Origin of the sequence: Cellulophaga baltica (assembly GCF_018861125.1) — a bacterium.
GTDB classification, from domain to species: Bacteria; Bacteroidota; Bacteroidia; order Flavobacteriales; family Flavobacteriaceae; genus Cellulophaga; species Cellulophaga baltica_A.
This window is the reverse complement of record NZ_JAHKQN010000033.1, coordinates 1-57,671: the sequence shown is the minus strand read 5'-3', so window position 1 is coordinate 57,671 and position 57,671 is coordinate 1. Positions and strand designations below refer to the sequence as shown.

General features: G+C 31.2%; 44 protein-coding genes (1 of these 44 running past the window's edge). 18 read left to right on the top strand and 26 right to left on the bottom strand.

Annotated features, from left to right (window positions below; all coding sequences use genetic code 11):
- Window positions 1-876 carry the 3' portion of a LysR substrate-binding domain-containing protein gene (locus tag KO500_RS15770; protein WP_215957524.1) on the top strand. 66 nt of this gene lie to the left of the window's left edge, so 876 of the gene's 942 nt are visible here — the last part of the coding sequence; the start codon falls outside the window, past its left edge; it ends in the stop codon at window positions 874-876.
- Between the two features lie 32 nt (window positions 877-908).
- Here KO500_RS15770 and KO500_RS15765 read toward each other — a convergent pair whose 3' ends face one another.
- Window positions 909-1,130 carry a hypothetical protein gene (locus KO500_RS15765; protein ID WP_215957523.1) on the bottom strand — a complete coding sequence of 74 codons (222 nt, stop codon included), beginning with the start codon at window positions 1,128-1,130 and terminating at the stop codon, window positions 909-911.
- Between the two features lie 139 nt (window positions 1,131-1,269).
- Between KO500_RS15765 and KO500_RS15760 the strand changes: the two genes are divergently transcribed.
- Window positions 1,270-2,532, top strand: coding sequence for a D-alanyl-D-alanine carboxypeptidase/D-alanyl-D-alanine-endopeptidase (locus KO500_RS15760; protein WP_215957522.1), 1,263 nt, complete (start codon window positions 1,270-1,272; stop codon window positions 2,530-2,532).
- A gap of 4 nt (window positions 2,533-2,536) precedes the next feature.
- Here the strand turns inward: KO500_RS15760 and KO500_RS15755 are convergent, their stop codons facing one another.
- The 4 genes from KO500_RS15755 to KO500_RS15740 all read right to left on the bottom strand — a co-directional run bounded on the left by KO500_RS15755 (window position 2,537) and on the right by KO500_RS15740 (window position 5,253).
- Window positions 2,537-3,130: an NUDIX domain-containing protein gene (locus tag KO500_RS15755; protein WP_215957521.1), complete on the bottom strand. Its 594-nt coding sequence runs from the start codon at window positions 3,128-3,130 to the stop codon at window positions 2,537-2,539.
- A gap of 9 nt (window positions 3,131-3,139) precedes the next feature.
- Window positions 3,140-3,637: a hypothetical protein gene (locus KO500_RS15750; RefSeq protein ID WP_215957520.1), complete on the bottom strand. Its 498-nt coding sequence runs from the start codon at window positions 3,635-3,637 to the stop codon at window positions 3,140-3,142.
- Window positions 3,638-3,723: 86 nt separating this feature from the next.
- Window positions 3,724-4,617, bottom strand: a complete 894-nt coding sequence (locus KO500_RS15745) for a DUF6268 family outer membrane beta-barrel protein (RefSeq protein ID WP_215957519.1) — start codon at window positions 4,615-4,617, stop codon at window positions 3,724-3,726.
- A gap of 177 nt (window positions 4,618-4,794) precedes the next feature.
- A complete protein-coding gene (locus KO500_RS15740) occupies window positions 4,795-5,253 on the bottom strand; it encodes a DUF4442 domain-containing protein (RefSeq protein WP_215957518.1) in 459 nt (152 codons plus the stop codon).
- Window positions 5,254-5,592: 339 nt separating this feature from the next.
- On the opposite strand from KO500_RS15740, the gene KO500_RS15735 reads away from it, so the two are divergent.
- From KO500_RS15735 to KO500_RS15715, 5 genes are all read left to right on the top strand, one after another.
- The gene (locus KO500_RS15735) at window positions 5,593-5,928 is read left to right on the top strand and encodes a PadR family transcriptional regulator (protein WP_215957517.1); all 336 of its coding nucleotides are present in this window, start codon (window positions 5,593-5,595) and stop codon (window positions 5,926-5,928) included.
- A gap of 2 nt (window positions 5,929-5,930) precedes the next feature.
- Entirely contained in the window at window positions 5,931-7,751 is a 1,821-nt protein-coding gene (locus KO500_RS15730) for a PspC domain-containing protein (RefSeq protein WP_215957516.1), read from the top strand.
- Window positions 7,752-7,864: 113 nt separating this feature from the next.
- Entirely contained in the window at window positions 7,865-8,599 is a 735-nt protein-coding gene (locus KO500_RS15725; protein WP_215957515.1) for a head GIN domain-containing protein, read from the top strand.
- 101 nt (window positions 8,600-8,700) lie between these two features.
- Window positions 8,701-9,711, top strand: coding sequence for a dipeptide epimerase (locus KO500_RS15720; RefSeq protein WP_215957514.1), 1,011 nt, complete (start codon window positions 8,701-8,703; stop codon window positions 9,709-9,711).
- Window positions 9,711-10,772 (top strand): aminotransferase class I/II-fold pyridoxal phosphate-dependent enzyme, encoded by a 1,062-nt coding sequence (locus KO500_RS15715; RefSeq protein ID WP_215957513.1) that lies wholly within the window; start codon window positions 9,711-9,713, stop codon window positions 10,770-10,772. The genes KO500_RS15720 and KO500_RS15715 overlap by 1 nt, the downstream gene beginning before the upstream one ends.
- A gap of 58 nt (window positions 10,773-10,830) precedes the next feature.
- Here KO500_RS15715 and trxB read toward each other — a convergent pair whose 3' ends face one another.
- The 3 genes from trxB to KO500_RS15700 form a co-directional block, all read right to left on the bottom strand.
- Complete coding sequence (trxB, locus tag KO500_RS15710; protein ID WP_215957512.1) at window positions 10,831-11,796, bottom strand: thioredoxin-disulfide reductase; 966 nt, start codon at window positions 11,794-11,796, stop codon at window positions 10,831-10,833.
- Window positions 11,797-11,895: 99 nt separating this feature from the next.
- Complete coding sequence (locus tag KO500_RS15705; RefSeq protein WP_215957511.1) at window positions 11,896-13,041, bottom strand: formylglycine-generating enzyme family protein; 1,146 nt, start codon at window positions 13,039-13,041, stop codon at window positions 11,896-11,898.
- Window positions 13,042-13,117: 76 nt separating this feature from the next.
- The gene (locus KO500_RS15700; protein WP_215957510.1) at window positions 13,118-14,005 is read right to left on the bottom strand and encodes a WYL domain-containing protein; all 888 of its coding nucleotides are present in this window, start codon (window positions 14,003-14,005) and stop codon (window positions 13,118-13,120) included.
- Between the two features lie 122 nt (window positions 14,006-14,127).
- Between KO500_RS15700 and KO500_RS15695 the strand changes: the two genes are divergently transcribed.
- The gene (locus tag KO500_RS15695) at window positions 14,128-14,541 is read left to right on the top strand and encodes a tetratricopeptide repeat protein (RefSeq protein WP_215957509.1); all 414 of its coding nucleotides are present in this window, start codon (window positions 14,128-14,130) and stop codon (window positions 14,539-14,541) included.
- A 3-nt stretch (window positions 14,542-14,544) separates the two neighbouring features.
- On the opposite strand, the gene KO500_RS15690 is transcribed toward KO500_RS15695, so the two are convergent.
- The 9 genes from KO500_RS15690 to KO500_RS15650 all read right to left on the bottom strand — a co-directional run bounded on the left by KO500_RS15690 (window position 14,545) and on the right by KO500_RS15650 (window position 36,600).
- The gene (locus tag KO500_RS15690) at window positions 14,545-15,435 is read right to left on the bottom strand and encodes a transglutaminase family protein (RefSeq protein ID WP_215957508.1); all 891 of its coding nucleotides are present in this window, start codon (window positions 15,433-15,435) and stop codon (window positions 14,545-14,547) included.
- 2 nt (window positions 15,436-15,437) lie between these two features.
- Window positions 15,438-18,002, bottom strand: coding sequence for a circularly permuted type 2 ATP-grasp protein (locus KO500_RS15685; protein ID WP_215957507.1), 2,565 nt, complete (start codon window positions 18,000-18,002; stop codon window positions 15,438-15,440).
- An 11-nt stretch (window positions 18,003-18,013) separates the two neighbouring features.
- Entirely contained in the window at window positions 18,014-21,340 is a 3,327-nt protein-coding gene (locus KO500_RS15680) for a DUF2126 domain-containing protein (RefSeq protein WP_215957506.1), read from the bottom strand.
- A 264-nt stretch (window positions 21,341-21,604) separates the two neighbouring features.
- Entirely contained in the window at window positions 21,605-23,131 is a 1,527-nt protein-coding gene (locus KO500_RS15675; RefSeq protein ID WP_215957505.1) for a RagB/SusD family nutrient uptake outer membrane protein, read from the bottom strand.
- Between the two features lie 16 nt (window positions 23,132-23,147).
- Window positions 23,148-26,177, bottom strand: a complete 3,030-nt coding sequence (locus KO500_RS15670; protein ID WP_252732576.1) for a SusC/RagA family TonB-linked outer membrane protein — start codon at window positions 26,175-26,177, stop codon at window positions 23,148-23,150.
- 543 nt (window positions 26,178-26,720) lie between these two features.
- Window positions 26,721-30,896 carry a hybrid sensor histidine kinase/response regulator transcription factor gene (locus KO500_RS15665; protein ID WP_215957504.1) on the bottom strand — a complete coding sequence of 1,392 codons (4,176 nt, stop codon included), beginning with the start codon at window positions 30,894-30,896 and terminating at the stop codon, window positions 26,721-26,723.
- 213 nt (window positions 30,897-31,109) lie between these two features.
- Complete coding sequence (locus tag KO500_RS15660) at window positions 31,110-32,720, bottom strand: MFS transporter (RefSeq protein ID WP_252732574.1); 1,611 nt, start codon at window positions 32,718-32,720, stop codon at window positions 31,110-31,112.
- Between the two features lie 8 nt (window positions 32,721-32,728).
- Entirely contained in the window at window positions 32,729-34,801 is a 2,073-nt protein-coding gene (locus KO500_RS15655) for a beta-glucosidase (RefSeq protein WP_215957503.1), read from the bottom strand.
- 320 nt (window positions 34,802-35,121) lie between these two features.
- Entirely contained in the window at window positions 35,122-36,600 is a 1,479-nt protein-coding gene (locus tag KO500_RS15650) for a glycoside hydrolase family 30 protein (RefSeq protein WP_215957502.1), read from the bottom strand.
- A 332-nt stretch (window positions 36,601-36,932) separates the two neighbouring features.
- Between KO500_RS15650 and KO500_RS15645 the strand changes: the two genes are divergently transcribed.
- The 3 genes from KO500_RS15645 to KO500_RS15635 are packed head-to-tail and all read left to right on the top strand — an operon-like array spanning window position 36,933 to window position 40,366.
- Window positions 36,933-37,577 carry a GDSL-type esterase/lipase family protein gene (locus tag KO500_RS15645; protein WP_215957501.1) on the top strand — a complete coding sequence of 215 codons (645 nt, stop codon included), beginning with the start codon at window positions 36,933-36,935 and terminating at the stop codon, window positions 37,575-37,577.
- Between the two features lie 25 nt (window positions 37,578-37,602).
- The gene (locus KO500_RS15640) at window positions 37,603-39,195 is read left to right on the top strand and encodes a family 20 glycosylhydrolase (RefSeq protein WP_215957500.1); all 1,593 of its coding nucleotides are present in this window, start codon (window positions 37,603-37,605) and stop codon (window positions 39,193-39,195) included.
- Window positions 39,196-39,235: 40 nt separating this feature from the next.
- A complete protein-coding gene (locus KO500_RS15635; RefSeq protein ID WP_215957499.1) occupies window positions 39,236-40,366 on the top strand; it encodes a lactonase family protein in 1,131 nt (376 codons plus the stop codon).
- 2 nt (window positions 40,367-40,368) lie between these two features.
- On the opposite strand, the gene KO500_RS15630 is transcribed toward KO500_RS15635, so the two are convergent.
- The 6 genes from KO500_RS15630 to ruvX all read right to left on the bottom strand — a co-directional run bounded on the left by KO500_RS15630 (window position 40,369) and on the right by ruvX (window position 44,432).
- Window positions 40,369-41,070 carry a sensor histidine kinase gene (locus tag KO500_RS15630; protein WP_215957498.1) on the bottom strand — a complete coding sequence of 234 codons (702 nt, stop codon included), beginning with the start codon at window positions 41,068-41,070 and terminating at the stop codon, window positions 40,369-40,371.
- A 160-nt stretch (window positions 41,071-41,230) separates the two neighbouring features.
- Entirely contained in the window at window positions 41,231-41,623 is a 393-nt protein-coding gene (locus KO500_RS15625) for a response regulator (protein ID WP_215957497.1), read from the bottom strand.
- Window positions 41,623-42,714 carry a sensor histidine kinase gene (locus KO500_RS15620; protein ID WP_215957496.1) on the bottom strand — a complete coding sequence of 364 codons (1,092 nt, stop codon included), beginning with the start codon at window positions 42,712-42,714 and terminating at the stop codon, window positions 41,623-41,625. The genes KO500_RS15625 and KO500_RS15620 overlap by 1 nt, the downstream gene beginning before the upstream one ends.
- Before the next feature lie 219 nt (window positions 42,715-42,933).
- Window positions 42,934-43,371 carry a DUF5606 family protein gene (locus tag KO500_RS15615; RefSeq protein WP_215957495.1) on the bottom strand — a complete coding sequence of 146 codons (438 nt, stop codon included), beginning with the start codon at window positions 43,369-43,371 and terminating at the stop codon, window positions 42,934-42,936.
- Between the two features lie 53 nt (window positions 43,372-43,424).
- Entirely contained in the window at window positions 43,425-44,015 is a 591-nt protein-coding gene (gene def / locus KO500_RS15610; protein ID WP_215957494.1) for a peptide deformylase, read from the bottom strand.
- Between the two features lie 6 nt (window positions 44,016-44,021).
- Window positions 44,022-44,432: a Holliday junction resolvase RuvX gene (gene ruvX / locus KO500_RS15605; RefSeq protein ID WP_215957493.1), complete on the bottom strand. Its 411-nt coding sequence runs from the start codon at window positions 44,430-44,432 to the stop codon at window positions 44,022-44,024.
- Between the two features lie 104 nt (window positions 44,433-44,536).
- On the opposite strand from ruvX, the gene KO500_RS15600 reads away from it, so the two are divergent.
- Together KO500_RS15600 and KO500_RS15595 are read left to right on the top strand one after the other, a co-directional pair.
- The gene (locus KO500_RS15600) at window positions 44,537-45,352 is read left to right on the top strand and encodes a 2,3,4,5-tetrahydropyridine-2,6-dicarboxylate N-succinyltransferase (protein ID WP_215957492.1); all 816 of its coding nucleotides are present in this window, start codon (window positions 44,537-44,539) and stop codon (window positions 45,350-45,352) included.
- Between the two features lie 328 nt (window positions 45,353-45,680).
- Complete coding sequence (locus tag KO500_RS15595) at window positions 45,681-46,478, top strand: glycosyltransferase family 2 protein (protein ID WP_215957491.1); 798 nt, start codon at window positions 45,681-45,683, stop codon at window positions 46,476-46,478.
- Here KO500_RS15595 and KO500_RS15590 read toward each other — a convergent pair.
- On the bottom strand, window positions 46,457-47,275 hold the full coding sequence (locus KO500_RS15590) for a glycosyltransferase family 2 protein (protein ID WP_215957490.1): 819 nt from the start codon (window positions 47,273-47,275) through the stop codon (window positions 46,457-46,459). The genes KO500_RS15595 and KO500_RS15590 overlap by 22 nt on opposite strands.
- A gap of 68 nt (window positions 47,276-47,343) precedes the next feature.
- Between KO500_RS15590 and KO500_RS15585 the strand changes: the two genes are divergently transcribed.
- Both KO500_RS15585 and KO500_RS15580 read left to right on the top strand, forming a co-directional pair.
- Complete coding sequence (locus KO500_RS15585) at window positions 47,344-48,414, top strand: glycosyltransferase (protein WP_215957489.1); 1,071 nt, start codon at window positions 47,344-47,346, stop codon at window positions 48,412-48,414.
- A gap of 6 nt (window positions 48,415-48,420) precedes the next feature.
- Entirely contained in the window at window positions 48,421-49,239 is an 819-nt protein-coding gene (locus tag KO500_RS15580) for a zinc-binding alcohol dehydrogenase (RefSeq protein WP_215957488.1), read from the top strand.
- Window positions 49,240-49,241: 2 nt separating this feature from the next.
- Here the strand turns inward: KO500_RS15580 and KO500_RS15575 are convergent, their stop codons facing one another.
- Window positions 49,242-50,012 (bottom strand): glycosyltransferase family 2 protein, encoded by a 771-nt coding sequence (locus tag KO500_RS15575; RefSeq protein ID WP_215957487.1) that lies wholly within the window; start codon window positions 50,010-50,012, stop codon window positions 49,242-49,244.
- Between the two features lie 152 nt (window positions 50,013-50,164).
- Between KO500_RS15575 and KO500_RS15570 the strand changes: the two genes are divergently transcribed.
- Window positions 50,165-50,725 (top strand): L-threonylcarbamoyladenylate synthase, encoded by a 561-nt coding sequence (locus KO500_RS15570; protein WP_215957486.1) that lies wholly within the window; start codon window positions 50,165-50,167, stop codon window positions 50,723-50,725.
- Between the two features lies 1 nt (window position 50,726).
- Window positions 50,727-52,148: a CCA tRNA nucleotidyltransferase gene (locus KO500_RS15565; protein ID WP_215957485.1), complete on the top strand. Its 1,422-nt coding sequence runs from the start codon at window positions 50,727-50,729 to the stop codon at window positions 52,146-52,148.
- Window positions 52,149-52,151: 3 nt separating this feature from the next.
- Here KO500_RS15565 and KO500_RS15560 read toward each other — a convergent pair whose 3' ends face one another.
- A complete protein-coding gene (locus tag KO500_RS15560) occupies window positions 52,152-52,724 on the bottom strand; it encodes a TetR family transcriptional regulator (protein ID WP_215957484.1) in 573 nt (190 codons plus the stop codon).
- A 323-nt stretch (window positions 52,725-53,047) separates the two neighbouring features.
- Between KO500_RS15560 and KO500_RS15555 the strand changes: the two genes are divergently transcribed.
- Window positions 53,048-57,671, top strand: a 4,624-nt coding sequence (locus tag KO500_RS15555) for a beta strand repeat-containing protein (RefSeq protein ID WP_252732572.1), incomplete at its 3' end; no start/stop codon positions are given.

The following is a 57,671-nucleotide window of genomic DNA, read 5'->3' as shown; positions in this document are numbered from 1 at the left end:
GAAAAGAGCTTTGTTACACAACCTACTTTAAGTATGCAAGTTCAAAAATTAGAAGATGAGCTTGATGTTTTAATTTTTGACCGTGGAAAAAAACCAATATCGGTTACTGAAGTTGGAAAAAAAATAGTTGAACAAGCAAAAAACATTGTAAACGAGGCTAATAGAATTAAAGATATAGTAGACCAAGAAAAAGGTTTTATTGGTGGTGAATTTACACTAGGTATTATACCTACGGTTATGCCTACTCTTTTACCAATGTTTTTAAATACATTTATTAAAAAATACCCAAAAGTTAATTTAATAATCAAAGAGTTAAATACGGATGATATAATTCGCCATATTCAAGATGGTCATTTAGATGCAGGTATTGCTGTTACTCCATTAGAAATTGAATATATTAAAGAACGCCCATTATATTATGAACCGTTTGTAGGTTACGTACCAAAAAGTCACAGACTTAATGCTAAAGATAAAATTGACACTTCTGATTTAGATATAAACGATGTTTTACTTTTACAAGACGGGCATTGCTTTAGAGACGGTGTAATTAATTTATGTAAAATAACTAAGTCTGCTGAAACAGATGCTTTTCAATTACAAAGTGGAAGTTTTGAAACGTTAGTGAATTTAGCTAACGAAGGTATGGGAATGACTCTTTTACCTTTTTTAAACACCTTGAGTTTAGATGATAAGAAAAAAGACCATTTAAAATATTTCAATACACCATCACCAGCAAGAGAGGTGAGTATTATATACCATAAAAGTGAACTTAAAATACAAATTACTGATGCAATTAGAGAAGTGATATCAAGCATTGTAAGAGGAGCAATTGCTTTTCAAGATGTAAAAATTATTAGTCCTCTTAACAAGAAGTAATTATAACTAATTTTAAAATATAAAAAAGCCACTTATTTAAGTGGCTTTCTTGAATTATTACTTTTAATGTAAATTAAACTTTGTTGCAATTCTGGTTTGTCATTTATAAATTGTTGTAACCATAATTTAAGTTCTCTGACTTCTTCGGGTAATAAGGTTGAAATTGCCTTTTGAACTTCTCTACAAAATAATTTTGTGTCAAAACTTACTTTTTTAAGTACCGTTTTTGTGTACTCAAGCATAGCTCTTGCCATAATTATATCTTTAAATTTATTGTTACTAAGTTAACCAATAAAGGCTTATAATATTGTAGTTCAATAGTTAAAAAATAGATAATTTCTTGTTAATTTGCCAGAGTTGATTGACAATATGTTATTCCTTTAATAAATTAATATGAATAAATTTATATACACGCTATTCATTATAAGCCTTTTACAAAGTTGTGCCGCCGTAAAGCTTAAAAAAGACATTGACAATGTATTAAATAAACCATTTTATGAAAATCAAATTACAGGAATATTAGTGTATAATCCTGATAAAAATGATACTATTATAAATCACAACAGTAAAAAATATTTTACACCAGCAAGCACAACAAAAATTGCGACATTGTATACTGCAATGCAAACCATACCTGAACAAATTCCGGCTTTAAAATATGCAATAGTAAATGACACTTTATTCATTCAAGGTACTGGAGACCCTACGCTACTCCACCCTTATTTTAAAGATAGTACTGCACTAAATTTCATAAAAGGTTTTAAAAATATCGCTGTTAACTTAACAAATTTTCATGATGATAAATACGGACCTGGCTGGGCTTGGGAAGATTATGACTATTATTATCAACCTGAACGCAATAGCTTACCTATGTATGGCAATATTGCAACAATTTACAAAACCAGCAAGCTCAACAGTATTCCAAAATTATTTGAAAAAGATATTTTAAACATCAATTATACTAAACTAAGAGAAGAGTTTGAAAACACATTTTATTACAGTCCCGCTAAAAATGACACTATTCAAACCCCTTTTATAATTGATAATAGTTTAATTCAAAACTTATTAAGTAAAGCCACAAATAGCAAAATTTCTATCGCAAATAATTTTCCCGATTCTAATGTAAAAACGGTATATGGTGTAGTTTCAGATTCTGTTTATAAAAGAATGATGTATAAGAGTGATAATTTTTTAGCAGAACAATTGTTACTCGTTTCAAGTGCAACACTATCAGATACCTTAAGCTTTTCTAAAGCCAAAGAAAATATATTAACTACCCATTTAGCTGATTTAAAGCAAAAACCACGTTGGGTAGATGGTTCCGGTTTGTCTCGTTATAACTTATTTACACCTGCTTCATTTGTTCAAATATTGACAAAAATTTATTATGAACAACCAAAAGAACGTATATATTCTATTTTTCCTGCTGGTGGTGTTTCGGGCACACTAAAGAATTGGTATAAAAGTGAAAAAGAACCTTATATCTATGCAAAATCGGGCAGTTTAGGCAATAATTACTCACTTTGTGGTTATTTGATAACAAATTCAGGTAAAACGCTAATTTTTAGTTTTATGAATAATCATTACCTACAATCAACATCAGAAGTAAAACAACACATGCAAGCAATTTTTGAAAACCTAAGAGATAATTATTAATTATCTAACTCTCAAAAAGATTCACAATTTTGGCATGTTGTAAAAGCATAACAGTTTTTGCATCTTTTATTTCACCCGAAGCTATCATAGCAAAAGCTTTATCAAAACTATATTCTAAAACTTCAATATTTTCAGTTTCATCATCGGCACCACCACCTTTTGTGACTTTTTGAGCTTCAGTATAAGAAGCAATAAAAAAATGAACTTTTTGCATTACAGTGCCAGGTACCATGTAACTGTCAAATATTTTAGTTACTGTATCTAACTTATATCCTGTTTCTTCAAGAGCTTCTTTTTTACTGCAATAATCAGGTGCGTCACCTTCTAAAAGGCCTGCGCATACTTCAATTTGCATTCCATCGCCTTGTTGATTTTCATTTTGGTACGTAGGCATTCTAAACTGGCGTGTAAGTATTACAGTTTGTTTTTCTACATTGTACAATAATGTTGCTGCAGCATCACCACAGTCATACACCTCGCGTTCTTGTTTTTCCCACTCCCCATCTTCTCTTTGGTATTCAAAAATGTATTTATATAGTTTGTACCAATTATCTGATAGTAACTTTTTAGTAATATTTCTTAAGTTTCCGTTTTTCAAAATAGTCTGCTATGTTTTAATTTCAGCAATTATTTGCTCTAATTCCTTTTCTTTTTGAGTGCCAATTAAAAGTCTTTTCCCTTTTTTAAGTGTAAGAGCTAAACCTTTGTTACCTTTAACATTGTACACCATACCATGTTTTAAGCTTATTCGAATGCCGTAACCTACAAAACCGTAAGTTACAACTCTCGCTGTTTCAACAGTACTCCAATCAATTATTTTAGTAAAAAAAGGAAAATATTGAATTTTAATAGCTTTAGTTGTAATTATAGTTTTTAATCTCAACACAAGAAATATAATAATTACAGCTACTAAAATTAGCAAAGCTATTGCTGTATCATTTTTAATAATTAATGAGAGTGATAGGTTTTTTGTACCCGAACTAAACTGCTCATAAATAGCAATAATAATAGTTAGTAAACTAAAAATAAATGGAGCCAAAAGTAAGCACCACAACCACCATTGTGAAAATTTTTGTTCCTCTTTAAATAAAACATTGTTTTCCATAGCTAATAAGATATACTTAAAAATAAAAAACAGAAACTACAATGAAGTAATTTCTGTTTTAAATATTTTAAAAAAATCGCTATTTCTTAATAAGGACTCTTAACTTTGACTAATGATTTTAAATTGTATTTCAATCCAAAATTAATATAAAGACTGTTTTGTATTTCTAAGTCATAAATTTCATTATTGTCATAACTCTGAACTTTTAAATTGTTCACTGCTGTATAACCAACTTTAGACTCTAATAAGAAATTTTTTAAGAATCGTAAGTTATAACCAATACCACCTACAAAATAAGTATTGTTTAAAGTACCTACATAATCAGTGCTATGAATTTCAACATCATCATTAATATTACCAACTAAACCATCAAGAGTTGTAAAAGCTTCAATATTATGATTGTCGTTTAATGTGTATTTAGCTCTACTTTCTGGGAAACCTATTTTATAAGCCCATTCATCACTAAGTCTCTTTGTATAAGCAATCACAGGAATAGGAAAATGTAAGCCGTTTTGAGGGTCATACTCAGCACCAAATGTCCACATTGTTTGTGCTTCTGCATTAAGTTTATCGACAACAATAGATCCGTTTACGAAAATATCATGACTTTGAAATTCTACCTCATCATAATTAGATGATAATTGTGGTTCAATCTTAAAAGTAAAACCCCAACCATTTTTTAAAATACGGTTGTAAAGCACTCCAAAAGAAAAAGTTTGATAGTTATCTACTTGTTCCGTTTCAAAAGGCACATCGTCATCTACAAATTTGATGTGAGTAGATTGGTATTCTCCAATAGCACTTATGCTTTCTTTATTCGTTGCATTTTTAATTGGAATAACAAATCCAACATTATTTTTTTTAATAGTAGCAACCTGTGTGTTTTGTAAAAACTCAGAGTTCACATAAATACTACCGATTTCTTGCGCGAAACCAATACCCACTGCACTAAAAATAAGGATGATTAATAGTTTTCTCATTTTTCAATTTCTATTTAAAAGTTATTTAATGCACCACTGTCAGTCTAAAAATGACAGAGATTACAAGGAACGAAATTGATGAAAAACAAAAAAAGCAACAAAATTTATAGATAGAATAGGCTTTTAACTATACCAACTTATCATATTTATCGATAGAATAAGATACTAAGTCGTTTTTTATTTCTTTTTTAACTTAATAGTCCATTCAAAATTAAAGGTAGAAACTACCACGCCATCTTCATTTATTCCAACTGATTTCATCCAAAGTGTCTGCCCTTCTCCAGTTGCTACCGTTTTAGCAATAGCGTCTTGTATTAAATGGCCATCTTCACAAGTAAATGTTATTTTACCTGTCGCTTTTTTAGTAAAACTTGCATTGTTGTTAGCTACAAGCATTGAAATTTTTTCACCACTTTCTTCTATTTGAGCTATCATCATAGCTCCAGTACTTAACTCTGCCGCCATACCTTGAACAGCCCAAAACATTGACCTGAAAGGGTTTTGGTTAATCCATTTATGTTTTACGGTTACTATTGCCTTACTATCATCTATATGCCTTAATCGCACACCACACCACCAAGCTGATGGTAACTTAAAAAATGTAAACGTATTAAACTTACTTGCTGAAACTGCCATACCCCTCTTCTATATTTTTATAAATATATAGAATTTAATTTAGTTGAAAAATGTTAAAATATTGTTAATTTATAGTACTATGCGTAACACAGTACCTTTTTTTAGACATATATTTGTATAAACAATTAGCTAAGTATTTAATTTTTAATAACAAAAGGTCTTAATCACACCTTAATACAACGCTAAAATTTAATCTAACACTGATTGTAAATCAGTAAAAATCAATCAAAGGATGTTTATTCATCAATCAACAAAACGAACAGTTAATTCATGCAGTCTGCTATTTCTTAAAAAAGAAACGGATTACTACCCCAGACTGCATTTTAGAAATTTAAATCTATGAATGTAGAAAACACAAAAGCTCAAATGCGTAAAGGGGTTTTAGAATATTGCATATTATCTATTTTAAATGGAGAAGATAAATATGCTTCTGAAATATTAAAAACACTTAAAAACGCAAAAATGTTAGTTGTAGAAGGTACTATTTACCCACTACTTACTCGCTTAAAAAATGCAGGATTATTAAATTATCATTGGGAAGAATCAACATCAGGACCACCAAGAAAGTATTATAGCTTAACGGAAGAAGGTAAACTTTTTTTAAAAGAATTAGATACCACTTGGGATGAATTACGACATGCCACTAACCTAGTTACCAACAACAAAAACGACTAACGATGAACAAAACTGTAAATATAAACCTAGCAAATGTGCTTTTTCATATAGATGAGAATGCATACATTAAAATGCAACGGTATTTAGAAGCTGTGAAGCGTTCTTTAAATAACACTGCTGGTAGCGATGAAATTTTAGCTGATATAGAAGCACGTATTGCAGAACTTTTTCATGAAAAATTAGTTAATGAAAGACAAGTAATTACCATTCATGAAGTTGATAAAGTTATTGCAATTATGGGGCAACCCGAAGATTATAAGCTTGATGATGAAGTTTTTGGTGATGATCCAGCACATGAAAATTCAAATACTGAAACACAAAAAAGCAAAAAATTCTATAGAGATGTTGATAACAAAATAATTGCCGGAGTTTCTTCAGGTTTAGGACATTATTTTGGTATAGACCCTATTTGGGTTCGTGCTTTTTTTATCATACCTACATTAGCTAGTTTTGGAAGTTTCATTTTAATTTATGCGATACTTTGGGTTCTAATTCCTGAAGCTAGAACAACGGCGGAAAAACTAGACATGCGCGGTGAAGCCATAAATATTAGCAACATAGAACGTAGAGTTAAAGAAGGTTTTGCTGATGTTTCTGAAAAAGTAAAAAGTGTAGATTACGAAAAAGTAGGTGACAAAGTTAAAAGCGGTAGTAAATCTTTTTTTGAAAACTTAGGAGCGCTACTCACAACCATTTTTAGTGCTTTTGGTAATTTTTTCAAGGCTTTATTTAAAATTTTCGGCAAATTCATAGGGGTTTTACTTGTATTATCTGGAGTTAGCATAATAATCTTACTAATTATAGCTTTATTTTCTATAGGCCTGTTTGAAAATATGCATTTAGGACCTGTAAATGTATATGAATTAGTAGATACTACTAATACTCCACTTTGGTTGGTTTCTACATTTGTCTTTTTTGTATTTGCATTACCATTTTTTGCCTTATTTTATTTAGGTTTAAAAATTCTGATTAAAAACTTAAAACCTTTAAATTCAATTGCCACATATACTCTATTAGGTATATTTTTAATATCGTTAATTGGAATAATTGTTATTAGTGTTAGACAAGCAACATCAAGAGCTTTTTTTGATAGTACAGAAATTGAAACTGAACATTTCGTACCTGTTACAACAGATACTTTAAATATCGAATTTAAATCAAACAGTTTACACTGGAAAAGAAGTCGCTTTAGTATTGACGATATGTTTGTTAGTGTTGATGATGATGGAAATGAAATTTTAGTATCAAAAGAAGTTAATTTTATTCTTAAAAGTTCAAAAGACTCCTTAATACATATTAAAGTTCAAAAAAATGCTAATGGAACTTCATTTCTAGAAGCAAGAGAAACTTCTGAAAGAATAGATTATAATTATGAACTTGTTGGTAATACGCTCTATTTTGATGATTTTCTGACTACAAACAGAAAAAATAAATTCAAAAACCAAGAGGTAGATGTGCTAGTTTATTTACCAAGAAAAATGTTGCTTAAATACCCTTCTGATGGTAGAAATAATGTTCACCTTCGAATGGAAAATGAAGGGAATCTGAGAAATAAAGAAGCTCAAAAACATATTTGGAAGACCAATAGAAATGATTTTACTTGCTTAGATTGCATTAATGAAGATGAAATTGACAATGACGATGCTAGGCTTCATATTAACAATAAAGGCATTAATATCAATATTAATCAAGAAGGTGAAAAAGGAAAAATTAAAATTGACGAAAACGGAATTGACATTGATGTTAATGACAACGGAGAATCCTTTAAATTAAAAATAGACGAAAACGGCGTTTTTATGAATCCCGACGAAGACAATAATTAAAACAATAACAAGCTAAGTAACAATTCATCCCTCAAACTAATCAATTGGGTAATTCAAATTATTATTTAGCGCATATAAATAGCAAATTTACATCAACCTAAAAAACAACAATCATGACAGCATTAATTAGAATTGCAATTGCATTTGCCCTTTCAGCAGTATTAACATCTTGTGGCTTTGATATCAATATCGGAGATTTTAGCTCAGGAGAAAAAGGAAACGGAGTCGTTACCACTAGTGAACGAGAAATTAGTGAGAAATTTACTAAAATCACTTCTTCTGAAGGTTTAGACGTTTATGTAACACAAGCCGATGAATTTAATATTTCGGTTGAAGCGGATGAAAATATTATTGAGCTTATTGGTACTGATATTTCAAACAATACTTTAAAAATACATGCCATTAAAAATATTGGTAACGCTACTAAAAAAATATACGTTTCATTACCAGAAATTACAAGCTTAAAGTCTTCAAGTGGTTCTATTTTAAAGGTAGAAAACACTATAACAGGTAGTAATTTAGATATTGATTCTAGTAGTGGATCTATTTTAAAAGCAACTGTAAATGTTGAGAACCTTGATCTTGAAGCTAGTAGTGGCTCAAACATAAAACTATCAGGCACAACTAATACAAGTACTATTGATGCTAGTAGTGGCGCAAATATTAAAGCTAGTGATTTAACTACTGAAATATGTGATGCTGAAGCTAGTAGCGGTGCGAATGTTTCTATTTTTGTATCAAAATCATTAACTGCTGACGCAAGTAGTGGCGGTAATATCTCATATTCTGGTGATGCTAAAGTTTCAAAAAACAAAAGTGTTTCTGGCAGTATTTCATTTAACGACTAAGCCCTCAATTTAATCAACCAAAGGGAGCCTCTGAAATTTCAGGGGCTTTTCATTTTCTAATACTTTGTTATTCACTATTTTTAAAATAAATATATCTAGTGATGCAAATAAGTCTTAAAAAGTACATTCTACCTTTAAAACATACTTTTAGTATTTCAAGAGAGTCACATGATTTTCAAGACAGTTTAATTGTAGGCCTTAGCTTAAACGGGCAAACTGGATATGGTGAAGCAACCTCTAACCCGTATTACAAGATTAGTGTTGAAAGTATGATGGATGAGATTAATACTATTAAATCTGAAATTGAAAATTACAACTTTACAACACCAGAAGTTTTACATGCATTTTTAATAGGTAAAGGTTTATCAAACTTTGCTATTTGTGCTATAGATATGGCCGCGCATGATTTACATGGTAAATTAATAGGCAAACCACTTCATGAAATTTGGGGCACAACATTAGATAGCTTCCCAACTACAAATTATACCATTGGTATTGCTAGCATTGATAAAATGGTTGCGAAAATGAAAGAAATGCCATGGCCTATTTACAAGATTAAATTGGGAACTGATGATGATGTTAGTATTGTAAAAGAATTACGTAAACACAGTGATGCTATTTTTAGAATTGATGCTAACTGTGCTTGGACAGCTAAAGAAACTATATACAATGCTCCACTTTTAAAAGATTTAGGTGTTGAGTTTTTAGAACAGCCATTAAAAGCTGATAATTGGGAAGGTATGGAGGAAGTAATGCACCAAAGTGTATTACCCGTAATTGCTGATGAAAGTTGTATTGTTGAAAGTGATGTTGAAAAATGTGGCTTGCATTATAGTGGCATAAATATAAAATTGACTAAATGCGGTGGCTTAACTCCTGCTCTACGCATGATTAAAAGAGGAAAAGAACTGGGCTTAAAAGTTATGGTTGGTTGTATGACGGAATCTACCGTAGGTATTTCTGCAATTGCACAATTAACACCTCAATTAGATTATGTTGATATGGATGGTGCTCTTTTATTGAAAGAGGATATTGCTAAGGGTATTGTTATAAATGAAGATGCATCTGTCGTTTTCCCTAAACTTGGCGGATCTGGTGTAAAACTTAACTAATGAAACATACGGTTACAACATTCCCAGGTAGAGAAATTAAAATTGAAGATAAAAACTATCTTTATTTTGGTGGTACAGCATATTTGGGTTTACAGACAGATCGTAACTTTCAGGATATTTATATTCAGAATATTCTAAAATATGGCACTAATTACGGGGCTTCACGAAAATCAAACATCCAGATTGCTATTTTTGATAAAGCTGAAAACTATTTGGCTAACTTAGTTGGGAGTGAATCGTGTACAACCATGTCATCTGGTTATTTAGCAGGGCAATTTGTGACACAGGCTTTTGCCAACAAAACATACAAACTTTTTTATGCACCTAATACACATAGTGCGCTATATCAAACAAAACAGAAAAGTAAAAAAGCATCATCATATGTTACTTTCTCTTCTTTAAATTTTGCGGTACGGCATCATTTAGAGAAAAATAAAAAAGCCATTCCCGTTATCTTTTTAGATGCCATAGATTTCTCAGGAGTAAATTATCCAAATTTTGAAGGTTTAGCACAATTACCCCTATCTCAACTTATTTTAGTAGTTGATGATTCTCATGGTATTGGTATTGTCGGAGAAAATGGCTCTGGTGTTTTTAAAAAAATTGCATCATTAAATCCAAAAGAATTAATTGTTAGCTGTTCTCTAGGAAAAGGATTTGGTGTGCAATCAGGTGCTATTTTTGGCACATCAGAAAGAATTACAAACTTAACAGAAACTGAATTTTATGGCGGTGCAAGTCCTGCTTCTCCAGCAAATATTGCTAGCATTATTGATGGCCAAGAAGTTTTTACAATAAAAAGAAAACAACTTCAAGAAAATATTGAACTCTTTTTAAAACACGTTACCGTTACTAGAAAGTTTCATTTTATGAATGGTCATCCTGCCTTCAGTTTTCAAGATGAAGAACTTACCGCTTATTTAGAGCAACATCATATTATAGTTACTAGTTTCAGGTATCCAAATAAAGATTCTAAACTAATGAGTAGAATTGTAATTAGCGCCGCACATACAAAAGATGATATTCTAGAACTAAGTAATGTTTTAAACAAGTATTTATAAATTAAAAAAGCATCCATTTACATAGATGCTTTTTGTATAGAATTTCAAAAGTATTTTATTAAGCTACTTCTTCGGGAGTTTCAATTTCTGCTAAATAACGTTCAGCATCTAAAGCAGCCATACAACCTGTACCTGCCGCAGTAACTGCTTGGCGGTACTCTTTATCTTGAGAATCACCACAAGCAAATACACCTGGTAAGTTTGTTTTAGTCGATTTACCTTTAGTTATTAAGTAACCTGTCTCATCCATATCTAACTGACCTTTAAAAATATCAGTATTTGGTTTGTGACCAATAGCAATAAATAAACCTGTAATTGCTATATCTTCTTTTTCACCAGTTTGATTATTTACCATACGTAAGCCTTCAACAACTTGGTCTCCTAAAACCTCATCAACTTCAGTATTATACTTAATTTCAATGTTTTTAATGCTATTTACTCTATGTTGCATCGCTTTTGAAGCTCTCATTTCTCCTTTACGAACCAACATAGTAACTTTATTACAAATATTAGCTAAGTATGATGCTTCTTCTGTTGCAGTATCTCCTGCACCAACTATAGCAACATCTTGACCTTTATAAAAGAAACCGTCACATACTGCACATGCAGACACACCACCACCTCTTAATTTTTGTTCACTAGGTATGCCTAAATATTTTGCACTCGCACCTGTAGAAACAATAACTGTTTCAGCTTCTATCTCAACAGAATCATCAACAGTAACTTTATGTATTCCACCAACTTCTTTGCTTAAGTTTACAGCAGTAATCATTCCTATTCTTACTTCAGTTCCAAAACGCTCTGCTTGCTGTTGCAATTGCATCATCATTGTTGGACCATCAATACCTTCAGGGTATCCAGGAAAGTTATCAACCTCAGTAGTAGTAGTTAATTGTCCACCTGGTTCCATACCTGTATACATTACAGGTTTTAAATCTGCTCTTGAAGCATAAATTGCAGCTGTATATCCAGCAGGACCCGATCCAATAATTAACGTTTTTATTCTCTCTATTTTATCTGACATAACCTAATACTTCTTTTTATTATTCAAAAGTAGGTTTTTTAATAAAAAACTTACTTCAAAAGTTATCAAAATTTATTATAACTCGATAGTTTTGTATAACTATTTTTTTTTATTCTCTTTTATCATGCTTGCAGAAGCTACCGTTCTAAATCCTACATGCTCTGCAGCTGAATCTAAACTAGTTCCCATTCGTGATGAAATACGGTAACTAGCACAGTATGAAGCATTACATAAAAAAGAACCACCTTTAATAATTTTTTCAATAGCATATGCATTTGAAGGATTGTATGTACTTGTTGCTCCTTCAGGGTTTACCGTTGTTTTAGCTGTTGCAAGTAATTCTCCGTAGTAGTTTGAGTTGTACCAGTCTGATGTGTATTCCCAAACATTACCAGCCATATCGTACAAACCAAAATCATTTGGTGGGTATGATTTTACTGGCGCTCTTTCTTCAAAACCATCTTGTTTTGTATTGTTTACAGGAAATTCACCTTCCCAAGTATTTGCTCTTTTAGATAAATCGGAAACCTCATCGCCCCAAAAATAAATAGTCTTGTCTTTATTACCACGAGCAGCTCTCTCCCATTCAGCTTCAGTTGGTAATCTTCTGCCTGCCCATTCACAATATGCCAAAGCATCTTCATAAGCAACTTGTACTACAGGATCATTTTCTTTGCCCTCAATAAAGCTTGTCGGACCATTTGGGTGTTGCCAATTAGCTCCAATCTTCCATTCCCACCACTGTGAAAAATCATATAAATTAGGAACTGAAGATTTTGTTTTTTTGAAAATTAGTGCGCCTGGTTGCAAAATAGAATCATGAGGTTTTTCAGTACCTGCAGGAAGCTGTGCTTTCATGTCTTCCCAATCAATTTTACGTTCAGCAACTGTAACATATCCTGTTTCTTTCACAAACTTTGAAAACTGTGCGTTTGTTACTTCAGTAATATCCATAAAAAAACCACCTACTGTTACTTGGTGTGCTGGCTTCTCATGGTCCATAGCAAACTTATCCTGTACTGGTGCTCCTTGTTGAAATGTTCCTCCAGGAATCCAAACCATTCCTTCTGGTGTTTTTACATCTTCAGGTTGTTCAATTAAAATTTCAGTTGGTTTTTCTTCAACTATTGTTGCTTTTTCAACTAGCTTTTTTTCTGTTGTTTCAGCTTCTTTTTTTTCTTCTTTACACTGAATATTTAATGCTAAAAATCCTGCACCAAAAAACAGTAAAAAATAATTCTTCATTTTATAAATTCGTTCAATAGTTCCTCTTCTTTTCAAATTTACATGTTATCAAAAAAACAACCGAAATTTTTAACGTTTAAAACAAGCTTTGTTGTTGCTCTTCAGGTGCTTTCGGCTTTGCACCCTTTTGTGTTTTAACCTGCTTTTCCGCCTTAGCTTTTTTGTCTTGTTTTATACCGTACACTTTAGCTAAATCTGTAATAGTCGCTACAATCTTTTTTCTAAGCGATTCAGGTTCTAATACCTCAACAGTATTTCCGAAACTCATTATTTTAAACTCTAGTTCAGGTGAAAGTACTGCTTCTAAAGATACTTCTACATTCCCATCTTCATTTTCATTACTTATAGTTTGTGAGACATGAAATGGATACTCCAAAAGTGAGCTAAGACTATCTTTAGGAACTAATAGTTTTATATTTGAGAGTGTAACATCTTCATTTTTTTCTGTAATTTCAACTCCCTCTGATTGAAGACTTGACGTATTCCCATCTTTTAATGCTTTTACTTTATTTTCTATTGTGTAAATAGCATCTTCTAAATCTGGATAAAAAGAAAAACCATGATATTGCTTTAATAACGCAACAGTTTCTGAAAGCACTTTTTCATCATTTTTAACTATCGGAATTGTTGTTATTGTATAAGCTTCATCACTATATGTGTAGTATTTTTTATCAAAAACCGTAATTGGAGCATTATAACCAAATTCAGTATCACGCATAAACTGCAAGTCTAACTGTACTGTACGCTTGCTTACTTTTTGTGGTTGCTCATCTGATGTTTGCAAAGCATTTGAACATGCTTTTATAAGGTCTTCTAATGTCCATTTTCTGTCACGATCTTGCAGACATTTATCTATTGTTTTATATCGAATAATTGCATTTTTATTCAACGCCATTGCTATAATTTTTGAATAAAAATAAAACAATGTTTTCATTGTAAAAACAACTACGCAATCAATTTTCATCGATACTTATCATGCAGTTGAAAATCAAATATTTAAACTAGTATCAATTTATATTCTTCGAGTGCTAATAATAAAGTTTGTGTATATTCGAACACAAATTTATAAAGTGTAAATTGATTCATATGAAAGAAAAATCTAAAAATTTAAGCCTACTTTTTATAACAGTCGTAATAATTGGTTTTTTAATATATTCAGTAGTTGATCACTTTAATACTATTGACAATAATGCTAAAAAAATTGAATTTACAAGCAAAAGAGATTTGTACCTAAACCTTATTGATGAGGGAGATAGTTTGTTAAATAAAAAAGATTGGCAAGACGCAATTTACAATTATCAAAAAGCCTACGACCTTTTCCCTAAAGAATATGATATTAATTATCGTTTGGTTGCTGCATATAGCTACCGTTGTAATGATGAGTTTATTGATTGTAAAGAAGCTAAAAAATTACTTGATAAAATATTAAATGAATACCCCAATAAAGCAGAATTATTAGAGCTTAAAACATCTTTAGAATTTGAATATCAAACCAATTAACTACTACTGAACTCTAGCAATATCCACCGCTACTTTAAGTTTACTTTTTCCACCACCATATACAACTCCTTTTAATGGTGGAACATCATAATAATCTCTTCCCCAACCTACAACAATATGTTGATCTAATGGAATTTGATTGTTTGTTGGGTCAAAATCTACCCAACCAAAAGTTGGTATAAAAATAGAAAACCACGCATGAGAAGCATCAGCACCTACTAATTTTTCTTCTCCTTCTGGTGGTAACGTTTCAATATAACCACTTACATAGCGCGCAGGCAAGCCTATAGATCGTATACAAGCTATTGCAATCTGTGCAAAATCTTGACATACTCCTTTTTTTTCTTTCATCACCTCTTCAATAGGTGTCGAAATACTTGTAAAGCCTGATACAAAATCAAAATCGGTATAGATACGTTGCATTAATTCATAAGAAGCCTCAAAAACAGATCTGTTACCTTTAAATGAAAGCTCAGCATATTTTTTAATAACTTCATCAGTACGCCTAATAAATATAGATTCCAACACAAATTGCTTAGCATCTAAAACCTCAACACTATTACTTTTTAAAGCTTCAAGTGCATTAATCAAAGTCACACCTTTACAAGCGTCAGTATAGAAAGATTCTCGGTATTTTCCATAATCACGAACTACTTTACTTTTTGTTTCAACCTTTAAAACCGTATGCCTTGTTTGTATCGAAAAACGAGTAATATAATTACCAAAAAAATCAACACGTTCAGATAGTTCTGAAGTCTCAGGAGTTATATTAATTTTATAGTCTAATAACTCTTGGCCAATGGAGACTCTTGGCCTTAATGTAGCTATATTATGACAATAACTAACAGGAGCATTATACTCATATTTTGTAGTATGTGTTATATTAAAAATCATAATTAAATAGGAAAAGACTGTGTGACCAATTGGTTTTGTTTGTATGTATGATCAAAATAAGTTGTAGAAATGGATTGCGATGTTTTAAATAACAAGTCTGATACTTCTGACAATAATGCATCTAAATCTTTTCGCAATAAATTATTAGTATCTGACTTTGCTTTTACTAGGTTTGTTGCTTCTGCAAGTCTTAATTTAGAGAAAGCTTCAAATACAAATTTTTGATAATCAGTTAAATGATTGATTCCTTTTGAATGAGGTAGTTTGGCAATGTCTTTTTGAATTCTATTTAACATAAAGGTTACTGATCTCGGATATTCTAAATCGAGCATAATTAAATCTAACACATGTTCCATTTGAATATAGGAACGGTAACTGTACCTATAAATATTTAAACTTTCTTGGCTTGTTAGTAAATATTCTAACAAATCATACTCAATTTGCTCATCATATTTTAATGATAATAATGATCTACATTTAGTAATAGTAAGCGTACTTTGCTCTAATTGTAAACCAATAAAATATAACAATAAACCTTGTTGCACCATGATACTCTCTTCAATTAAACCCATAAAAGCTATTAATCGGGTAATCAACTGGTTTAAAAATTTAATCATTTTATTTATTGACCTATCAGAATCATCTTCAAAAGTTCTCCATATTTTTTGAATATTTTCAAACACTCTCCACATATCAGAGGACCATAAATTTCTAATTGAATAATAAGAATTGCTAAACATACTAATTGTATGCGCTAAACTCCCAACTCTGTTTTTATCTAAAATTACAGAAAGCATTTCTTCATACGGATTATCCATTGCAAATTTTCCTTTGGAATTCTTTTTTACAAAACCAGGGTATGTACCTGTTAATTCCGTTACTGCTTTAAATAATACCTGAAGTTTTTCTGAATCTGGCTTTACGGTATTGTCTTGTAATAATGCCATTTGGCGCAATACCATTCTTAAAAAACGGGCATTTACAAGGGTTCTACCAACATAACGACCTGCCCAATATAAATTCTCGGCAGTAATACTTGGTAAATCATTCAATCCTGATGCAGACACTGATGCTTTTGGATGCCAGTATTGTGTTTTTGTTTCTTCGCTAGGTTTATCTTCTAAAATCCAGAAATCTTTACTTGTTCCTCCTCTTTGGTTGGAAACTCGGAGTGTATTTCTTTCAGGTGCAACACGCACCAAACCACCTGGCATTACTTTATAACTATCTTTAGTTGCTATAGAAAACGCTCTAGCCACCATATTTCTAGGTTCAAAATTACCATTTGCTAAATTCGGTGCTGTAGAAAAACTAATTTTCTCTTGTGCCACAAATCTATAAGGTCGTTCTTTAATTTCTGCTTTTAAACGCTCTATTTGTTCCTTGTTTAAAAACTCACCAAAATGAATACTTTCACGATTGGTACGATCAATTCTTTTTATTACCAGATTTGATAAATTTTCTAAAACGTAATTACGTTCTTTCTCTTGTCCACACCACCATGACGCTATTTGTGGCAGAATAAGCTCTTCTTTAAAAAAGTATTTTGCAATAGCTGGCATAAAAGGTATTAAACCAGGATTCTCAATTACGCCACTACCTACTGGGTTTATAATAGCCACATTATTTCTACGCACAACATCTAATAAGCCAGCAACACCTAAATGAGAGTCTTCTCTAAGTTCTAAAGGATCTACATATACATCATCAACCCTACGCAGTACAACGTCAACCTGCTTTAAACCTTTTAAAGATTTCATCCATAAAAAGCCATCTCTTACCACCAAGTCATTTCCTTGAACTAAGGGGTAACCCAAAAACGAAGCTAAGTAAGCATGTTCAAAATAAGTCTCATTATGTGAACCTGGAGTGAGAATTACAATGTTCGGATTCTCTTTGTTTTCTGGTGATGCATCAACCAACATTTGGTTGAAATCTTTAAAAAAGGTAGCTAGCCTTTTTACGTTCATTTTAGAGAACATCTCTGGTAAAATTCTACTTGTAGTTGATCTATTCTCTGAAGCATAACCCATACCTGAAGGTGCTTCAGTACGATCATTTACAACCCATAAACGACCATCAGATCCACGTGATATATCAGCAGCGTACATTGATAGTAATTTATCAGTCGTATATTTTATTCCTGAACATTGACGTAAAAAACCACGATGACCGTAAATAACTTCGTGAGGTACAATTCCGTTTTTTATGAGTTTACGTTCACCGTAAACATCTTTAAGTACCAAGTTTAATAACTCAGCTCTTTGTTTTAGCCCTTCTTCAACAACCTTCCATTCACTTTCATGTAAAATAAATGGAACAACATTTAAACTCCAAGGTCTGTGTAACCCTTTTGGATCGTTATACACATTATAGGTAACTCCGTTTTCGGCAAGTAACCAATCAATATCTTTTTGGCGCGACTTTAAGCCTTCTTCCCCAAGATCATTAAGACTTGTAAAAAGTTTTTTCCAATGTGATTTTACATCCATTTTAGATGTAAACATCTCATCGTGCTTGTAATCTGTAAAATAATTATTTAACCAATCCGTGCTTATCACTGGCATTCAAATTAACTTTATTTCCTCTTCCTTAAATCCAACACATGTGGGTATTCTTGGTTAACAGGTGTTTCTGAATATGTAAATGTACTAGAAGCATCTTTACGTTCTACCATTCTACCCACAAAATTTGTTGAAGCAACCATTTCTGTCGGTGCTATCTCAGATTGAGTGTGGCCAAAATCCCAAAAACGATTGATTCTACGCGATTCAGCCTCATAACTGTTCACCGGATACGTATCATAAGATCGGCCACCAGGGTGTGCTACAAAATATGTACAACCACCTATTGACTTATCATTCCAAGTATCAACCACATCAAAAATTAAAGGCGTATCAACACCAATTGTTGGGTGTAATGCAGACCAAGGTTCCCAAGCTTTAAAACGAACACCTGCTACATATTCCCCTTTTACACCTGTACTATTCATTTGAATTTTGACATTATTACATGTCAAAATATAACGTTCGCTAATAAAATTATTCACTTTTATTTGAATTCGTTCTAATGACGAATCAACATACCTTGCTGTACCTCTACCCGACATTTCTTCCCCTAAAACATTCCAAGGTTCAATTGCCATACGCAGTTCAATTTGCATTGAATTAATTTCAACCATTCCATAAAGCGGAAATCTGAACTCAAAAAACGGATCAAACCAATCTAATTTAAACGGATAACCAGCGTCGTTCAATTGCTGTACAATATCTTTAATATCTTCTTTTACATAATGCTCAAGCAAAAACTTATCATGTAACTCTGTTCCCCAACGTACTAAGTTATGTTTGTATGGTTTTTTCCAGAACCAAGCCACAAGAGTTCGTACCAATAACATTTGCATTAAACTCATTTGTGCATGTGGTGGCATATCAAAAGCACGAAGCTCTAAAATACCTAACCTTCCAGATGCAGAATCTGGTGAATATAATTTATCAATACAAAATTCTGCTCTATGGGTATTTCCTGTAATATCAGTCAATAAATGTCTAAAGAGACGATCTGTTAACCAAAAAGGAACTTCTTTATCCTCTGGAATTTGAGAAAATGCAATTTCTAATTCATACAGATTTTCTAATCTGGCCTCATCAACACGTGGCGCTTGACTTGTAGGACCAATAAACGCTCCCGAAAATAAATATGAAAGTCCCGGATGATGTTGCCAAAATGTAAGTAAACTTCTTAATAACTGTGGATCTCTTAATAACGGACTATCAGCAGGAGTAACACCACCTAGTGTAACATGGTTTCCGCCACCAGTTCCTGTATGCTTACCATCAAGCATAAATTTTTCGGTACCTAACCTACATTTTTTGGCCTCTTCATATAATGAAAGTGTATTTTCAGTAAGTTCTTTCCAGTTTTTTGCAGGATGCACATTAACCTCAATTACTCCAGGATCTGGCGTAACTTTCAATACTTCAAGCCTATTATCGCGTGGTGGTTCATAACCTTCTAAAATTATAGGAACTGACAATTCTTTAGCTGTGGCCTCAATACTAGCCATTAGATCTAAAAATTCATCAACCTCATCTAAAGGAGGAAGAAATAAGTACAATTTTTTATCTCTAATTTCTGCACAGATAGCAGTTCTAACAAAAGGTTGTTTTTTTTCTGGCTCCTCTTTTTTAGTAGATTCTCTCTTTTTTAGAGCTTCACCATATTTACCCAATTGAGGTCTTTCAACAAATAAATCTGGATCAATAGTTGGCTCCGAAGGCACTTCAGGGTCATTAGGTAAAGAGTCTAAAGGTAATCGTAACCCAATTGGTGAATTACCCGGAGTTAATAACAAATCTTTATTCCTAAATTTCCACGAATTTGTAATCCATTTACCTTTACTTGTTGCTAAAGGCATAACATAACCAACTTCCTTACCAATTCCGTTTTCTAATATTTCGGCTAGTTTTTTCCTTAAAATAGTATCTTTCTTATTATATTCTAATGGATCAACATCAACAGGCAACTTTCCTTCTTCCCAAAGAAAATAAAACGCATCTTCGTAAGCAGGAGCAATTGTACTTTTATCACACCCTAGTTTATCTGATAGTATTTTTAAAAATTTATGTGGTGTAGTTTCTTCAAGTTCATATTCTTTAGAAAATGAAGCTAATAGATTTTCATCTTTCCAAATAGGTTCTCCATCTTTTCGCCAATGAATACCAATTAGCCAGCGTGGCAAAGGCTCACCAGGGTACCATTTACCTTGCGCATGATGTAGAAGTCCGCCCTTGCCAAACTTATGCATTAACTTTACAGATAAGTTACTTGCTAATTCTCTTTTATGTGTACCGTCTGCTGCAGTGTTCCACTCATCAGCTTCCATATCATCAACAGAAACAAAGGTTGGCTCACCCCCCATTGTTAACCGAACATCACCTTCCTCTAACTCTTCTTCTACTTTAAAACCTAATTCATAAATTTCATTCCATTGTGCATCAGTATACGGTTTGGTCACTCTAGGCGATTCAAAAATACGAGTAACTGAATTATCAAATTCAAATTCCGTTTCACAAGGATCTGTAAAACCAGATACTGGCGCTGCACTTTCAAAAGATGGCGTACATGCCAAAGGAATATGTCCTTCACCTGCCAGTAAGCCAGAAGTAGCGTCTAACCCAATCCAACCTGCGCCAGGTAAATAAACCTCAGCCCAAGCGTGTAAATCTGTAAAATCATTTTCAGGACCTGATGGACCATCAAGTGATTTTTCGTCTGATTTTAATTGTACCAAATAACCAGAAACAAAACGCGCTGCTAAACCTAAATGACGTAATGTTTGCACTAATAACCATGCAAAATCTCTACAAGAACCTAACCTCTTTTTTAATGTTTGCTCACAGCTCTGTACACCAACTTCCATACGAATGGTGTAGTTCAAATAATTGTACAAATGCTGATTTAGACTTATTAGAAAATCTATGCTTCGTTTTGTAGTTGTATCAATAGTTTTAATCCATTCTTTTAATAAAGGACCATTCTCAGTAATTTCTAAATAAGGTAAAAGTTCTTTTTTAAGATCATCAGTATATGTAAAAGGGTAATTTTCAACCGATTCTTCTACAAAAAAATCAAAAGGATTTATTGTTTTTAAATCTGCAATAATTTCAATATCAACTGATAGGATATCTGTTTTATCAGGAAAAACAATTCTTGCTAAATAATTACCAAAAGGATCTTGTTGCCAATTGAAAAAATGATTCTCAGGTTTAATTTTTATTGAATAAGCTTCAATAGGTGTTCTACTGTGTGGGGCAGGCCTTAATCTAAATATATGCGGAGATAAATTTATTTTTTTATCGTATTTGTAAGTCGTTTTATGCTTAATTGATACTTTTAGAGCCATGTATATTCTCATTAATTTATACACTACCTAATATACCTACTATTATTAACATATTGATACTGTCATTCTTATTAGTTACCATTTTTATTCAAAAAAAAATTAGGCATCACTTTAAAAATACAATTATCAAAAATTAGTGTTTATAACTGAACATATGATACTTAAATAAAAAAGTGGCATCAAATTAAAATAAAATAAAAAAGCAACGTTTTTTAAAACGTTGCTTTTTAAAACTAAACTCAATTTATAAAATTAACTATTTCATTAATATCCTGGATTTTGGTCGGCTGTGGTTAAAGCATCATTTTTATCAATCTCTGAAGACGGTATAGGAAACAAATCATTTTTAGATGTATATCCTGTTCCTGCTAATTCTTCACTTGCTAAACCCCATCGTACCAAATCCCAAAAACGTTGACCTTCGTGAGCTAATTCTAAATATTTTTCATTAACAATAGCGTCAAACAAGTCACTACCTGCCAAAGAAATATCAACATCAGCCAAGCCAGCTCTTGTTCTCACCTTATTTAATTCTGTTCTAGCATTACCATCTTGCCCTTCGGCATTGTAAGCTTCAGCTGCTAATAACAAAACTTCTGCATACCTAAATAAACGCCAGTTAGTACCATAATTTAATTCTGATACACCATCTGTCACTGTTTCTGATAAACGTGTTGCGTATTTAGTTCTTATTGCCCCTTCATAATCCCATGGCGTTCCTGTAAGGCTACCTCCAAAAGCATTAAGTTCCGCTTCGGTCATTACTGTAGCTGCTTTTCTATCTACATCACCTGCTGCTTCAAAAGCGGCAACTAATTTAGCCGTAGGTAAATTAAAACCCCAACCATTTATAAGGCCTGTTCCCGTTAAATCAAAATATCCATCACCACGAGGCCCCATTAATTGAACGTGCAAGTTATTTTCATTACGACCTTCCCAAGCGATATTTCCCCAATCTTTACCATCTGTTGAAATAAAACCTAATTCAAATAATGATTCTACTCCAAACTCTGTATCCTGTAAATATACTTGAGATACATCCGCCTCTAAATCATGAGCTGTATTAGAAATTACTGCCTCTAAATATGGAAGTGCTTCTGCATTTTTACCTTGAAAAACTAGTACTTTACCCATTAATGCCTGTGCTGTACCTTGTGAAACTCTAAACTCATAACTCACAGCCGTTTTATCTGGCAAACCAGCAATTGCATCAGCCAAATCTGCTTCTACTTGTGTGTATATTTCAGCTCTAGTACTCTTAGGTATCGCAAATGATTCTGGTGAAATTTCTGTTGGGTTTATTAAACGTAGTGGAACATCACCCCATAAAGTTGTTAACTCAAAATAACACCAAGCTCTCATAAATTTAGCTTCTGCTAAAACAAATTCTTTATTTGCTAAATCGCCTTGTTCTACTTCATTAATAATAGTATTTGCTAATGCAATTGTTTGATAATACAACCCCCAAACACTTTCAATTGATGCATTTGATATAGATACACTAACGTAATCATCAATATCTTGTAACTGCGATTGATCTGTTGAACTACCACCAGCTGCATTTGCAGCATCACCTGGTAATTGTTTTAAGAAAAAAGCACTACTCCAATCTTTTGCGTAGTTGTATTGCATTAGATCATACAGACCTATTAAAGCTTCTTCTGCATTAGACTCACTTGTAAAAAATGTTGAGCTTTCAAGCACTCCCACTGGTGCTACTTCAGTAAATTCTTCGCTACATGATACGCTTACTAAAAGTAGTAGCAACATGCTATATATTGTTTTTTTCATATCTGTATTTTTTCGATTAAAATTCAATTGATAACCCTAATAATATTTTTGAAGGAATTGGATAAAAACCTCTATCGACACCTATACTGTTATCAGAAAAACTTCCTGCCTCAGGGTCTAAACCATTATATTTTGTAAAAGTGAAGTAATCATCTAAAGAAACATACGTTCTTAACCTCTTAAACCTTAGTTTATTTATCACTTCTGATGGAAAGCTGTAGCCTAATTGAATTTGTTTAATTCTCATGTAAGAACCGTCTTGAACCACTAAATCCGTATCATATGCAGTGGTTGCATTAGCTGCCGATGGGTATAAAGCTTCATCACCTACTTGTTGCCACCTACCATTAAAAAATTCTATCGGCTTATTAGTCACAGGTCTTGATGGTTGATGGTACGCTGCAAAAATATCGTTGCCTTGTGTTCCTTGGAATCTAAGGCTAAAATCAAAATTTTTATATCCTAAATCAATACTACCTCCATAAATAACGTCTGGGTGTGGAGAGCCTATTTCAGTTTTATCATTTGAAGTAATTCCATCAACTCCATCCGTATCAACAAATATAATTTCTCCTGTATCTGCATCTATACCATCTGTTTTATACCCATGAAAATACCAAAGTGGAGACCCTTTTTGAAAACGTGTAATTCCGTCGTTATTTTGAGGAGCTCCAGCGCCTATTATAAAACCATCTTCACCAACAAAATTAATTTCTGTAACTTCATTTTTAAGTGTTGATAGGTTAAGGTTTACGCCATAGCTAAAACCGCCTTCAGTACTATTATTATAACCTAATTCAAATTCAAATCCTTTATTTTCTACTGTCCCTGCATTAATCGATGGTACACCAACACCTAAAGAAGGTGGGGCAATAATATCACCATCAGGAAGTATCAAATCTCTTGTGGTTTTTATGTAATAATCTACTGAAAAATTAAGATTATTATTTAAAGCTCTAATATCTAAACCTAAATCTAATTGTTCAGAACGTTCCCATGTTAAATCAGGATTAGGTAAATTACCTGCCGTAATACCCGAAACACCTTCATAAACTACTGGTACTACAGGTACTGCACCACTTTCTTCTGCTACCGTTTGAAAAACTAAACTGCTTATATAGGTGCCTAAATTGTTATCACTACCATTCTGACCCCAACTACCACGAAGCTTTGCGTAATTTAATTTAGAATCTGAACTCCAAAATTCTTCATTTGACAGTACCCAACCTGCAGAAATTGCAGGAAAATATCCTGATTTTTTATCCGTAGGAAAGAAACTTGAAGTATCATACCTTAAAGATCCTTCTAATAAATATTTACCTGCATAATCGTATGATAATCTACCAAACACAGAAGTTCCTACTCTTTCATAAATTCCGCCACCGATAACATCATTATCTCTATTAGAGTAATCAAAATAAGCAAATTCATCAGTTTGCTCATGAACGTCTGACCCTCTTAAAGTATATGATGGACTTAGAACTTGTTCTGAAGAATACCCTAATAGACCTGTCAAATTATGATTCCCAAATTCCTTAGAATATGATAAGAAATTTTCCCATAACCATCTTGAATTTCTTGAAATTGCATTATTTAAAGTAACCGATGTATTTTGAGCTTCGGATGAAACCACATAAATTGGTGTCCACCTATTGTCAAAAGTGTTAGACCTTTCATAACCAAATCTTGAAGTAAAATTAAAGTTATCACTAAACTTTAATTTTGCATAAACAGAAGCTAAAACTTTATCTGTATCAATACCACCTCTAAATCTAAAATTTGCTGATGCTACTGGATTTGTAACTTCACCTGTTGCATAAGTTGGATACCCATATACATTACCATCTTCATCAACCATTGCTGTACCGTTTGCAACACCATCAATTGCTATTTGTGGCAAAGCACCTGTATAAATTACAGGAGTTAAAGGATCTATAAGTAACGCATGGTTAATAACACCACCTGTAGAATCGTCTTCTGTAATTGGAGAAGATGCTATATTAGAATATGTAATATTTGTACCAACTTCTAACCAGCTTTTTACCTGAGATTTTACATTAAGTCTACCAGTAAATCTTGTATAATCAGAATCATTACCAACTACACCTTCTTGATTTATGTATGAACCTGAAAAATAAAATGATGTTTTTTCATTAGCTCCTGAAATACTTAAATCATGCCTTTGTGTAAATGCATTTCTAAATGTTTCGTCAATCCAATTTGTATTAATTCCATTATCTACAACTTGAGTTTGACCTGCTTCTTGAAAATAGGTTACGAATTGAGAAGCGTTCATAAGCTCCATATCTGTACGTACCGATTGTGTACCTATTTGAGTACTATAAGTAACAACTGTTTCTCCTACTTTACCCTGTTTGGTGGTTACTATTATAACCCCATTTGCACCTTGTGTACCATAAATTGCTGATGAAGCTGCATCTTTTAAAACTTCAATATTAGCAATATCATTTGGTGAAATATTATCAATAGAACTAACTTTAATTCCATCAACAATATATAAAGGATCAGAATTTCCATTAGAACCAGCTCCTCTAATTCTAATTTTAGCTCCTGAGCCAGGCGCACCAGATGAAGATACTACAGATACACCCGATGTTTTACCTTGTAGTACTTGCTCTATACGTGGTGCTGATGTATTTTGAATGTCTTCTGAACTAATACTAGATATAGCACCTGTTACCAAACTTTTCTTTTTGGTACCATAACCTACAACTACTACTTCTTCTAAAAGAGCAGCGTCTTCCGATAACGTTATATTTACTGTTGTTTTTCCTGCAATATTTATTTCTTGCGTAAGGTAGCCTACGTATGAAAAAACTAAAATATCTCCTTGTAAAGAAGTTATTTCAAAATTTCCATCAAAATCTGTAACTGTACCAGTAGAAGTACCTTTTACTACTACATTAACCCCAGGTATAGGCCCCGTTTCATCTGATACAATACCAGTAATGGTTTGCGCATGAATAATACCTCCCACAAATAACAGCACAGGAAATATTAGGTCTTTAAAAAAAAAGTTTTTCATAAAATAAAGTTTTGAGTGAGTAATTAATTTTAAGTGATTTAAGTTGAGATTTTTTTTAAAAAAAAATTAATGTTATTTGATTTTCAAAGGATATACATGATGAGAAAAACTAACAATGCTATAATTGCACATATTAGAATTACTTCAAGTATTCTACTCCATTTTAAAAAGTCAAATTTCATAATACTCAAATGTTAAAAAAAGATTAATTCAATACTAATAGCTTTACAGCAAACACTAGTAATTTTGAAGCATTTTGTTAAAATTATTAGCAAATACAACATTTAACATCGACATATGCAACAAAATTCATAGTATGAAAATCTTAAATATTACGAATAACAAAAAACTTAAGTTGTTTATTTATCACATATATATTTTAACCAATAAAAAATTAAGACATACGTAATTATTTAAAAATAAAGACTGCAATGCGATATACATTGCTTAATAAAAGAGGGGGTCGCATAAAAAATACCCTACCAATTTGCTTTAAAAGCAATAAATGTTAGTACGGTAACTTATGCATTACAGAAGTATGTGTTAATTATTTTTCATGGTCTTAGTAACAACTTCTGTAGGTAATATTTGAAAGTAATTTTTAAAGCATTTAGAAAAGTACGAAGGAGATGAGAACCCTGTTTTATAACAAACCTCACTTATACTGGCTCCACCCATCTCTAAAATTTGCTTAGCTTTTTGTAATCTTATATTTCGTAAAAACTCATTTGCAGTTTGGTTAGTTAATGCTTTGATTTTTCGGTAAAACTGACTCCTACTCAAATTTAACTTGTCAGCAAGCAATGCTACATTTAAATCTGGATTATCAATATTTTTGTTGATATAGTCTAATACTTTTTCAATAAACTCTTTGTCTAATGATGATGTTCTTGTACCCTCAGGAACTTCACTTATAACACTAAAATATTTATTAAAAATCAATTGCCTGCTTGTAATTAATTGAGAAACCCTTAATCTTAACAATCGAATATCAAAAGGTTTTATCATATAAGCATCTGCACCAACTTCAATACCATCCATTCTATCATCAATTTTGGCTTTGGCTGTTAACATCAATAACGGAATGTGACTTGTACTAATATCACTTTTTATTTTTTTACAAAAGTCAAAGCCATCCATTTCTGGCATAATTACATCAGTAATAATTACATCAGGAAGTACCTCTTTAGCTAATTCAAGTCCTTTTTTACCGTTATTTGCAAGTAAAACTTTATACTCACTCCCTATTTCTTCTTTTAGGTAAGTTCTAAGTTCCACATTGTCTTCTACTATTAATAAAGTATAATTATGTAAGCTTTCGACAACTCTTTCTTCTTTTTTTATTTTTGTTCTTACTGGCACAAAAAGCTCATCGTTTGATCTACTTTCAACAATTTCAGATGCTATTTCATCTTCAGAAAAATGTGAATTACCTACTGGTAAAATTATAGTAAAAGTTGTTCCTTGTCCAATTTCGCTTTCTACTTCAATCTTTCCTCTGTGTAACGTTATAAAATCTCTAACTACCTCAAGACCGATACCTGTGCCACCATAATATCCTTTATTTAAACTTTTAGATTGGTAAAAACGCTCAAAAATTCTTTCAACCTCTTCTTTCTCTATTCCTGATCCTGTATCAGAAATAACAACTTTAACAACCTCAACAGGATTATTTTCATCAACTAATGGTAATAATTCTAATCCATTATTAGATTTTAAATCAATGTTTATAGCTCCGCCTTTAGGTGTTACTTTTAAAGCATTTGATAAAATATTAAAGATTATTTTCTCTAACATATTTCTGTCTCCCCATAACGGTATATCAGCAAGGTCAGCATCAAGATTTATATCTATGTTATTAGAGTGCCCTTCTTCTCTAAAATAACTAACAATCTCTTTTGCGAAACTGAATAAGTTCAATTTTGAAGCACTTATACGAGCTTTATTAGATTCTAATTTTCTAAAATCTAATAGTTCATTAATTAACCTATAAAGACGTTGGGTGTTTTTGTGTATTATATTGTGTTTATCGATAACTCTCGCTGGAAAGTCTAAAGTTTCATCTCTAATAATATCACTTATTGGATTCATTATTAAGGTTAATGGTGTTCTAAATTCGTGGGAAATATTGGTGAAAAATTGAAACTTTTTTTCATTTAATTCTTTCTCTTGTAACCTTTTATTTTCCTCTAACGTTTCTTCTTGCTTCTTATTTATTCTTAATTGAGCCATTCTATTTAAAAAGTAGATTCCAATAAGCATTAGTGCTACATAAACAAATAAAGCTTCATTAGTTTTCCACCACGGTGGTAATACTTTAATTTTTAAACTCAAGGGAGTTTCACTCCAAATACCATCACTATTGGCTGCTTTTAATTTAAAAGTATAATCTCCTTGATTTAAATTTGTATAAGTTGCGCTTCTTAAATTTCCAACATAATTCCAATCTTCTTCTAAACCTTCTAAATAATAAGCATATTGATTTTTTTCTGGCCTTGTATAATTTATCCCCGTGTATTGAATTGTAAAAACAGATTGTTTATGGTTTAGTGTTAAATTAGATATTTCTCCGACAACACTATTTAATGGCGCGTTTTTTGCATTAACATCAACTTCTTTATTAAATAATTTAAAACCTGTTAAATATAATGATGGTAAGGTTTTATTTAAACTGATATTTAAAGGGTTAAAGAAATCTATACCTTGATAATTACCTAAGAATATAGTGCCATCATCATCTATAAATGTAGCATTTACATTAAAATCATTAGAGAGCAATCCATCATTTTTTGAATATTTAGTAAATGTTTTTGTTTCAGTATCTAATTTAGTTATTCCTGAATTTGAAGTAATCCACATATATCCTTCTAAATCTTCGATAAGGCCTGTTATATTTACCGCATCTAAACCATTATTGCTATTATACCATGTAAACTTATCTAGTTTGCTATCATACGAACACAAACCAGCACCTCTCGTCCCAATCCACATTAAACCATTAGATCCTTCATATATCGACAATATATTATTTGCTTTTGCATAATTATTAAACTCTTCAGACATTTTTTGTGCCATTGAGACTACAGAAAAAGTATTATCTTTTTGTTTTTTTATTTTGAAGACACCTTTATTCGTTGTCGCCATCCAAAGTGTGCCTGACTTATCAATTATTATTTTTCTAGGATAACTATCTACTATCTCATTTTCTAAAAAAGGTTTCGAATCATGATGTGTAAATTTTTCTGTTTCTGGATTATAAGAATGTAACCCTTTATCCCAACTAATAAACCAGATGGTTCCGTCTGAATCTTCAGTAAAACTCAATATATTGTTAGATTTCAATCCTCCATTTGTACTTTTTATAGTATGCTTAATAAATTTTTTAGTCCCTTTTTTAAGTAAAAAAAGCCCTTTATTCCAGCTTCCTGCCCAGACATTTTCTTTACTATCAATAAATAAAGATTCAATATAATCATCTGTTAAACCTGATATATAGGTCTCATTATTACTATTTATGTGTGTAAAATTATTTGTTTTAAAATCAAACAAATCAATACCACCACCGTCCATTGCGATCCAAAATTTGCCAAACCTATCCTTTACAATCGCTGTAACTGATCCATTTTGCAAAGAGTTGGGATTATTTTGTAAACTTTCTAAATCATTAAACTTATCGTATAATTTATCGTAAATACCTATACCTGCATTGTAATATCCCAACCAGATTCGCTGATTATTGTCAAGAAATAATGTCCAAATTGAGTTTGATTTAATACCGTCTTTATCAGTTATATCAGCCTTATAATTGTTTATTACAACTCCGTTTTGATTAATGTGAATTAAACCATCATTTTCAGTACTACAAAGTAAACTTCCATCTTGTAGATTTATAATAGACATTATTCTATTTTCTGAAATTGGATAGTTGACTATTTCATTAAACTGATTTTGGCTATTACTTATCTTATTAATTTTATATAAACCTTCTATTTCGGTGCCTAACCATAAGTTATCATTATTATCAATATGTAACTCTTTAATTTTAAGTTTAAAAGATTTAGATAATTGTTTAGTTTTAAACGTCGCCTGTTTAAGTGTATTTGTTTTTTTATAAACTACATGAAGTCCCCTATCGCTAGAGGTATAAATATTTCCTTTTTTATCTACTTCTATAGCCTGAATTGTTATTGTAGGATACTTGCTAACATCTTCATATTTAATTTTTTCTACACTAAAATTGTCTAAGTTTAATTTAAACAAACCAAGTTCAAAAGTTCCAATAAATAAATTTCCATCATTATCCGCTTTTAAACTTCTAACAGAAATATTAGCGTTATTTTTCTTAAATTCTGATAAATATATTCTCTTAAATTTATCATTTTCACGGTCGTATAAATCAAGCCCATCATCAGTGCCGAACCAGAGTCTGTTTTTACTATCAAGATAAGAGCAAAAAACGTTATTGCTACTTAACGATGTGGAATCTTTTAATTTAGATTGATATGTCTTATAATCGATACCATCAAACCTATTTAACCCTGAACCATTTGTACTTAGCCAAGTAAAACCGTATTGGTCTTGTATAATTGAATTTATACCTATTTTAGAAACGCTCTCTTTTATGTTTACAAAAGTGTATTTTTTAACAGGTTCTTGTGAGAAAGACTTGAATGAGAAAAACCCAATAAAACATATAAAATAGCAAACAATTTTTTTCATAAAATGAGTGTTAAATATTGGTTTTTACTCTTTAATGACTTTATATTAAAGAGTAAAAACATATAAAAATCATGTATAAGTTTTTAAATTCACGTATCAATTTAAGGTACTTTACGCAAAAAAACCTAATTATATTTTTTTTGAGATTGAAATATCGTATTCAAGTATAATATTATATTTCTAAAAAAATCCTAATACCACTTGTTAAATCACCTAACTTTTATTTGATGCTTCATTAAGTCGTCTGTCATTTAAATCTTTCATAATTATATTCATCTTTTTTGGAGTTAATGAATACATCAACATGAGTGCCGATCCTATTATTGCTACTATAGTAGGCACCCAACTCATTAGCATTTTTATACCCGGAATAGCATTTTCTATAGTGTTGACATCCATACCATTATAATTGTAAGCACCTAAAACAAAACCGATTATAGCACCCGCAATACCACCTCCAAATTTAGAAGCAAAAGATCCTGCCGAATAAATAAGGCCTGTAGCTCTACGGTTATTTCTCCACTCTGAATAATCTGCAACATCTCCTAACATTACAAAAAATAAAGCTGAAAACATTGCTCCGATAAATTCAGAAAGTAATCCTATAATAAAAATAGCTATTACAGCCCCTGAACCACAAAATATTAATAAAGATATTATACCTCCTGATATAGCTAATGAAGAAATAAACACATTTTTTTTACCAAATTTGACACAAAGAGGAGTCATTAAAATAGCACCTACAATAGAAACTAACATTAACCCTACAAGATAAGATGCTGCTAACAATTGATTGTGTAAATAATGGGTAAAATATATTATGATAATACCTTGCTTTATAGAGTTGTAAGTACTAGAAAATAACCCTGAAGTTAATAAGATCCAATACGGCTTATTAGCCACTAAATCTTTAAAATCTTGTTTTAAATTGACTTTCTGCTCCTTTGGAGGTTGTACACGCTCTCTTGTCATTGAAAAAGTAACATACATTAATAATGCTAAAACAATAGACATTAAATACATAGAATAACTATATCCTTTTTGCTGGTCAATGATTTTCAATTTTTCTGAAGTTAAATTTGATTCTCCTTCAACAATAAATGAATATGTTTTTCCTGCTTCCATAGAAAAACTTTTACCCACTGTAGGTATATCAGTTAGCTCTTCGACATTATCATTCCATAAAAACGTAGCTACCCCTGTTTCTGTTTTAATATGCACATTATTTATATCACTTGATGCGTTTACATTTATCTGATATTTTTCATTATCTAATTTTAAAATATCTATTGAAGGAGATATATTTCCAAAATAAGCGACTAAAAAAAGTAAAGCCCCTTGAAGAAGTATACCCCCTAAAAAAGCACCTATCATTCTAAATGATCCTATGCTTGTACGTTCTTTAATATCACCAGTCATTACTGCCATTAATGCACCATAAGGTATATTATTAGCAGTGTATACTAAAGTGAAAAATATATAAGTCACATAGGCATAAATAATCTTACCAGTCGGGTTAAGGTCTGGACTTGTAAAGAGTAGAGATAAACTTATAGCTAAGGGTATAGAAGTCCATAAAATCCAAGGACGAAATTTTCCGTATTTTGATTTGGTGCGATCACCTATAACACCCATAATTACATCACTAATCCCATCACTTAAACGAGCTGTTAACATTAACAAACCCACCACTACCGGATCTAAGCCAAACACATCTGTATAAAATATGAATAAAAAAGTAGCTACTCCACGCCAAGCAATATTTGCAGCTGCATCACCTATACCATAACCTACTTTTTCTTTAAAAGAAACTTTATTTAGCATGGTTATATTTATTTGATTACTTCAATAACACCATTTGCTAAAATATTATTTGAAGCGTCTCCTATAAGTATTTCAAAACTTCCTGGTTCTACTTTCCAACTTTCAGTTTCTATATCCCAAAACGCAAAATCTCTTTCATTTAAGGTGAAATTTAAAGTTTTTTTATCTCCAATGTTTAGTTGTACTTTTTGAAAGTCTTTTAATTCTTTTGAAGGTCGTTCTACTGAAGATTCTATATCACGAACATATACTTGAACAATTTCTTGTCCGTCCATTTTACCTGTATTTTCAATATCAATTTTAAAATTAACAGATGCCCCTACTTTAATTGAATCTTTTTCAATTTTAAAATTGCTATAATCATAAGTTGTATATGACAAACCAAAACCAAATGTATATAAAGGTTCAATAGCTTTTTTTTCGTACCAACGGTAGCCAACAAATATTCCCTCATCATATTTTACATCTATGATTGGATCTATAATTTTATGATCTTCCTGCCAGCCTGTATATAACTCTTTTCCTTCAGGTATATAACCATAGCCGGGTGAATCTTTGAAAGTTTTTTCTATCGTTATAGGTAGTTTCCCGGAAGGATTTGTAATTCCCGCAACTATTTCTGCAAAAGCTTTAAATCCTATTTGCCCTGGATACCAACTATAGATTAAACCTGCTATATCATCATTCCATTCTGTCATATTCATACCACTACCAGAACTAACGGCTACAATGGTATTTTTGTTCAATGAAGCTATTTTTTTGATTTCATTATTAATCGTATCTGAAAAATCAAAAGATTTATCCCATCCTTCAGAATCAAATGTCCCTGTACTGTATATTACATAATCTGAATTTTTAATAGTTTGATCGTCTGGACTCTCTATATAAGAAACATTGTCTCCATAAATTTCTTTAAGCGCCATAAACATGGTTACATTATCATAACCTTTAACTTCAGCAGCACCACCTCCACAAGGAATTTTATCAGCATATTCACCTGTAAGTAAAATGGAACTATTTTTAGATTTACTTATAGGTAAAACTCCATTATTTTTAAGAAGAACCATACTTTCACGAGCTGTTTGCAAGGCCACTTGAATATGATTATTAAAGTTTTCAAAATAACTAGTATCTTTAACTGGACGTTCAAGAAGCCCCATTGCAATTTCTGTAGTAACAATATTTGTTACCATTCTATCAATGTCTTTTTCTTCGACTTTACCCTCTTCTAATAGTTTTTTTGCGGAAAATCTTAAAAAGAATTCATCTTTATTCATATAATCCGGATAGTCTTCTCTTGGTGCTCCAGGCATATCGAGGTCTAAACCTGATTTTATTACTTTTTCGGAATCCCAAACAGACCACCAATCACTCATTACTAGCCATTTGAAACCTAATTTTTCACGTAATAAGCCAGTTATTACATCTTTACTTTGGCCTGCATATTCGCCATTTACTAAATTATAAGAAGTCATCACAGCCATAGCACCTGCATTAACTCCAGCTTCAAAAGCAGGCATATAAATTTCGCGTAAAGCTCTATCGTCAACTATGGATTGAGATGTTCTTCTTTTGTAGTCAGTATTGTTTGCTATAAAATGCTTTAAAGTAGCTATGGTCCCTGTATTTTGCATACCTACCACATAATTTTCAACCATACGTGCAGCCAAGTAAGGGTCCTCTCCAAAATATTCAAAATTTCTTCCATTCTGTGATATTCTGTAAATATTCATTCCCGGCCCTAACAATACAGCTATGTCACCAGCTCTACATTCTTCTCCGATAGATTTAGCATATTCATTTGACAACTCTGTATTCCAAGTACTAGTTAGTGCAATTGGACTAGGAAAAGCGACTGATTTCTCTAGTTGATTAGGTAACTCTGGTCTAATATTAACACCTTGTGTTGCATCAGATAAATACATAACTGGTATATTAAACTTTTCAAAACCCTTCGTATAAAACCAATTATAGCCACCTATCATCGATATTTTCTCATCGATTGTCATTTGATTAATAATTGTAATAGCTTGTTTTTTAGCATCTTTATATGCAATTGGAGGTGTAAATGGTTTAAACATATTTTCTTTTTTAAATTTTTCTATTTCTGGATTTTTACATTTGACAATTAAAATAAACGCTATAAAAACAAACATTAATTTAATACAGCATTTTATAAAAACATATATATTTGAAAGCTTAAATGGTTTAAACATATTTTCTTTTTTTAATTTTCTATTTATGAATTTTTACTTTTAAATAAATACTATAAAAACACATTGTAATAGTATCTTAGGTAGAAAAATCGAAATATTACAACCAAAGCATTTGATAAAACATATGTTGTTTTACCCAACTGAATTATTAGAAATATACAGTTAGATGTTTTTTATTTTAATATTTAATAAATTATAGATTGTATTGCGTGAGCTGCTATTTCTAATGAAACTTTTCCATCATCAACAACTAAGTCGTAGTTAATTGTATTTTCTGTTTTATTCATTACCACAGTTACCATTGAACCATTCTCATTTTTAAAAGTGGTACTCTCAAGTGTGCTTCTGCTTGTTGTTGTACTAACCCTTACTGCACCAGGATTAATAAATTTTGAAAAATGCCCTATATAATAATATGATGGTGTATATATTAATTCGCCAGTTTGCGTATCAGCATGTATTGGTGAAAAACATAAATTACCAACATGATTTGGCCCACCGGTTTCGTCTAATAATATATTCCAGTCTGTCCAACCTACTACACCACTATTAAAATCATTTATCATTGAATTGCCATACCTTTCTGCATTTGGCCAATACTGGTATTTTGTAGCATCAAATTTTTCATTACAACCCTCAGTAAACAATAAGTTTTTAGAAGGAAAAGATTCATTAATATTTTTAACGTTATCATACATAGGCTCTCCACCCGCCCAAGTTTCATACCAATGAAAACCTGTTCCCCAAGCATACTTTAAAGCTTCTTCATCTTCAAAAATTGTATTTGCTCTCTGTGATACTAAATCTCGATTATGATCCCAAATCACAATATTTTTATCTTCTAAACCTGCTTTCTCAAAAGTAGGACCTAAATAATTTTTTAAGAAATCACGCTCTTCTTCAGCAGTATAAATACATGATTCCCATATTTGAACAGCCATAGGTTCATTTTGAATAGTAACACCCCAAACAGGTAAACCTTCAGCTTCATATGTTTGTATAAACTTTACATAGTAGTTTGCCCAAGCTTGATTAAACTCTGGTAGTAATTTACCGCCATGTAACATGTTTTTATTTGTTTTCATAAATGCAGGAGGACTCCATGGACTTGCATAAAAAACCATATCATCACCAATTAAAGAAGCTGCTTTTTTTATCATAGGAATTCTATACTCTCTGTCTTTTTCAATAGAAAATGTTTCTAATTGAGCATCTCCCTCATCTATATATGTATAACTTTCTGAGCTAAAATCACAACTATGAATACTTGTTCGAATAACATTATAACCAATACCTCCTTCTCCAAAATAAGAGCCTAATAATTGGTTTTGTTTTTCTTCACTTAATTTTGCAAAAACTTCTGCAGAAGCATCTGTGATTGCCCCTCCAATTCCCAAAAATTTCTGAAATGTTTTGTTAGAATTTACAAACACTGAAACTTGTGATTCTAAAGCTTGACTTGTTGAACCAAAAACAGTATCATGAGTAACAGACAATTTTAAGTTAGTACCCTTAGCAGTTGTATAGATCTTTAAATTCTTATTATTAAATGGGAATATAATTTTGGTATTATGAGTTATTTCAGTTGTGGTAGACAACTCTTTTTGAGAATTAGAACAAGAATAAATTAATAATACTACAATTAAGTACAGTGAGTTTTTCATGCTAGTTGGTTTTATAAAGAAGACTGCAGTAAAAGTATCTTAGATATAAAAATTGAAGTATGACAAATCAAGCATTTGATGAAACATATGTTGTTTTTTTAATTATTTATCAATGTAATTGATGAAAATTTAGATTCTGTCAATTATAATTCATTAATTACTATTCATAACGCATAAATATGTTGTTTTACATTTAATCTATTGTAAGCTTTAAAACTTTTATTGACTTAATTATATAGGAAGAAGAACTATTAAAATAATTATAAAATGTTCTATTGAACTGGTCTTCTTTACTAGAAAAATTATCTTTAAAAAAATAAAATTTATTTTAAGTGAAAAGTTTCATTTTTATTTACATCATTTTTACAACTTATTGCATTGCCCAGCCAAACCCATATTTTAGAAAAGAAGTAGAAGATATTTCTATAAAATATGATTCATTATGGGATGCTAATAAAGAAACTATTGTTTTTACTGGAAGTTCAAGCATTAGAATGTGGCGGAATTTACATGAAATTTTTCCACAATATCAAGTAATAAATTCAGGTTTTGGTGGTTCAACAGCAATAGATTTATTGGGATATACTGATGAGTTGATTCTTAAATATAAACCCAAAAAAGTTTTTATTTATGAAGGTGATAATGATATATCATCAAAAATGAAATGTAAAGATATACTTGACAGTTACAATCAAATTATAGCAAAAATTAATAAATATGATTTAAATACTAAAATTGTAATCATATCTGTAAAACCAAGTATTGCCAGATGGTCTTTAAGAAGAAAATACAAAAGTTTAAATAAAAAACTAGAACTATTATGCAAACTGAGTCATAATTTAACCTATGTTAATATTTGGGACATTATGCTTGAAAATAAAAAACTAAGAACCAATATTTTTTTAAGTGACGGCTTACATATGAACAACGAAGGCTATGCACTTTGGCACTCTATTATAAAAGATTACATTGATTAAACTAAACCACTTTACTACCAAAATAATGACTAAAAAACTCGCTTTAAAAATTGCAATAGTACTAATTGCAATAATTTCAATCTCTTGCGGAGAAAAAAAGAAAAAACCAATTCTTCATTTTCCTAAAACCAATTTAGCTGCAGAAAACATAATTCCTAAACCATCAAAAATTATAGCTACAAATAGTGCGTTTGGCTTAGATTCTAACACTGTCATTTATACTTCTCAAACTTCAAAAGAATTTGAGGAAGTAGGAGCTTTTCTTTCTGAAAAAATAAAAGAACATATTAACTTATCAATTCCAGTAAATAACTCAACTAGTGAGAGTGTTGAACGTGTAATCTTTATAAACAAATCAGATAGTATAAGTTTAAAAACTAAAGAATCGTATGAACTATATGTTACTAAAGATTCTATCATTATAAACTCTAAGTCAGCAGAAGGTGCTTTTAGAGCAGTTCAAACCTTACGCCAAATTATACCCAATAAAAGTAATGACACTATCACTGATCATAAAATGTGGTTAGTGCCTACTGGTAAAATAATGGACAGCCCTAATTTTGAATATAGAGGGAGTATGCTTGATGTATCACGTCACTTTTTTAGTGTTGAATCTGTTAAAAAGTATATAGATGTATTAGCTTACTATAAAATAAACATGCTTCATTTGCACTTATCTGATGATCAAGGGTGGCGAATTGAAATAAAATCTTGGCCAAAACTTACTGAAGTTTCTGGCAATACTGAAGTTGGCGGTGGAAAAGGTGGTTTTTATACGCAAGAAGACTACAAAGCTATTGTTGCTTATGCTGCTAAACATTTTATTACCATAATTCCTGAAATTGATATGCCTGGCCATACTAATGCTGCAGTAGTTGCTTACCCTATTTTAAACGGTAATGGAAAAACACCTAAAACATATACAGGTATGCGTGTTGGTTTTAGCACGTTTGATGCTCAAAAAGATACAGTCTATAAATTTATTGATGATGTTATTAGTGAAATTAGTGCTATAACTCCTGGACCTTATTTTCATATTGGGGGCGATGAGAGTTTTGTTACTAAAAAGAAAGATTACATTCTCTTTTTAAATAATGTTGAAAAAATTGTTCAAAAACATGGTAAGCAAATGATTGGATGGGATGAAATATCACAAGCAAATATAGGGGCTACAAGTATTGCTCAACACTGGCGAGATAAAGAACATTCAATTGAAGCAAAAGAAAAGGGGATGAAAATTATTTTATCACCTGCTAAAAAAACATATTTAGATATGAAGTATGACAAATCTTCAACATACGGTTTAAATTGGGCAGGTTTTGTACCTGTTGATGTCGCATATAATTGGTCTCCAGCTTTGTATTTTGATGAATTAGAAAAAGATCATATTCTAGGCCTTGAAGCACCACTTTGGTCTGAAACAATAAGTACAATAGCAGAATTAGAATATTTAGCTTTCCCTAGAGTTATTGGGCATGCAGAATTAGGTTGGTCTATTGATGAAAATAGAAATTGGGATGATTATAAAATTAGACTTGCTAACCAAGCTTCTTATTTAAAAAGAATGAATGTAAATTACTATCCTTCTGAATTAATAGATTGGAATATTTCAAAATAACAATCACCTATTAAACCGTTGCTTAATTTAAAAACACATCATGAAATTACCTATCACTATTCTATTTGTACTTTTATTATTTAATTGTAAAAATCAAAAAAAAACTGATGTGCCACAAGAAACAAAAGCTGAAGAATCTATATTTTATGTAGGAACATATACAAGCAAAGAAAGTAAAGGGATTTACAAATACAGCTTAAATTCTGATGGTAAATTAAAAAACATCGGATTAGTTGCAAAAGCTGACAACCCTTCATATCTAGCGTTGAGTAATGATAATAAATACCTATTAGCTGTTAACGAAGTTAATGAAGATAGTACTGGTTTTGTAAGTGCTTTTAAAATAGAAAAAGATAGCTTAAAATTTTTAAATGAAGTTGACTCTGGTGGTCCACACCCATGCCATATTAACGTTAATAAAAACAATACTGTTTTAGTTTCAAATTATACTGGTGGTAGTTTAAGCTTATTAGAGTTGAACAATAATGGAGTAGTTTCAAATATATTTGATAAAAAACAGCATGTAGGAAAAGGAAGTACAGACCGTCAAGAAGCACCACATGTACATTCAGCTTGGTATGATAAAAATGGTCAAATAGTTTGTTTAGATTTAGGTACTAATGATTTATGGTTTTACAAAATTGATAAAGATAACCATCAACTAAAAGCTACAAATCAAGAAAAGTTAACGATGAACGAAGGTGCTGGTCCTAGGCATTTAGCTTTTCACCCAACTAAAGATTTGGCTTATGTTTTTAATGAGCTTAATAACACGATTACTGTTATATTAAAATCTGAAAATGGTATATATACTAAAGGAAAATCTTTTTCTACTTTACCTGATGATTTTAATGATTTTTCAACTGGAGCTGATATTCACGTTACTGCAGATGGTAAGTTTTTATACGCATCAAACAGAGGGCACAATAGTATTGCTATTTTTAAAATAGATGAAAGTGGCAAAGAATTAGCAGTAGTTGGTTTTGAACCTACAAGAGGTGATCACCCTAGAAATTTTTCAGTATCACCAGATGAAAATTATTTATTAGTTGCCAACCAAGAGACTGATACTATTATATCTTTTAAGAGAGATACAGTAACAGGGGTATTAAGTTTTGTAGATGAGATTAAGGCTTTTACACCTACTTGTATTTTATTTACTGAAGAATAATTTTATAAACGAATTTTAAATTCAGTGCCTTTATCAACTTCACTTTTTACAGTTATTGAACCACCGTTTTGGGTGATGATTGAATGTACTAAATGCAAGCCAACTCCTAACCCATCAACATGATCATGCATCCGTTTGAAAAGACCGAATACACTATTTGAATTTTCAGTTATTTTAAAACCTAAACCATTATCTTTAATTTTTATGACAGGATTACCGTTCTCGCTTTTTGCTAAAATATTAATTTCAGGTATTCTATTAGGATGTCTATATTTTAAAGCGTTAGACATTAAATTGCAAAAGATAGTTGCATATTGTATAGGATCATAAACTACTGAAGGCAATGCTGTGTAATCTGCGGTTATTAATGCTTTTGATTCATCTATTTCTCTTGCATACTCGTTCCTGATAGTTTCAATAATATCAGCAAAAAATATTTGTTCTGTATTTTTTTTTGCATAAGACTTTAAGCTTACAACTTGCTGTATAGATCTTAATTTAGAAGACATTAAAGCTAATTGATTTGAGCATTTATTAAAAAGTGGTTTACCTTCCTTAGAAACAGATTCTTGTTTTTCTAAGATTTTGAAGAGTGTTTCAATATTAACCACTGGAGCTCTTAAATCATGAGTAATGATTAAAAGCAAGTCTTCCAAGTACTTGTTTTTCTCTGTTAATTCCTTAACTATTGTATTATTTTCCATTTTACGTATACTTGTGCACTGGGAAAAATGTAACTTACTGATTATACACAATTTAAATCAAAAATAATTTAAAACATTAAATCTCTCGTGTAAAAGTATATCGACGAACAACTACCCATAATAGACAAACAACAATTTAAAGACTATAACAATTGCAATTTTAAGACTGAGTTATTTTTTCTAGAAGCTCTCGAATTTTATCAACACTTAATGGTTTTTCTAAATAATCGATTACAGTTGTGAAATTTGTAACTTTATCTTTATCAGAAGATCTACTCGATGATGTTAGAATTACTATTGGAACATTTTCACATAAACCTTGTTTGTTTTTTAGCTCTAAAAATTCAAATCCACCCATTACTGGCATATTTAAATCTAATAAAATTAGGTCTGGACAATTGGTAGTTAAATAATCTAATGCTAATTTACCGTTTAATACAGCTTGAACGTTTTTAAACCCTAAATCATTTAACCTACTAGTGGTTATAAAGTTTGTTATCTCATCATCTTCTACCAAAAGAATTTTGAAAAGTTTTTTAGGTTGATTAGTCATTAGAAAGTTATTTTAAATTCGGTCCCTTTATTTAATTCACTTTTTACTTCTATATTGCCACCATTATTTACTACTACTGAATGAATAATATGCAAACCTACACCTAACCCATCTACGTGATCGTGCATACGTTTAAACAAACCAAAAATTTTGTCTTTATCAACAGTATCATCAAACCCAATACCGTTATCTTTCACGATTAAATTTATTTTATTATTCTCAATTTTGGTTTTTATATTGATAACTGGTTTACGCTTAGGGTGTTTGTATTTAATAGCGTTAGAAATTAAATTATGAATAATACTTTCTAATTGAAGATTATTGTATTTTATTATTGGAGCACAAGAAAAATCTTCTTTAATAATTGTTCTATTCTCTATAATTTTTTCAGAATTGTTAGTCTTAAACTTATTTAAAACTTCAATAAATTTAATTTCTTCTTCTTTTGAATTTACGTTAGATTTAATTGACATAACATTATTCAATGCTTTTATCTTTTCACACATTAACTTACCAACGGTTACAGCTTTTTCAAAAATAGGAGCGCCTTCTTCTGTGATGCCATTTGTTTCCATAAGCATTTTAAACAAACTTCCCATGTTTGTTAATGGTGCTCGCAAATCGTGAGACATTACATATGAAAACTCTTCAAGCTCTTCATTTTTTCGCTTTAATTTATTATTCGTAGCCTCTAAATTTACTTTCGTTTTCTTTAATTGATCAATTGTATTTGCTAAACCGGTAACATTTAGTGTGGTTATACCTAAGCAATTACCAATTTTGAATGCTTTTATTATAAAATTTAAAGTTCCTTCACTTGTCTCTAATAAAACATCATCAAAACCTATAGGCTCCCCTGTTTTTAAAACGCTTTTATACATCTCAAGCCTTCCATTGTCTTTGATTTTTGGAAAAAATGTCAATATATTTTTTCCCAAAAAATCACTTTTTTCAATATTCAGAGTTGTTTCTACAGCCCTATTCATATCAATGAAATCTAAATTTTCATTTAATATTACAAACGGCGAATAAGCCATATCAAAAAAAGCTCCTCTTAATTCGTTGTTGAATTCAAGATGTTTATATTCCATAGCTGTTTTCTATTTTTATGTAAGACAATGGTTCTAATTATTTACCAAAATTCACCTATTTATAAAAAACAAAATACCCAAACTCCATCATGGTAAATCTATTGTAGACGAGAAACATAAAAGTATCGATGAGCCAAAATATTTTAATGCATGTTACAAAAAAAGGCAAAAGATATACAACTATATCTTTTGCCTTTTTTAAAATAGTATATTTTCTACTTATTCTCCTTCTTCGGTAGAAGCTTCTTTTTCAGTTGCTTCTTCAGCTGGTGCAAAATCTGTAATACCTTGTTCATGTAGCATATTATACCACTGAATTACTTTTTTAATATCACTTGCATAAACTCTGTCTTCATCATAATTAGGTAGTACTTCAAAAAAGTATTCTTCTAATTTTAGCTTGTCATCTTTATGACTAATTGCTGTTTTTTTTCCTTCTTCTTTTTCTTGAATTTTCAAAAACACTTCTCTTAAAGGAACTTCTTCCTCTAATGTATATATAGCAATTTCAGAAAGTACACTTACATTATTTTTAAAACTAACAGTAATTTTTTTACCATCTAATAACGACTCTGCTACAAAACCTGCTCTTGTTTGTGTTAATAATTTAAACAATCCCGGTTTTCCTCCTATGGATAAAATTTTATCTAAACTCATGTATTATTTTAATTTCTGGGCAAATATTAAACTTTTGTAATAAAAAAACTAGATTACCTACCTTTTTTAGCATCAGGAAACTTCATACGGTAGTCCGCACTTACTTTTCCTTTTGATATATTACCTAATTTCCCTTTGATTATTCTCTTTTTTAAACTTGACAACTTATCAGTAAACAAAACACCTTCGATATGATCATATTCATGCTGAATTACACGTGCCAATAAACCTCCAAAAGTATCTTTATGTTCTTTAAAGTTTTCATCTAAATATGAAATAACAATTGTTTCTTTTCTGCTTACATCTTCTCTTACTTCAGGAATACTTAAACACCCCTCATTAAAAGTCCACTCATCACCAGTTTCTTCTTCAATTTTTGCATTGATAAAAACTTTTTTAAAGCCATTTAAAGCTTCTTTTTCTTCAGCAGATAAGTCATCATCATCTGCAAAAGGACTTGCATCAATTACAAACATTCTAATTGGTAAGCCAATTTGCGGTGCAGCTAAACCAACACCACTAGCGTTATACATGGTATCCCACATATTATCAATTAATTTTTCTAGATTTGGATACTCTGCTGTAATATCTTTACCTACTTTTCTTAAAACGGGATCACCGTAAGCTATAACTGGTAATATCATATACTTTTAAATTCTATTTAAATATGCTTGTAATATTATTGTAGCACTAATTTCATCAACCAGTGCTTTATCTCTTCTTTGTTTCTTTTTCAATCCACTATCAATCATTGTCTGAAAAGCCATTTTTGAAGTAAATCGTTCATCTTGACGCTCAATAGATATTCGTGGGAATGCCTCTGCTAATTTTTTTAAAAAAGGAGCTATTAAAGCTTCTGACTCAGAAGCTTCATTATTCATTTGCTTTGGTTCTCCAACGACTATTATCTCAACGTTTTCTTTTAAAATATATTCTTTTAAAAAAACTAATAATTCTTTTGTAGCAACAGTTGTTAATCCTGAAGCTATTAATTTTAACTCATCAGTAACAGCTACTCCCGTTCTTACTTTACCAAAATCAAGAGCAATAACCCTTCCCATTCATTTAATTTTTGGCAAAAATAAAGGATAAATTGTTATAACTATAAATGTAGGTTCAATAATTAACCACTTCGGCTTATATTTGCTGAAAATTTGATGAAAAGATGAGTGAATTACAACAACAAATAGAAAAAGCTTGGGACAACCGAGATTTGTTAAAAGAAAAAGATACACAAGATGCTATACGTTCTGTAATATCTTTATTAGATGATGGGGAGTTAAGATGTGCTGAACCTACTGCTGATGGGTGGCAAATAAACGAATGGGTTAAAAAAGCAGTTGTTTTATATTTCCCTATTCAAAAAATGGAAACTCTAGAGGCTGGTATTTTTGAGTACCACGATAAAATGCCTTTAAAAAAAGGTTATAAAGAAAAAGGTATTCGTGTAGTTCCTGGTGCTACGGCTAGACATGGTGCATTTATATCTCCAGGTACAATTTTAATGCCTAGTTATGTAAATATTGGTGCTTATGTTGACGAAGGAACAATGGTTGATACTTGGGCTACAGTTGGTAGTTGTGCTCAAATTGGTAAAAACGTTCACCTAAGTGGTGGTGTTGGTATTGGTGGTGTTTTGGAGCCTTTACAAGCTGCTCCTGTAATTATTGAAGACGGAGCTTTTTTAGGTTCTCGTTGTATTGTAGTTGAAGGCGTTAAAGTTGGTAAAGAAGCTGTTTTAGGCGCTAATGTTGTTTTAACGATGAGTACTAAAATTATTGATGTAACTGGAGATGAACCAGTAGAAACTAAAGGTGCTGTACCGGCTCGTTCAGTTGTTATACCTGGTAGTTATACTAAAAAATTCCCAGCTGGAGAATTTCAAGTACCTTGTGCTTTAATTATTGGTAAGCGTAAAGAAAGTACTAACAAAAAAACTTCATTAAACGATGCATTACGTGAGTATGATGTAGCGGTTTAATTTGTTATAATCTTATTGAAAAGCATCTTATTTTTAGGTTTAAAATAAGATGCTTTTTTTATTCAATAATTACAGATTAACATAAATAATTCAGAATTGATAATTTTGTAAGCTAATTAATTACAGTATTCAAATTAATAAATTAAAATCTAGTTTTTCTAATAGATACTACCATAAATAAACTAAAAAATCATAATTTTGTTTTGTAAGAATAGTATGTCAATCATATACTATTTGAAAAATAATTACGTTTATTAAAAAACATAGGTATTTTACGCAACCATATTAAAATTCCTGAATCTTAAAAGTAAGTAGCCTTTTAAAATTTATGCCAAAACCAAAAGAAAAAATATCAGCCTTGATTATAACTTATAATGAAATAGGCTATATTAAAAATTGTATTGATTCTATACTATTTGCTGATGAAATAATAGTAGTTGACTCATACAGTACGGATGGCACATATGAATATTTAGCAAACCACCCAAAGGTTAAAGTTATACAAAGGCCTTTTACTAATTTCACTTCGCAAAAATCATTTACGTTAGAACAAGCTACTAATGATTGGATACTTTTTTTAGATGCTGATGAAGTAATTCCGAAAAAATTAGAAGAAGAAATTACAAAAACTGTTAATTCAAATACTGAAAAAGTAGCTTTTTGGTTTTACAGAAAGTTTATGTTTGAAAACAATCCACTAAACTATAGTGGTTGGCAAACAGATAAAAATTATCGTTTATTCAGAAAAAGTAAAGCTAAATTTTCTGATAAAAAAATAGTGCATGAAACTCTAGAGGTTAACGGCACTTCTGGTATTTTAAAAGAAAAACTTATACACTTCTGTTATAAAAATTATGAGGATTACAAGCAAAAAATGCTTAAATACGGTCGTTTAAAAGCTAAAGAAGCGTTTTATAAAGAAAAGAAATTTTCTTATATCTTATTTGTATTAAAACCTTTTTGGAAATTTTTCAACCACTATATACTTCGCCTAGGAATATTAGATGGTAAAAAAGGTTTAACTATTTGTTACTTAAATGCGTTAGGTGTTCTTGAGTATTGTAAAGAATTAAAAAAGCTAGAAAGCAAAAATAAACTAACCCATTATTTAGTAATGCCATTATAGGTCCATACTAATTTCTCATCTCTTGTTTGTTTACGAATTGCTTTATTTTTCGCAATTGATTCTGGTGTTTTATACCCACGCTTATGATCTAAATGCACACATACTGCACTGTATCTTAATTGTTTAGATTTTATCCCGAAATTAAACAAACGTTCACCAAGCTCTCTATCTTGACCTCCGTATTGCATACGTTCATCGAATCCATTCACATTTAAAATATCCTTTTTCCAACCCGATGAGTTATGTCCATTCCAACTAGCATTTGTTGGTGTTATCAAATTTAAAATTTTAGATATAATACCTTTAGAAGTAAGTTTATTGTTTTTAAATGTTTTTGGAATTCCCATTTCTCGCAACCACTGAATATTAAAGCAATTTTGTTTTTTAATATCCTCAAAAGTAATTGCTTTAGATATATTCATAGGTAACATATAGTAACCTCCAGATATAAAATATCCTTGAGATTTATTTAAATAATGGACTTGCACAAAATCTTCACGAGGAATACAATCACCATCTGTCATTATAATATAATCAGCATTACAAGCCGAAACAGCCTTATTCAAAATTCGTGATTTTTGAAAACCATCATCTTCTTGCCAAACATGTACAATTGGAAAAGTAACTTCCTCTGACATTTGAGCTAATAATTCCTTAGTTTTGGGGCCAGAACCATCATCAGCAACTACAACTTCAAAATTCTTGAAATTTTGAAAATTAAAGCCCCAAAGAACTTTACGAAGCCATTCCTCTGAATTATATGTGCTTACTATTACTGAAACTTTAATGTTTTCCATAAATTACCAAAACTAGTTTGCAAAAATATAAAAGTTAATCGTTTATCTTTACATTAATAAACAAGAGTATGGATAAAGTAGTTTTTTTTTGTCCCTCAAAGACATGGGGAGGCGTAGAAAAAAATGTATTACTAAGAGCTAAATTTTTAGCAGACAAAGGTTATAAAGTGCATATCGTTCTTTTAAAAAATCATTTTACTACAAAATTTGAAAGCTTAAAAAATGTTGAAATAATTCAAATTAATAGTCGAGGAAACGATTTAAACATTTTCACACTTTTCAACTATATTAAACTATTAAAGACAATTAAACCCAAAGCTGTTTTTGTAGCTTTAAAAAAAGATTGGTGGTTGGTTAGTTTAGCTGCTCACTTTTCAAAAGTCTCTAATACCATTTTATACCTCGGGATTAAAAGAAAAATTAAAACAAGTATAAAATACAAATTAGTTTTTAATACTTTAAAAGCAAAAGTGCTTGTAAATAGCGACTCATTAAAAAAACACCTTTTAGAAACTACCTCTTATTTTAATAACAGTAATTTATTTAGAATTTATAATGGTTTTCAAATACCTGAGAATACTATTGAAAAACTGAATCTTGTTGAAAATAAATCTGAAAATATATTTTTTGTAGGGTGCGCAGGAAGATTTAGCTATCAAAAAGGATTTGACCTCTTACCTGAAATTATTAAAAATGTACCCAAAAACATACATTTTATTCATATTGGCCAAGGCCCTTTAGAAGAAGAGATTAAAACTAAAATTAAAGATGCAGGACTATCACATAGAATACATTTTTTAGGGTATTTAGCCGATTCTAGTATTTTTTTTAATAGTATTGACTTGTTTTTATTGCCTTCAAGATTTGAAGGTATGGCAAATGTTCTTAATGAAGCACTAAGTCACGGAAAACCTGTAATATCAACAAAAGTTGACGGTAGTTGCGAACTACTTGACTATGGCAAATATGGTATTTTAACAGATATTGAAGATACCTATACAATGGCTGATGCTATTACAAAAATACAATCAGGTGAAATTAAGTTTGATTCAAAAAAACAAAAAGAAAGAATTTCATCAACATTTTCAATGGAAAAAATGATTAGTGAAACAGAAAAATTATTATTCGCTACTATATAATATTTTATGAAAGTAAAACAAATACCTAAATCTATATACCAATCATTAAAATTATCTTTATTAAGCAATACAAAGTGCAATGATAATAGTAACACACTACCTGTTATTGTTTCGCTTACAACAATACCTACAAGGCTATCAATTGTCCACTTAAGTGTAAAAAGTATTTTAGCTCAAAAACATAAACCTAAAAAAATTGTTTTATGGCTCCATGAGAGCAATAAAGGGGCTGTACCTCAAAAATTAAAAGACCTTGAAGGTAATTTATTTGAAATTTGTTTTACTCCTTTAGATTCGCCTCATGTAAAGCTTGTTCCTTCCTTACTTAAATTTCCATCGGAAATTATTGTCACTTGTGATGATGATTTATTGTATCAAAAAAACTGGTTGTATTTATTGTATCAAGAACATCTAAAAAACCCAAATAAAATAATCACCAACCAAAGTAGAATAATTTCTTATGATGATAATGGTGTTTTATTACCTTACAAAAAATGGCCAACATCATATGATCACATTATAAAAACTACGGCTTTATTACCTATTGGTTCTGCAGGCACATTATACCCTGTAAATTCTTTATCTACTACTGTTACTGATATTGAATTAATGAATAAATTAACACCCAAGGCAGATGATTTATGGTTTAAAGCTATGAGTTTATTAGCAAAAACTGATTCTATTTTAGCTGAGAAAAGAGCAAAAGGTGCAATACCTATAATGGGCTCTCAAAAGCAATCACTAAAGAAAACAAACATAGGACAAGATAAAAATAGAGCGCAATGGTTGAACGTTATAAAGTATTTTAATTTAAAGACCAATTAAGTTTAAAAAAGCAATTTCTTTTTTACTTCTTTGTAATGCTCATTCGTTTTTATTCTTTTTAATCCGGAATAATACGCTGTTATTAATGACCAGTAAAAGCCTTCTTTACCATTTAAAAAATTAAGCTCAAAAAAGTATTTTTTCACAAACTCAAAGTTTACTTTTATAAAAATTTGAAACATGGAGAATTTTACATTTTTCAAATAATTATTCTCAGCACAAACTACTGCATATTTGGTGAGTTTTGCTAAATATGACTCTAAAGATCGAGCAGTAAAATGTAAAAAATCGCCATTAAGTTTTGCGGTTTCTCCATTAATAATTACGTCTTCATTGACCATTTTACCGTTATATTTAGCATGGCTTTTTTTAAATAATCGTAATAAATACTGCTTACTTTCTGGCCCGTAATTAAATACTTTTCCTAAAAAAACGAGTTTACGTTTTAGGTAATAACCATTTATTGATGAGTCTTTTTTTATAACTTCTTTAATTTCTTCAATACTTCTTTTTGATAATATTTCGTCTGCATCTAAATTCAAAACCCATTCGTTAGTGGTATTATCAATAGCAAATTGTTTTTGCTCACTAAAACCAATAAGATCTTTATGTAAAAACTTAACTCCGTATTTTTTACATATTTTTTCAGTAGCATCAGTACTTCCGGAATCTACAACTACAATTTCATCAACCCACAAAAGTTGCTTTAAGCATATATCTAAAATACGCTCTTCATTAAAAGTGGTTATAAAAACGGATAATTTCTCCTTCATAAAATCAAATCTATACTGCTAACTTTTATTTAATAGTAAGTTTACACTATGTGTAACTAAAAGATTGTCCTTTTTATTGTAATTGTATTGAAAACATTAAGTATGGGACTATTTTACGAAATGTCTTATTTTTGCATGTTTAAATTTTGAAAATGCAAGACGAGATAAATAAGTGTATTGAAGTTTTATCAAATGGAGGTCTAATTTTATACCCAACTGATACTGTTTGGGGCATTGGTTGTGATGCTACAAATGAAAAAGCTGTAGCCAAAATTTATGAGCTTAAAAAAAGAGTAAATACCAAGACAATGATTTGTCTTGTAGCAAATGATTTTATGCTTGAAAAGCATATAAAAGTTGTACCTGAAGTTGCATATGATATTATTGATATTGCCGAAAAACCAACGACTATGGTTTATGACAACCCTGTTGGTATTGCTAAAAACCTTATCGCATCTGATAATACAATAGCAATTAGAGTTGCTTCTGATAAGTTTTGCCAATATTTAATAAATAAATTTAAAAAACCGATAGTCTCAACATCTGCAAATATTGCAGGTAAACCCACACCACAAACTTTTAAAGAAATTAGTGGTGCAATTTTAAAAGGTGTAGACTATGTAGTAAATTTGCAAAGAGACGAACATTCAGGCAAACCATCATCCATCATTAAGCTCGGAAATGATGGAACCGTAAAAATTATCCGAGAATAGCATGACGCATTTAAATCACGAAAAAGCACTATCAAACCCTATTTTTTCAATTATATCAGAAGCATCACATGAGTTGGGTGTCGACTGTTATGTTATTGGTGGTTTTGTACGTGACTATTTATTAAAACGTGGCACAGCAAAAGATATTGATATTGTTGCCATTGGTAGCGGTATTGACTTGGCTAAAAAAGTTGCTAGCAAATTAAACGGTAAACCTGAAGTCTCTGTATTTAAAAACTTTGGTACCGCTATGGTAAAACATAATGATATTGAGTTAGAGTTTGTGGGTGCTCGTAAAGAAAGTTACCATAGCGATAGCCGTAAACCTGTTGTAGAAAACGGTACTCTTGAAGACGATCAGAAAAGAAGAGATTTTACCATAAATGCACTTGCCATATCATTAAACAAATCAAATTACGGAGAATTATTAGACCCTTTTAATGGAATAAAAGATTTAGATTCGAAAATAATTAGAACGCCTTTAGAGCCTGGTATTACGTATTCTGATGATCCTTTACGAATGATGCGTGCTATAAGGTTTGCTACGCAATTAGATTTTAAAATATTTGATGCATCATTAAATGCAATTAAAGAACATAAAAATCGTATTAAAATAATATCAAAAGAGCGTATCGTTGACGAGCTACATAAAATATTGGCCAGCAGAGTACCTTCTTTAGGATTTTCATTATTACACAAAACAGATTTATTAAATTATATTCTACCTGAACTTACGGCATTGCAAGGCATTGAAGAAATTGAAGGGCAAAGACATAAAGATAACTTTTGGCATACACTTGAAGTAGTAGATAACATATCAAAAAACACCGATGATGTTTGGTTACGCTGGGCTGCGCTTTTACATGATATAGGTAAAGCACCAACCAAAAGGTTTGATAAAAAAATTGGGTGGACATTTCATGGTCATGAATTTATAGGTTCAAAAATGGTGTACAAACTTTTTAAGAGGTTGCGAATGCCACTAAATGATAAAATGAAATTTGTTCGCAAAATGGTACTTTTAAGCTCTAGACCAATTGTACTTGCTGAAGATTACGCTACTGATTCTGCAGTAAGAAGGTTGATTTTTGATGCTGGTGATCACATCGAACAATTAATGACACTTTGTGAAGCTGATATCACAACCAAAAATGCTAAAAAACAAAAACGATATAAGAACAATTTTAAAATTGTTCGCAAAAAAATAATTGAAGTTGAAGAGCGTGACCATGTACGTAACTTTCAGCCACCCATTACAGGTGAAGAAATTATGAAAACCTTCAATTTAAAGCCATCAAAAGAAATTGGTATTTTAAAAGAAGCTATTAAAGAAGCGATACTAGAAGGTGAAATACCTAATGAATATGACGCTGCTCATGCATATATGATAACAAAAGCAAAAAAAATAGGATTAGTAAACTAAACCTTACTTTCCTATTCCTTTAAAAATAAAGTCAGTCATTTGCTTCTCAATTTCTATTGGGTTTATAGTGACATTTTCTTTTGTTACTAATGAAAATAACCAACGCATTGAAGACATTACCATAAAGGTTGCAAATTCATCATCCATTTCTCTAAGGTCACCATCTTTAATACCTGCTTTAATAATGGTATTAACGGTATCAATATAACCTTGTCTTTTATCTTTAAATTCAGTTAATTTAGGTTCTTTTAAATTTCTCCATTCATAAATAAAAAGCGCTACTATATAAGGGTGTGCAATAGTATACTGCACATGTTTTGATATTACAAATTTTAATTTCTCTACAGGTGTGTATGAAGAATCTACAATATTATTTAAATAGCCACAAAATTCATCCATTGTATTAAAAAGGTAGCCCTCTAAAAAAGATTCTTTTGAATCTATATAATTATACACATTAGCTACTTCAAAATCTAATTTATGAGCTATATCACGTAATGTAGTTGCCTTAAATCCTTTTTGCACAACCAACTTTAATGTTTCTTCAAAAAACAACTCTTTTCGATTCTTCTTCATTTTATTTAACAAGTAAAAAACTAAATTTTATATAGTATTATCAAATATATAAACAGATGCTAATCAGATACCAAATATTAACATCTTTTATTAATAAATACTGCAAAAATTTACTCATTAAGTATTCTTTAACATTAAATAGTTTTTAGTTTTTTATTTGTAAGAAATTACATATTTTTATAATATGTAATATTCCTACACACACTATTAAGGAATATGCCTACAAAAAATAAGGATTCACAACAATTATATATCCATAAACCACTGTTCATTTATTATTGATCAATATTTCATACGCAACCAACTCACAAATTTGAATTTCAATGAAAAAACTTAAGCTTTTCAACTTTTCAAAAACTTTAAAAATTTGTTCTATATTTTTTATCCTTTTCTTTTTACAACAACATGTAAATGCTCAAGATACTGATGGTGACGGCATTGACAATTCTGTTGATTTAGATGATGATAATGATGGTATTCTAGATACTGATGAAGGGTATTCTGAAACAGTAACAAACTATCTAGCAAATCCAAGTTTTGAAAATAATGATCCTACGATAGGGAACTCTCGAGGTGGCTCTTTTTTAGGGCCAGGAACAGGAAATGTAGGTATTGCTGTAGATGATTGGGATCTCGTTTGGGGTACCGGAGATTTATATGATAACGCAACAAGAAGTGATTTTGCAGCATCAGATGGTAGTTATTATGTTGGTTTTCACTCCGGTGATGGAAACAATGATTCATCCTACGATGAAGACAGTGCAGATACCAGAGAAGTGTTAATACATAATTTAGAAACCCCTTTACAAGCAGGTGTTCAATATACCCTTTCTTTCGATTTAGCTGCTTATGATTTTGACAACAACCTTAATAATACACCTCCAGTTGAGATTGAATTTTATACTTTAAACGATGATATAGCTATTGAAGGAGATGATGATGGAGATGGTGTACCTAATTATTCTGATATAGACTATATTGATCTTAATGATCTATATCAAGATGGAAATATAGAAGGCGATTTAGCTACAGGAAACCCTGGTATTACTTATCAAGCTAAAATGGGGTCTGCTGGTCTTTATGATGTTGTTGGTTGGAGTTCTGCAACTTTTACTTTTACACCATCTTCTAACATAGACAGAATTTTATTAACACCTACTTCAGGATCTCATGAAGGGGTTTTTGTCGATAACTTTACTTTAGTAGCTACTGGAGCTACTTTTACTTCAATTGATACTGATGGTGACGGAACTGCTGATCATTTAGATATTGATAGTGATAATGATGGTTGTAACGATGCAGATGAAGCATATGGTATTTCTGGTACTGATAGTAATAGTGACGGAACTTACGGTGCTGTGATTACTAGCTCAGATGTAGATACTAATGGTTTAGTGACTGCTGCAGGTGTAACAGGATCTTCTTACAATACTTCACCACAAACTACAACTTCCCCTTCAGGAAATAAATTTCAAATTGCCACAGTCACTAGTGTTGATGCTACTGCATTACAAGATAAATCTGTTGTAGAAGGTAATGGTACAACATTTACAATAACTAGTTCATCTGCAACAAGTACTGTAACATATACCACACCCGGTACTCCTGATTATACATCTGGTCAAACTGATGTAAGTAGTAGCTTACAATATCAATGGCAAGAAAATGGTTCAAATATAAGTGACGGAGGCGTTTATAGCGGTACAAACACAAATACACTCTCAATAAGTGAAGTTTCTGGTCTTGATGGTAACGTATACAATTTAGTAATAACACACCCTGATAATGTATGTATAGAAAATACAAATAGTGCTACACTAAATATTGATCCAGACAATGATAATGATGGCATTGGAGATACTACTGATTTAGACGATGACAATGATGGTATTTTAGATACTGATGAAAATTTATCATGTCTAACTGAAAATGGTTTTGCAGTGAAACATTGGTCTTTATTTTCATATAGTGAAACAGCTGAAGATCCATGGGTTACAGCGGCAGGAGGTTCATTAGGTCCTGATTGGAGAGTTGAAATAACAGAACCTTATGGAGGATTTAACAATATTGTATTACAGCCTAACTATGCTCCTGATGATGATTTTACAGTAACAAACTTAACAACACAAGTGAGTTCTAGTGATGGAGGAACTGTTTTAAGTTTTGATGAAGGACTTAAAGTTGATGATGAGTCTTCTGATCCAAATTATGGATCTACAAATACAGCATATCCAACAGGAAATTACATAATAACAGAAGCATTAATTAAAGTACCAGCTACAACTGGTCCAAGTTCTTTACCACAATTAAGAGTTATTGGTAGTAGATACACTTTACAACAATTATATGTTGCACATGACGGAGCTAATAATCCAACATTAAATGCTTCAGATTATAGATTCATTGGTCAAGAAGTAGGAAATGGAGCTACTACACCTGTTTTTGTTCCTGCATCTACAAGCAACTACATTAAAGTTTTATTAACCAATCAAGATGGTCGTGCGCTCTCTGGAACAATATTACAGTGGAGTCTTGATGGAGGAAGTACATGGAGTAACGTACCATTCACAAATTCTTATCCTCCTAATGTAGTTTGTGATACAGATGAAGATGGTACACCAGATTATTTAGATTTAGATTCAGATAATGATGGATGTAATGATGTTTTAGAATCTGGTGGTACAGATAATGATGTAGATGGTATTTTAGACGGAGACGGCTTTAATTCTGATGGACAGGTAACCACAGGCGGAAGTATAACTGATGGTTATGATGGTGCAACTGGAAATGAAACTGTGGCTACAGAAACAAATATAGATGCTACAGCATTAACTGATCAATTAATAATTACTGGTGGTAGTACAACTTTTGAAATAACAAGTGCAACTGCTACAAGTACAGAAACTTTTACAGGTACAGCACCAAATACGACACCTGATTACACAACCGGAGAAACTGATGCTTCCTCAGGTTTAATATATCAATGGCAAGAAAATGGTGTAAACCTTACAGATATTGGAGTATATTCAAATACTTCTGGTTCAGGTGCTACACCTCCTACTCTAACAATTAGTGATGTAACAGGACTAGATGGCAATGAGTATTCCCTAGTAGTAACTCATACTGACAATATCTGTATAGAAAATACAAATAGTGCTACATTATATGTAGATGCTGACAATGATAGTGATGGCATTGGAGACACCACTGATTTAGACGACGACAATGATGGTATTTTAGACTCAAATGAATGTTTAGGTTTTGTTGAAATTACACCTGCAGATTTTGGGTTAACAAATAATACAGCAGGAAATAATGTCACAAATCAAGATCTTAGCGCTAATTTCGGTTACCCTGCAGGAAGTGTTGTAATTACGTTAACCAACACGAACGTTCATTCTGGAGGAAGATGGTATACAACTAGTTCTGCAGTACCTAAATTTGAATCAACAGGAAGTATAGATGTAACTGTTCGTGTAGTTCACGGTGGTACTATATCTGGTACTGGTACCGATAAATATGACGGCGTTAGATCTATTGATGGTACTCAGTATAATCAAAAAACAACCCTAGATGCTACTAAATTTGTTGAAGACAATAGTATAGCTAATGAATTTAGAGTAGCTCGAATTACAAATAGCATCGAAAATAACAACTCAGCTGGAGGAGATTTTATTTGGGATTCTATTGGTAGTGCAACTGAGTTTGAAGTTCTTAGTAACGGTAATGGGCAATCACAATTTGATATATTTTTGGAAGCTGAATGTAATATTGATACAGATGGAGACGGTATAACCAATGATTTAGATGACGATTCTGATAACGACGGTTGTAATGATGCTATTGAGGCAGGTCATATAGATGATGATAATGACGGAGAAGTTGATGGTACAGGTTACGATTCTGATGGTCAAGTAACAGGTGCAGACACAGCATATACAGACACTACAACAAGCGTAACAACTGCTTCGAAAACTAGTATTGATACAGCTCCATCAGATCAAGAAGAAACTGTAGGTAGTGATGCAACTTTTTCTGTAACTGCTTCTGCTTTAGATGCTTCATCTTATACTTCTGGCACTCCAACTTATGATGTTAATGCTGATGCAGGTTTAAGTTACCAATGGCAGGTAAGTACTGATTCTGGAACTAGTTTTTCTGATATTTCTGGTGAAACCAACAGTACATTAACTGTTTCAAGCGTAACATTAGCTATGGATGGTAATATCTACAAAGTATTAGTTTCTCACGATAACAATGCTTGTCCTGAAGAAGCTCAAGCCGAACTATCTGTTATAAACAATGTAGATGCTATAAGTGATAGCGCAACAATTACTGCTGTACAAGGATTTACAGGAGTAACCGATGTCTTAAATGTTTTTGATAACGACGAATTTAATGGTGCTAGTCTCAATCCTACAGATGTCACTATAACGCCTGTAGATAATGGAACCTTAGCCGTTAATAATGATGGCTCAGTTGATGTTGCTAGTGGCACAGCCTCTGGCACTTACACAGTAGATTATCAAATATGTGACGCTTTAGACGCAACCAATTGCGATATTGCTTCTGTTACTATAATTGTTGGAGCTAACAGTACTCCTTCTGCTCAAGATGATGTTATTACAATCACACAAAACACAACTAATAATAGTATTGATGTTTTAGCTGATAATGGGAATGGTGCAGATACTTTTGGTGGAGATGGCTCAAATTCAGGAGAAATAACATTACCAAGTACAACTACTACAAATGGAGGTACGGTATCTGTAGATAATAATGCTACACCAAATGACCCTTCAGATGATATAGTATTATATACTCCTGCAACTAACTATGCTGGAGCTGACTCGTTCACTTATACAATTACTGATGCTAATAATGATACTGCTACAGCTACTGTAAATATAACTGTTGAAGCATTGGTTCCTACTATTGATATTACAA

What these genes read in the sequence shown, in the direction of transcription:
- KO500_RS15765 (WP_215957523.1), bottom strand. Translation starts at nt 1,130, where the DNA reads ATGGCAAGAGCTATGCTTGAGTACACAAAAACGGTACTTAAAAAAGTA.
- KO500_RS15760 (WP_215957522.1), top strand. Translation starts at nt 1,270, where the DNA reads ATGAATAAATTTATATACACGCTATTCATTATAAGCCTTTTACAAAGT.
- KO500_RS15750 (WP_215957520.1), bottom strand. Translation starts at nt 3,637, where the DNA reads ATGGAAAACAATGTTTTATTTAAAGAGGAACAAAAATTTTCACAATGG.
- KO500_RS15745 (WP_215957519.1), bottom strand. Translation starts at nt 4,617, where the DNA reads ATGAGAAAACTATTAATCATCCTTATTTTTAGTGCAGTGGGTATTGGT.
- KO500_RS15740 (WP_215957518.1), bottom strand. Translation starts at nt 5,253, where the DNA reads ATGGCAGTTTCAGCAAGTAAGTTTAATACGTTTACATTTTTTAAGTTA.
- KO500_RS15735 (WP_215957517.1), top strand. Translation starts at nt 5,593, where the DNA reads ATGAATGTAGAAAACACAAAAGCTCAAATGCGTAAAGGGGTTTTAGAA.
- KO500_RS15730 (WP_215957516.1), top strand. Translation starts at nt 5,931, where the DNA reads ATGAACAAAACTGTAAATATAAACCTAGCAAATGTGCTTTTTCATATA.
- KO500_RS15725 (WP_215957515.1), top strand. Translation starts at nt 7,865, where the DNA reads ATGACAGCATTAATTAGAATTGCAATTGCATTTGCCCTTTCAGCAGTA.
- KO500_RS15720 (WP_215957514.1), top strand. Translation starts at nt 8,701, where the DNA reads ATGCAAATAAGTCTTAAAAAGTACATTCTACCTTTAAAACATACTTTT.
- KO500_RS15715 (WP_215957513.1), top strand. Translation starts at nt 9,711, where the DNA reads ATGAAACATACGGTTACAACATTCCCAGGTAGAGAAATTAAAATTGAA.
- trxB (WP_215957512.1), bottom strand. Translation starts at nt 11,796, where the DNA reads ATGTCAGATAAAATAGAGAGAATAAAAACGTTAATTATTGGATCGGGT.
- KO500_RS15705 (WP_215957511.1), bottom strand. Translation starts at nt 13,041, where the DNA reads ATGAAGAATTATTTTTTACTGTTTTTTGGTGCAGGATTTTTAGCATTA.
- KO500_RS15700 (WP_215957510.1), bottom strand. Translation starts at nt 14,005, where the DNA reads ATGAAAATTGATTGCGTAGTTGTTTTTACAATGAAAACATTGTTTTAT.
- KO500_RS15695 (WP_215957509.1), top strand. Translation starts at nt 14,128, where the DNA reads ATGAAAGAAAAATCTAAAAATTTAAGCCTACTTTTTATAACAGTCGTA.
- KO500_RS15690 (WP_215957508.1), bottom strand. Translation starts at nt 15,435, where the DNA reads ATGATTTTTAATATAACACATACTACAAAATATGAGTATAATGCTCCT.
- KO500_RS15685 (WP_215957507.1), bottom strand. Translation starts at nt 18,002, where the DNA reads ATGCCAGTGATAAGCACGGATTGGTTAAATAATTATTTTACAGATTAC.
- KO500_RS15680 (WP_215957506.1), bottom strand. Translation starts at nt 21,340, where the DNA reads ATGGCTCTAAAAGTATCAATTAAGCATAAAACGACTTACAAATACGAT.
- KO500_RS15675 (WP_215957505.1), bottom strand. Translation starts at nt 23,131, where the DNA reads ATGAAAAAAACAATATATAGCATGTTGCTACTACTTTTAGTAAGCGTA.
- KO500_RS15670 (WP_252732576.1), bottom strand. Translation starts at nt 26,177, where the DNA reads ATGAAAAACTTTTTTTTTAAAGACCTAATATTTCCTGTGCTGTTATTT.
- KO500_RS15665 (WP_215957504.1), bottom strand. Translation starts at nt 30,896, where the DNA reads ATGAAAAAAATTGTTTGCTATTTTATATGTTTTATTGGGTTTTTCTCA.
- KO500_RS15660 (WP_252732574.1), bottom strand. Translation starts at nt 32,720, where the DNA reads ATGCTAAATAAAGTTTCTTTTAAAGAAAAAGTAGGTTATGGTATAGGT.
- KO500_RS15655 (WP_215957503.1), bottom strand. Translation starts at nt 34,801, where the DNA reads ATGTTTAAACCATTTACACCTCCAATTGCATATAAAGATGCTAAAAAA.
- KO500_RS15650 (WP_215957502.1), bottom strand. Translation starts at nt 36,600, where the DNA reads ATGAAAAACTCACTGTACTTAATTGTAGTATTATTAATTTATTCTTGT.
- KO500_RS15640 (WP_215957500.1), top strand. Translation starts at nt 37,603, where the DNA reads ATGACTAAAAAACTCGCTTTAAAAATTGCAATAGTACTAATTGCAATA.
- KO500_RS15635 (WP_215957499.1), top strand. Translation starts at nt 39,236, where the DNA reads ATGAAATTACCTATCACTATTCTATTTGTACTTTTATTATTTAATTGT.
- KO500_RS15630 (WP_215957498.1), bottom strand. Translation starts at nt 41,070, where the DNA reads ATGGAAAATAATACAATAGTTAAGGAATTAACAGAGAAAAACAAGTAC.
- KO500_RS15625 (WP_215957497.1), bottom strand. Translation starts at nt 41,623, where the DNA reads ATGACTAATCAACCTAAAAAACTTTTCAAAATTCTTTTGGTAGAAGAT.
- KO500_RS15620 (WP_215957496.1), bottom strand. Translation starts at nt 42,714, where the DNA reads ATGGAATATAAACATCTTGAATTCAACAACGAATTAAGAGGAGCTTTT.
- KO500_RS15615 (WP_215957495.1), bottom strand. Translation starts at nt 43,371, where the DNA reads ATGAGTTTAGATAAAATTTTATCCATAGGAGGAAAACCGGGATTGTTT.
- def (WP_215957494.1), bottom strand. Translation starts at nt 44,015, where the DNA reads ATGATATTACCAGTTATAGCTTACGGTGATCCCGTTTTAAGAAAAGTA.
- ruvX (WP_215957493.1), bottom strand. Translation starts at nt 44,432, where the DNA reads ATGGGAAGGGTTATTGCTCTTGATTTTGGTAAAGTAAGAACGGGAGTA.
- KO500_RS15600 (WP_215957492.1), top strand. Translation starts at nt 44,537, where the DNA reads ATGAGTGAATTACAACAACAAATAGAAAAAGCTTGGGACAACCGAGAT.
- KO500_RS15595 (WP_215957491.1), top strand. Translation starts at nt 45,681, where the DNA reads ATGCCAAAACCAAAAGAAAAAATATCAGCCTTGATTATAACTTATAAT.
- KO500_RS15590 (WP_215957490.1), bottom strand. Translation starts at nt 47,275, where the DNA reads ATGGAAAACATTAAAGTTTCAGTAATAGTAAGCACATATAATTCAGAG.
- KO500_RS15585 (WP_215957489.1), top strand. Translation starts at nt 47,344, where the DNA reads ATGGATAAAGTAGTTTTTTTTTGTCCCTCAAAGACATGGGGAGGCGTA.
- KO500_RS15580 (WP_215957488.1), top strand. Translation starts at nt 48,421, where the DNA reads ATGAAAGTAAAACAAATACCTAAATCTATATACCAATCATTAAAATTA.
- KO500_RS15575 (WP_215957487.1), bottom strand. Translation starts at nt 50,012, where the DNA reads ATGAAGGAGAAATTATCCGTTTTTATAACCACTTTTAATGAAGAGCGT.
- KO500_RS15570 (WP_215957486.1), top strand. Translation starts at nt 50,165, where the DNA reads ATGCAAGACGAGATAAATAAGTGTATTGAAGTTTTATCAAATGGAGGT.
- KO500_RS15565 (WP_215957485.1), top strand. Translation starts at nt 50,727, where the DNA reads ATGACGCATTTAAATCACGAAAAAGCACTATCAAACCCTATTTTTTCA.
- KO500_RS15560 (WP_215957484.1), bottom strand. Translation starts at nt 52,724, where the DNA reads ATGAAGAAGAATCGAAAAGAGTTGTTTTTTGAAGAAACATTAAAGTTG.